This is a genomic window from Gordonia sp. NPDC003376 (assembly GCF_053589235.1).
Genome location: NZ_JBSFRM010000006.1, coordinates 72,238 through 129,460 on the forward strand (window position 1 = coordinate 72,238; position 57,223 = coordinate 129,460).

A 57,223-nucleotide genomic window follows, 5' to 3' on the forward strand; every position below is an offset into this window, starting at 1 on the left:
GCTCCTCGTCGGCTCAACCATCAACGGGCAGTGGCTGATTGAACTGTGGTCGTGGTGGTTGCGTTGGTGACGTCGGCTGTCGGGGGTTTCGACACGCCTCGTCGCTGCGCTCCTCGTCGGCTCAACCATCAACGGGCAGTGGCTGATTGAACTGTGGTCGTGGTGGTTGCGTTGGTGACGTCGGCTGTCGGGGGTTTCGACACGACTTGTCGCTGCGCTCCTCGTCGGCTCAACCATCAACGGCAAGTGGCTGTTTGAGTAGGGATCGGGGTGATCGCTGCGAACCCCGGATACACCGACGCCGCCACCTGCGGGATGTGGCGGCGTCGGCGTCGGATCAGTGGGACCGACGACTAGGAGCACAGCCCTTCGGCCTCGGCGACGGCGGCAACGGCCTGCGCCACGGCCGGTGCGACGCGCTGGTCGAGCGGACTCGGCACGATCTTGTCGGCTGCCAGCTCGTCGGCGACGACGGACAGGATCGCTTCTGCTGCAGCGATCTTCATGCTCTCGGTGATCCGGCGGGCACCGGCGTCGAGGGCTCCCTTGAACACGCCCGGGAAGGCCAGGACATTGTTGATCTGGTTCGGGAAGTCGCTGCGGCCGGTGGCGACGATGGCGGCGTACTTGGCCGCGACCTCCGGGTGGATCTCCGGATCGGGATTCGACAGCGCGAAGACGATGGAGCCCTCGTTCATCGACGCGATCAGCGCCTCGTCGATCTTGCCCGCCGACACCCCGAGGAACACGTCGGCACCCTCGAGCGCCTCGGCCGCCCCGCCGACCAGCCCGCGTGGGTTGGTGCGTGCGGCGAGCTCGTCCTTGAACTCGTTGAGGCCGGCACGGCCGGTCGACACGATGCCCTTGGAATCGAGTACCACCACGTCGGAGACACCGGCGGCGAGAAGGATGTTGGCACATGCCACACCGGCGGCACCGGCACCGGAGATCACGATCCGCAGGCTCGCCAGGTCACGCTCGAGCAGTCGCACCGCACCCTTGAGGGCGGCGAGCACCACGATCGCGGTGCCGTGCTGGTCGTCGTGCATCACCGGACAATCCAGCGCCTCGATGACGCGGCGCTCGATCTCGAAGCAGCGCGGCGCGGAGATGTCCTCGAGGTTGACCGCACCGAAGCTCGGGCGCAGCCGGATCAGCGTCTCGACGATCTCGTCGGGGTCCTTCGTGTCGAGCACGATCGGGATCGAGTTCAGTCCGGCGAAGGTCCGGAACAGCGCCGACTTGCCCTCCATCACGGGCAGCGATGCGCGCGGGCCGATGTCGCCGAGGCCCAGCACGGCCGAGCCGTCGCTGACCACGGCGACCAGACGATCGGTCCAGGTGTACTTGTCGACCAGTGCGGCCTCGCCGTGGATGGCGCGCGACACCTGCGCGACACCGGGGGTGTAGGCGATCGACAGGTCACGCTGGGTCTCGATCGGGGAGCGCAGCTCCACCGAGAGTTTGCCGCCGGCGTGTGCCATGAAGATCTCTTCGTCGGTGATCGGCTGATCGGCGATCGCCGGCTCCACGAGTCCCTGGTCCTGGGTCACGTCGTTCTCCGTGCTCGTCACGGTGTTCCTCCTCAAGTGGCGGCGCCTCCCGGCGGCCGCTCGTGATCCGGATCAGCGCCCTTGATGATCCGTTGGTGTGGGGGTCGTACGCGGCGTCGGCCAGGGTGTGGCTGTCGCCGGTGTGCGAGTGCCCACGCCCCGGGGCGGATGTCGCCGGGGCGAGGATTGCCTGACAGTCTCTCACCTCCGGGTGTCGGCTCGATCACAGTGGTCCACTGAATGGATCGTGATGCTTGTCCCGGCGACCGTCGACGCCCGGAACGCGTCTAGTATTCAACTTGTGTCTATGTTGAATGCAAGTGGTGTCTCGGCTGCCGATCGTGTCTATGGCGAGGTCAAAGAGCTCATCTTGACCAACGAGATCCCGGGTGGAGCGCTGATCAGCGAGGGTGAGATCGCTCAGCGCTGCGCGGTCAGCCGCACGCCGGTGCGCGAGGCCTTCCTCCGACTACAGGCCGAGGGCTGGATGCGGCTGTATCCCAAACGTGGTGCGCTGGTGGTACCGGTGACCGATCGAGAGGCGCGGGACGTCGTCGGGGCCCGCCGTCTCCTCGAGGGGCACGCCGTCCGCACCGTCGTCGGCGCGCCCGCGGGCCTTACCGCTTTGACCAGCGGGCTGCGCCGCAACCTCGCCGACCACCGCGACGTCCACGTCGACGACATCGCCCGTTTCTCCCGGGTCGACGCGGAATTCCACCAGCTCATCGTGGCCGCCGGCGACAACGAGGTGCTGTCCGGCTTCTACACCGGCCTCGGCGAACGACACCGACGCATGACCACCGCCAGCGTGCACCGCGATCCGACGATCACCGACCGCATCCTCGCCGACCACGCCGAACTGCTGAGCCGGATCGAACAGTGCGACGCCGTCGGATTCGACGCCGTGCTCGAACGCCACCTGGCCACTGTTCACGACATCCCCGGAGCTACCCGATGAGCACCGCCACCACCGAGATCGACCCCACCCCGACGCCGTCGGCACCCGCTCGGGCGACCTGGCCTGCGGTGGCCCTGGCGGTGTTCGCGTCGGCGTGGGGTGGCAACGAGTTCACCCCGCTGCTGGTGATGTACCGGCACACCGGCAACTTCTCCGCCGTCCTCGTCGACACCCTGCTGTTCCTCTACGTGCTCGGCATCGTCCCGGCGCTGCTGATCGGTGGTCCGCTGTCGGACCGGATCGGCCGCCGGCCGCTGATGCTGCCCGCACCCATCATCGCCGCCGCCGGATCGGTGCTGCTGGCCCTCGGCTCCGACACCATCGCATTGCTCGTCGTCGGCCGGGTCCTGTCCGGGATCGCCCTGGGCCTGTCGATGGCGGTCGGTGGCAGTTGGATCACCGAACTGAGCATCCGCGACGGCGACAAGGCCGCGGCCGGGGCCAAACGTGGTGCGATGAGTCTGACCGCCGGATTCGGTGTCGGTGCCGGTGTCGCTGCGGTCCTGGCGCAGTGGGCGCCGTGGCCGACGGTCCTGTCCTACCTGGTCAACATCGTCATCGCCGTTGTGGCCGTGGTCCTGATCCTGCGGGTGCCCGAGACGCGGCCGCGCGCGACCGACCCGGGCCGCCTGATCGACGACCTGAGGATCCCCTCCGCGCGGCACCGCCGCTTCCTCACCGTCGTCCTGCCGGTCGCACCCTGGGTGTTCGGCGCCTGCGCCTGCGCCTACGCGATCATCCCGGCGCTGATGTCGGCGCGCACTGCCGGGGCACCCATCGCCTTCGCAGGCCTGTGCTGTGTGGTGGGGCTGACCGCCGGATTCGGCATCCAGTCGGTCGGCCGTCGCATCGACCGTCCGGACGGCAACCGCGGCGTCGTCGTCGCCCTGATCACCCTCGCCGTCGGCATGGCCCTCGCCGCCGTCGCCGCCCACCTGCTGACCATCTGGATGTCCCTGATCGCCGCGGCCGTGCTCGGCTGCGGGTACGGCATGGCGATGATCTCCGGTCTGCTGGAGGTGCAGCGCATCGCCGGGTCCACCGGCAACGACGACCTCGCCGGCCTGACCGCGGTCTTCTACGGCGTCACCTACCTGGGCTTCGCGGTCCCGGCGGTCCTCGCATGGATCGCCGCCCGGTTCACCACCGTCACCTATGCCGAGATGTTCGGCTTCGGGATCGTCGCCGCGCTGGTGTGCCTGCTGATCACCTTCGCCGGCCATCGCCGCGACCGGGCCGGGGTCCCGCGGCGCGACGGGTCCTAGCGCACGGCCCGTTCCTGTACCGGGTCGATCAGCCGGGCGGCCACATCGTCGGCGGTCCGGGTACCCCAGCGGGTGGTCGAGATGATGCCCAGCGCCAGGATCACTGCGGCCAGGACCACCACCATCACCCACATCGGGTGCATCGCGTCGGCGAAGTCGGCGCCCAGCGTGGCCTCCGCCGACGCGCCGGTGACACTGCCGGCCAGGGCGACACCGATACTCACCCCGACCTGGCGGCTGGTGGATGCGATCGCCGACGCGGCGCCGGCCCGCGCACGGGGCATGCCACTCACCGCGGAGTTGGTGATCGGGGCGTTGACCACGCCGAATCCGATACCGAACAGGGCGAACGCCACACCGAGCAGCACCAGTGAGGTGTCGGCGTCGACGCCGAGCATCAGCGCACCGCTGGCGATCAGCATCACCCCCGACACCGTCAGCGACGGCCGTGGACCGTAGCGTCCGACCGCCGCCCCCGACAACGGGGAGCCGATCATGGTGGCGACGGCCAGCGGCAGGAACAGTGCACCGGTCTCGATGGCGGTCAGGCCGCGGACCGACTGCAGGTAGATCGACATCAGGAACAGGAACGCGCCATAGGCGGCGAACGCGCTGACCGCGATCAGCGTTGCCGACGAGAACGGCACGCTGCCGAAGAACCGCAGGTCGATGAACGGATCGGGATGTCGGCGCTCCCACACCAGAAAGCCGGTCAACGACAGCACCGCCACGGTGAACACGATCAGCGTGACCGGCGACGACCAGCCGTGCTCGGGGCCCTCGATCAGCCCGTAGACGAGGGAGGCGAGGGTGAGGATCGCGAGGGCCTGGCCGATCGGGTCCAGCGTGCGCACCACCGGTGAGCGTGACTCGGGCACGAAGACCGCCGTCAGCGCGATGGCGATCGCACACACCGGGAGGTTGATCCAGAACACGGCCTGCCAGGAGATCAGATCGATCAGCAGGCCGCCGACCATGGGTCCCACGGCCATCGAGATGCCCACCACGGCGCCCCACATGCCGATCGCACGGGCCCGCTCGCGCGGGTCGACGAACACCTGCGTGATGATCGACATGGCCACCGGGTTGAGCATCGACCCGCCGATCGCCTGCACGGCGCGCGCGGCGATCAGGAAGCCGATGGTGGGGGCGAGCGAACACAGCAATGATCCGAGCGCGAACACCGCCAAACCGATCTGGAACAGGCGTTTGCGGCCATAGCGGTCGGCGGTGGCACCGGACAGCATCAGCAGGCTCGCCAGCACCAGCGTGTAGACGTCGATCACCCATTGCAGATCCGACACCGAACCGCTCAGATCCGACCGGATCGACGGTAGGGCGACGTTGACGATGGTGGCATCCATCGACACGATCAGCAGGCTCAGACAGCATGTCGCCAGGATGATCGCCTTGCGGCGAGGAGTCGGCGTGGCCATCTGGCACGGGGTTGGCACAGACGGATCGGCGATCGGCACCGCCCAATCCTACGGACGGTGTCACGGCTTCGGTAACGTCCACCATCGAAAGCAGAAGGGGGCTCGATGCTTCTCGGTGCATGGGTGTGCGTGGTGACCGCGTTGCTATTGGTGATCCCGGGGGCCGCGATCGGCCGCCGGATGTCGTTGTCGTGGCCGGTGGCGCTGGTCGCCGGTCCATCGCTGACGTTGGCGGTGGTCGGAATCGCGACGGTGATCTACGGTGCGATCGGGTTCGAGTGGAACCTCCTCACCGCGCTGCTGGCGTGGGTGGGTGCGTTCGCCCTCGCCTGGGTCTACCATGCCGGGATCCGACGCTGGATCGACCCGAAACCCCTTGCGGCCGAACCGGACACATCCGACGATCCGCCCCTTGATCCACGTTCTGCCTGCATCGCGGCGCTGGGTGTGGTGGTCGGCGGGGTGATCATCGCCGTCACGAGTATCCGGCCGCTGGTGATCACCGCCCCCGGTGGACTGGACAACATCCCCCAGATCTGGGATGCGCTGTGGCATGCCGGTTCTCTGCGCTGGATACACGAGACCGGTGTCGGGTCGTCGCTGCGCATGGGCGAGCTGATGAACTACGACACCCACGGCTTCAACTACTACCCCAACACGTGGCATGCCCTGGGTGCCCTCGAATTCGACCTGACGGGCGCGAACACCGTCGAGCTCTACAACACGTATTCGCCTGCGACCCTGGCGGTGACCGTTCCCCTCGGGGTGGCGGCCCTGGCGTATTGGTGTGCCCGGCACCGATTCTCGACCGCCACCTCGGCCTGGACCGCAGGCCTCGCCGCCGCGATCGCCGCACTGTTCCCGTCCCTGCCGTACGTGGAGGTGTCGCTGACGTCGGTGCCCAACGCGGTGGGCGTGTCCCTCGCACCGGTGGCCGCGGTGCTGACGATCTCCGCGGTCGGTGACCGCCGGCGTATTCTGCCCGCCGCGCTCGCGATCGCCGGCGTCACCACAACCCATCCGTCGGGCCTGGTCCTGGTCGCCGTCATCGTCGGATTGTGGTGGCTCGTGCAGGCACTGTGGCGACCGGTGCACAGTCGTGTCGCCGACTTCGGCTCCCTGGCACTCATCGGTGTCGTCGCACTGGCCGCGATCATCCCGGTGATCTACGGCACGATGCGCATCGCCGACAACAACGAGCTGTCGGGGTTCGAGTTCCGCGACGAGACCGCCGGCGTGGGAAAGGCTGTGTCGCAGGCACTGTTCAACGCCACGGTGCCGATCAGCGAGCATCGGGTCTGGTGGCTGGTGGGGCTCGCCGCGCTCGGTCTGCTGGTGATGATCTGGGTCCGCTGCTGGGCTGCGATCGCCGCCTGGGCGGTGTTCGTGCTGCTCACCGCCAACTCGGTGGTCGCATTGGGCCCGTTGTCGGGGCCGCTGGGGACGGTCGGCGGCTACTTCTACAACTCGGGGCATCGACTGACTTTCGTCACCGCGATGTTCTCGGCGGCCGCCGCCGGCCTGGCGGTCGGTGTCGCCGGGGTATGGGTGGCAGACCGGGTCCCCACTGCCCGGTCGTGGACCCGGCCCGTGGTGTTCGTCGTCCTGCTCGCCCTCGTCGCCGGCGCCGGGGTGTGGCGGTATCCGTCGGACGCCGTGATCGCCACCAAGAATCGGCACGAGACCCGGATCGGTCCCGACGACCTCGCCGCCTACGCCTGGCTGGAACGGCAGCCGGGCGCTCGGGACGCGCTGATCATGAACAACCTGGACCAGGGAACGGGGTGGATCTATCCGGTCACCGGACTCACCCCGATGTTCCCGTTCTATCGCGCCAATGATTTCTCCGACCGTCAGCGTGACCTGTTCTGGGGTGTGGACCGGATCGGCGCCGACCCACGCATCGACCAGATCGTGCGGGACATGAACGTGCAGTACGTGATCGACTCACCACCGAGCTATTGGGAGTTCCAGCGCGGTGTACCGGATCCGGCACACGGCCGTCAGGGCGATCCGTTCCTCGCGTTGCGCCACCACGGTGCCCCCGGCCTCACCGAGGTCTTCCGACAGGGCTCGGCGACGGTGTATCGGGTGACCCTGCCCGAGTCGGCGCCACCTGCCGGGTGATCTCGACGGGTCGGCCGGCCTCACGCCCGGAGGGAGGCGCTGTCGAGTGCGTGTCTGAACACCTCGATCGCGCCTGCCACTGCTTCGCCCTCGGGCTCGGCGATCACGCCGGGGTCCCGTGAGTATGCGAAGCGCATGACCGCACTCGCCAGCAGGAGGAGCGCGCGTGCCGCGTCGGCGGCTTCCCCGGAGTTGTTGCCGCGCTTCGAGAAGTGCTCGGTGAGTACCCCTTCCACGAGGTTCTCGGCCGCGGTCGTGTGTTGTTGCAGCCGGGAGCGGAGCTCGGGAAAACCGGCGAGCAGTTCGCGGAACTCGCCGAGTTCGGTGCGGTCGATCTCGCGCGTGGTCTGGATGATCGCGCTGATGAGTCGCAGGGTTCGGGTGAACTGGTCGGTTCCCGAGGTGTCGTCGAAGAACTCGGCCAGCGCCGCATCCGGGATCACCGGTGCGGTGGTACCGAGGATCGCGTCTTCTTTGGTGGCGTAGTAGTTGAAGAATGTGCGCCGGGAGACACCTGCGCGCTCGGTGATCGCATCGATCGTGACACTGGTGAGGTCGCCTTCACGAACGAGCGAAATCGAGGCATCGTGCAGTGCCTTCAAGGTTTCGAGGCGACGTCGCTCTCGGAGGTCCGGTCTGGTTTGCATGAGTGTATCCTATGCACTGGGTGCAACGAGCTTGAGGATGCCACCGATCACCGTCGGTCATCCCCGGTGCGCGAGCACTTGCAGGCCGAAGACGAGGACGCCGAGCACGGCTTCTCCGCCGAGGACGAGGAGTCGTTGCCACCACGGCAGCCTGATCCGACGGGCCGCCACCCAGCCGAACCCGATGAGCGCCAGGAGCAGTGCGCCTGCGGATGCCCGCAAGGCGATCTCGGTATCCCATGCGCCGAGATGGGAGGCCAGCAGGAAGATCATGGGCACCACGATCGCACTGAGTGCGCTTGCGCTGACGGCGGCGGCGTGGCCGAATTCGGCCCGCGTGAGCATGCGCTCGTGCACGAGGAGGTGGGAGATCACATCGGCGACGAAGACGGCGACGACGGTGCCGAGGGCCGTCACCCCGAGTGTGCCGATGGTGCCGAGTGCGGTGACGTGGCCGTGGGCGAGTAGTGACACCGTCACGGCCAATGCCGTGAACGTGACGTAGATGCGCTCCTTGAGGTGGGCCGCGCGGGCTTCGCGGCTGCTCTCGGTCATCACACGGCGCTTCTCGGCGCACCTACCCACATGGCCCGGGCCCGACCGGGATCATGCGGGCAGGTGGGGCCCAGATCTGTTCTGCGGCTCACGATTTCCGAGACTGCTCGGCGGCCCGATCGCTCGCGGCGCCGACCGCATCGGACTCTCCGGTCAGGTCCATCGGCGCGAGTTGACCCTCGGCGAGCGCTTCCGCGGGGATCTCCCGGTCGACATTGGTGGCGAGTTCCTTCTCCTCCACGAAGCACAGCACGATCAGCGCGATCACGGCCAGTATCACCAGGAAGAGATAGATCGGGAGTAGTGCCTCGTTGTAGGACTCGACGACCAGACCGCGGGTCGGCTCGGGCAGACCGTTCACGATGCCCGGGGTCAAGGAGTTCACGCTGCCCTCGGTGCCGGCTCCGACGCCGCCCAGCTTGTCGGTGATGAGACGGGTCAGGTTGGTCGCGAAGATCGAGCCGACCACAGCCGAGCCGACCGTGGCGCCGACCTGGCGGAAGTAGTTGTTCCCGGCGGTCGCGGTGCCGACGATGCTCGCGGGGAACGAGTTCTGCACGATCAGCGTGAGCAACTGCTGGGCGAGTCCGATGCCGATGCCCATGATGCCCAGGTACGTGCACATGACCCAGGTCGGGGTGTCCACCGCCATGGTCGACAGCAGGAACAGCCCGATGCCCATGACGGCGGCGCCGATGATGGGAAACATCTTGTACCTGCCGGTGCGCGACACCGCCGCACCAGACCCGACCGAGGCGACGAGCAGGCCGGCCATCATCGGCATCATCAGCAGGCCCGCGACGGTCGCGTTCACGCCGGTGACCATCTGGATATAGGTGGGCATGTAGCTGATGACGCCGAACATGGCGATGCCTATGAGCAGCGCGGCGATCGTGGCGAGCGTGAAGTTGCGATCCTTGAAGAACGACATCGGGATCACCGGATCGGTCGCACGCAGCTCGGTGAACACGAACGCGGCAGCGAGCACCACTGCGGCGACCACGAGGCCGATGATCTGCGGTGAGTTCCACTCGTAGGTGCCGCCGCCCCACGTACACACCAGCACGACCGCAGTGGTGGCGGCGGCGACCAGGGTCATACCGAGGTAGTCGATGGACAGACGCCCGGAACGCTCGGGCTTCGGCAGCTTCAGGAAGAGTCCCGCGGCCAGCGCGGCGAGAATGCCGAGGGGAACGTTGATCCAGAACACCCAGCGCCAGCCCGGACCCTCCGTGAACCATCCACCGAGCAGCGGGCCCGCGACCGAGGAGACAGCGAAGACCGCACCCATGATGCCCATGTACTTGCCGCGCTCGCGCGCGGGGACGACATCGGCGATCGCCGCCTGCGAGAGGATCATCAGCCCGCCGCCACCCAGGCCCTGGATGGCGCGGCCGACGATCAGCCAGTTGAAGGTGCCTGCGAGTGCGCCGATGACCGAACCTGCCACGAACAACAAGATCGCGGCGATGAGCACGGGCCTGCGGCCGAGTAGGTCGCTGATCTTGCCATAGACGGGCATCATGATCGTGCTCGCCAGGATGTAGACGGTGACGACCCAGGCCATGTGTTCGACGCCGTCGAGTTCACCGATGATGGTCGGCAGTGCCGTCGACAGGACGGTCTGGTTGAGCGATGCCAGCAGCATCGTCACCAGCAGGCCGCCGAACAGCAGGATGACATTCGTTGATTTCTCCGGAGGATCGATGTGCTCCGGAGCGTCGAGCGAGTCGGACATCAGACTTCTTTCACGAGATGAGGCGGTGCGCCCGCTGGGGGTGGTGATCGCGGGGCTCAGGGGAGGAATATCGACCGCGCAACTGTTGCACTAGTGCAGATCATACACCTATGCATGTTGTTCCTGGAAGTGGCCGGCCTCCGGGAGTTGCGGGGGTTGACTACTTATAAACATATGTTATTAGATGTGTTGGGCAGCATAGTCACGATCATCAGTGATCTAACGCACCCAAGGGGTGTCGGTCGGTTACACGCCGAATCGGTCCAGTGTGACCTCCGCAGGCGGTGGCTGAATCCGCCATCCCGGGCCGGCCGAAACGAACGAATCCGGAGTACGAGTTGAACGATCACGACGCTTCTGAAGCACGATGCCCATTTTCGGGCGCATCCCCTTTGTCGCAGCAACCGGCAGAGCCGCCCGCATACGACGTCGACTACTACGGCGACGACGTCATCCTGGATCCCTATCCGCACTACCGCGCCATGCGCGACCTGGGGCCGGTCGTTGCGTTACCGCAGGTCGGAACGTACGCGGTCACCCGCTACGACGACATTCGCGAGGTCCTGCGGGAGTGGGAGACCTACTCCTCGGCTCAAGGGGTGGCGGGTGACGAGGCGGCCTGCGCCTACTCGCGGGGGAACACACTGCAGTCGGATCCGCCACGACACGATGTACTGCGCTCCAAGCTCATCGGCCCATTGCTGCCCGGAGCTCTCGAACAGGTTCGACCCCGGATTCAGAGAACAGCGGATGATCTGGTCGAGAAGCTCTTGGTGGAAGGCGGTTTCGACGGCATGGACGATTTCGCGCGGGTCCTCCCCCTGACCATCGTTCGCGAGCTCGTCGGACTGCCCGACGAGGGACGGGACAGCATGTTGTCCTGGGCGAGTGCGGCATTCGACCTTCTCGGGGCACAGAACGAACGCGGCAAGCGAGCCAAGGGCGTCATCATGGGAATGCAACAGTGGATTGCGACCCACACGAGCGCTGATCGACTGCGTGAGGGAAGTTGGACGGCGCGGATTCGCGAGATGGAGGCGCGCGGAGAAGTCGACGCGGACATGACACCGCATCTGATCCTCGCCTACATCGGGCCCAGTCTCGACACGACGATCTCCGCGACCGGGGAATTGTTGTATCAACTGGGCCGGAATCCGCACGAGTGGGAGAAACTCCGAAACGATCCATCACTCGTCGGCAGCGCGGTACAGGAGGCCGTGCGAATGTGCACTCCGATTCGATCCTTCACCCGAAAGGTCGTCAAGGACACCGAACTCGCGGGAACACGTCTGGCCGAAGGATCGCGTGTCACGTTGATGTTCGCATCCGCCAATCGTGACGGGCGCAAGTATGTCGATCCCGACGAATTCCACGTCGACCGGAACCCGCACGACCATCTCGGTTTCGGCCACGGAATTCATATGTGCGCGGGAATGCATCTGGCTCGTCTCGAGATGGAATGCTTGCTGCGGGCGATGATTCCGCGCGTTGGCAGGATCGAGGTCGGCGAGCCGCGGATCGCCGTCAACAACACGATCCGCGCGTTCGAGACGCTGCCGACACGGTTCCACGCGAACCCGGATCACGGGATACCCCGGCCGGTTGTGACGGGCACGGTCGTGGCAGGCGCCGGACCATCCATCGGCACCGGTGTGTTCGAGGTGAGAATTGTGGAGAGGACCCCTGTCGCAGTGGGGGTTCTGGCGTTCGGGTTCGAGCGCGTCGACGGGGGCGCCTTGCCGGACTTCGAGCCGGGAGCACACATCGACGTCGAGGTCCGTCCGGGCACGGTGCGCCAATATTCACTGTGTGGCGACATCGGCGACACCGAACGGTACCGGATCGCGGTCAAGCTCGAGGCGGAGTCCAGGGGAGGGTCCGCATCACTTCATCGCGACCTGCAGATCGGTGACACACTCACGGTGTCGAAGCCGAGAAATCTCTTTCGGCTCGATGAGGAGGGACCTCGCCCGGTTCTGTTCGCAGCGGGGATCGGGATCACCCCGATTCTTCCGATGGTGCGGCGACTGTACGAGCGTGGCGCCGATTTCGTCCTGCATTACTCGGCCCGCAGCCGTGAGCACGCGGCGTTCATCGACGAGTTGTCGGTGCCGGGCCTCACAGACCATGTGCGGATGCACATCTCAGAGGGTGATGTGCGGATGCACATCTCAGAGGGTGATGTGCGGATGCACATCTCCGACGGTCCGGGCGGAGGTCGACTGGATATCCGTGCCGCGCTGGAACAACTGGGACGCGAGTCGACGATCTATGTGTGCGGGCCCGGTGATTTCACCGAGGCCGTGATGTCCGAGGCCACCGATCTCGGGTGGGACGAAGACCGGATGGTGGTCGAGCGATTCACGGCGAACTCGTCGTCGACCGACACTCCCTTCACCCTGATGGCCGCGCGAAGCGGACGGTCGATCGAGGTTCCCAGTGGGCTCACTGCGCTCGAGGCGCTCGAACGGGCCGGAATACCGGCCCCGTCCTCGTGCCGCGCCGGTGTGTGTGCGACCTGCCTCACTCGCGTCGTGGACGGGATCCCCGACCACCGCGACCTGGTCCAGACCGACGCGGAGAAGATGACGGACGCCCGGATGGCCCTCTGCTGTTCGCGCTCACTCACACCCGAACTCGTCCTCGACATCTGACCCTCGACATCTACCCGCGCGACACCCACCCGTCCCCCGACAGCTCAGTCCGGATAGCCGGTCGGGTTGTTCGACTGCCAGCGCCAGGTGTCAGCGCACATGTCGTCGATGGTCTTGGTTGCATACCAACCCAATTCGGTGTTCGCCCGGGTGGGGTCGGCGTAGGATGCGGCGATGTCGCCGGCGCGGCGCGGCGCGATCTGATAGGGGATCTCCCGACCACTGGCACGCTCGAAGGCCTTGATCACCTCGAGCACCGACACGCCCGTGCCGGTACCGAGATTCCACACCGACAACCCGGGGTCGACGGCGGTGAGCCGCTCCAGCGCCGCGACGTGTCCGGCGGCGAGGTCGTCGACGTGGATGTAGTCACGCACGCCGGTCCCGTCGGGGGTGGGGTAGTCGCTACCGAACACCGACAACGACTCCCGGCGCCCCACGGCGACCTGCGCGACGAAGGGCATGAGGTTGTTGGGGATCCCGCTGGGGTCCTCACCGATCTGTCCGCTCGGGTGCGCGCCGACCGGGTTGAAGTAGCGCAGGGCGGCGATCCGCCAGGTGTCGTCACTGGCGGCGACGTCCCGCAGCACCTGCTCGATCATCACCTTGGTCCAGCCGTACGGGTTGGTCGCCGACGTCGGGGAGTCCTCGGTCATCGGGAGCACCGGCTCGGCCCCGTACACCGTCGCCGACGACGAGAACACCAGTGTGTGCACGTCGTGGCGGCGCATGGCCCGCAGCAGGGAGAAGGTGCTGTCGAGGTTGTTCTGGTAGTACTCGAGCGGTTTGGCCACCGACTCGCCGACGGCCTTGAACCCGGCGAAGTGGATCACCGCGTCGATCTGCTCGTGCGCGAAGACCTGCTCGGTCTTGTCGACGTCGGCGAGGTCGACGACGTGTACCGGGATCCGGGTCCCGGTCAGTCCCTCGAGCCGCGCGATCACCGTCGGCTTGGAATTGCTGAAATCGTCGATCACCACCACGTCGTGTCCGGCCTGCACCAGCCTGATCACGGTGTGCGATCCGATGTATCCGGCTCCACCACTCACGAGTACCCGCATACCGACCACGGTATTCGCCCGGTCTGAACGGTTCCTGTCGGGGACCTGTGGGCTGGACCGCACCGATCCGCGTCCGATACCGTTCCGGTGACCTGTGACACATCTCTCGGCAGGGGAGTCGGGCATGAACATCTCGGATGTCGAGTTCACCTCGTCGGGTGTGACCTGCCGGGCGTGGCTGTACCGCCCGGCCGCCGGCAACCCGCCGGTGATCGTCATGGCGCACGGCCTCGGGGCGGTCCGGAGGATGCGGCTCGACGCCTTTGCCGAACGGTTCACCGCCGCCGGCTACGCATGCCTGGTGTTCGACTACCGCCACTTCGGCGACAGCGACGGGCAACCACGGGAGCTGTTGTCGGTCCGCCGACAACTCGCCGACTGGGCTGCCGCGATCGCCCGTGCCCGCACCCTGCCCGACGTCGACGCCGCCCGCGTGATCGTCTGGGGCACCTCGTTCGGGGGTGGCCACGCCCTGGTCATCGGTGCGCGTCACCCCGACCTGGCCGCGGTGATCGCCCAGTGCCCGTTCACCAGTGGACTCGCGTCGCTGCGCGCCCTCGACCGGACCGGTGCTGTCAAGGTGACCGCCCTCGGGCTCGCCGATGCCGCGGCCGCACTCCTGCGGCGGCCGCCGGTCCGGGTGGCGCTGGTCGGACGTGCGCACGACGCCGCCCTGATGACTGCCGCCGACGCCGAGTCGGGCTACCTCCGGCTGGTCCCCGCCGACGTCGAGTTCACCAACGCGGTGGCCGCGCGGGCCGCGCTGACCCTACCGCTGTATCACCCGATCCGGTCGATCCGCCGGCTGCATGTGCCGACCCTGATCTGCGTGTGCGACCGCGACACCGTCGCCCCGCCGGGTCCGACGATCACCGCGGCCGAGTCGTCACCGATGGTGACACTGAACCGCTATCCCGACGAGCACTTCGACATCTATGTCGACGGCGGATTCGAGCGTGTGGTCGCCGATCAGATCGACTTCCTGCAGCAGACCGTACCGGTCTGAACCATCAGGGCCCGGAGTGGGAACCGAGAACCCGGAAACCGGTTCAGCCCAGCACCTTTTCGGTGGCCGCGTACTTCTGCTCGGCCGCATCCTTGGCGGTCTGCCACCACGACTCGTGCTCGCGGTACCAGTCGATGGTCGCCGACAGCCCGGACCGGAAGTCCAGATACTGTGGCTGCCAGCCGAGTTCGGTCCGCAGGCGGGTCGAGTCGATCGCGTAGCGGCGGTCATGTCCGGGGCGATCGGTGACGAAGTCGAAGGCGTCGTGGGGCTGTCCGGCCAGTTCCAGGATCGTCTCGACGACGGTGCGGTTGTCCACCTCGCCGTCGGCGCCGATCAGGTACGTCTCGCCGATGGTGCCCTTCTCGATGATCGTCCACACCGCGTCGTTGTGGTCGTCGACGTGAATCCAGTCCCGCACGTTGCGGCCGTCGCCGTACAGTCGCGGCCGCACCCCCGACAGCACGTTGGTGATCTGCCGCGGGATGAACTTCTCCACATGCTGGTACGGGCCATAGTTGTTGGAGCAGTTCGAGATCGTCGCGGGCACCTGGAACGATCGCACCCACGCACGCACCAGCAGGTCGCTGCCGGCCTTGGTGGAGCTGTACGGGCTCGACGGGTTGTACGGGGTGTGCTCGGTGAACCGTGCCGGGTCGTCGAGTTCGAGGTCGCCGTACACCTCGTCGGTGCTGATGTGGTGGAACCGCACCTGATGCCTGCGCACCGCCTCGAGCAGCGTGTAGGTGCCGACCAGGTTGGTCTGCACGAACGCCGACGGATCCGACAGCGAGTTGTCGTTGTGTGATTCGGCGGCGAAGTGCACGACCAGATCCGAGTCGGCGACCAGGGAGTCGACGAGGTCGGCGTCGGCGATGTCGCCCTGGACCAGTTCGACGGTCTCGGCCACCGAGGCCAGGGTCGCCGGATTGGCGGCATAGGTGAGCTTGTCGAGGACGCGAATACGCACCTCGGGGCGGCGGGCCACGGTACGCAACACGAAGTTCGCACCGATGAAGCCGGCACCGCCGGTGACCAGGACGCGCATTGTCGGATCTCCTCCTTCGTCGACGGCGGGAAGTCTACCGATGTCGGTCCCACCGTGCGGGGTGCGGCAGCCGCTACGCTGGTGAGCCATGCGCGGGATCATCCTGGCCGGGGGTACCGGCAGCCGCCTGCACCCGATCACCCAGGGTGTGAGCAAACAGCTCGTCCCGGTCTACGACAAACCGATGATCTATTACCCGTTGTCGACGTTGATGCTGGCCGGCATCCGCGACATCCTGATCATCACCACCCCGAACGACGCGGCGGCCTTCCGTGGGTTGCTCGGCGACGGAACGCGATTCGGCATCTCCCTGAGTTACCGTACCCAGGACTCGCCGGACGGTCTGGCACAGGCGTTCACCCTGGGTGCCGGCCACATCGGGGACGACTCGGTGGCTCTCGTGCTCGGCGACAACATCTTCTACGGTCCGGGCCTGGGTACCCAGTTGCAGGGCTTCGGCGACATCGACGGAGGTGCGATCTTCGCGTACCGGGTTGCCGACCCGAGCGCGTACGGCGTCGTCGACTTCGACGAGCACGGCACCGCGGTGTCGTTGGAGGAGAAGCCGAAGAATCCGCGGTCGCATTACGCGGTACCCGGACTGTATTTCTACGACAACGAGGTGATCGAGATCGCACGTGGCCTGAAGCCAAGTGCGCGAGGTGAATACGAGATCACCGACATCAATGCCCACTATCTGGCGCGGGGTCGGTTGAAGGTCACCGTGCTTCCGCGTGGCACGGCATGGCTGGATACCGGTACGTTCGACTCGTTGCTGGACGCCGGGAACTTCGTGCGCACCGTCGAACAGCGGCAGGGCCTCAAGATCGCGGTCCCCGAGGAGATCGCGTGGCGGCGCGGGTTCATCGACGACGTCGAGCTCGCGGCGCGGGCCGAGCCGCTGCGCAAGTCCGGCTACGGCGACTACCTGCTCGAACTGCTGGCCCGCGGCAAGGGTTTCTAGAAGCTCACGATCGAAGGAGACGTTGGACGATGAAGGTGCGACCGCTGACGATCGACGGGGCCTGGGAGTTCACCCCGGTTCTGCACGGTGATGCGCGGGGCCTGTTCACCGAGGCGTTCAAGGCGGACCTGACCTCCGAGACCATCGGCCACCGCTTCGACCTCGCCCAGGTCAACCTGTCGGTGTCGGCGGCGGGGGTGCTGCGCGGCGTGCACTTCGCCGATGTCCCGCCCGGGCAGGCCAAGTACGTCACCTGTCCACAGGGTGCGGTCCTCGACGTGATCGTCGACATCCGCGTCGGTTCGCCCACGTTCGGCACCTACGACACCGTCCTGCTCGACGACGCCGACCGCCGTGCGGTGTACCTGTCGGAAGGGCTCGGTCACGCGTTCTGTGCCCTCGAGGACGGTTCCACGGTCACCTACCTGTGTTCCACCGGGTACAACCCGGGCCGCGAGCACGGCATCGACCCGCTCGACCCGCAGCTGGGCATCGAGTGGCCGACCACCGCCCGTGACGGCTCGCCGTTGACCTACGAGCTCTCGCCCAAGGACACCGAGGCCCCCGGGCTGTTCGCCGCCCGCGACACCGGCCTGCTCCCGCAGTTCGACGACGTGAAGCGGTTCGTGCAGACCCTGTCCTGACGGTGCCTGTCCTGACCGTGCCTGTCCGGACGACTCGTCAGGGTGCTGGCGGATCGTCGGGTGCCTGCGGCGCGGATCCGGACGCGGTCCCGGTGCCCGCGGTCCCGGTACCCGAAGTCTGTGACTCGGCGTTCTGCAAGGCGATGGCGCGGGCGAGCCGTGCATAGCGCACGTCGAGGTCGCGGAATCGGAGATAGGTCGACACGGTGGTGAACGCGAAGGCGATCACCAGCAGGAACAGCACCAGGTCCAGACCTCGCTGGATACCCAGCCGGTTGGCCAGCCAGGTGATGTCGTCCTGCCGGAACATCGCATACAGGCCGAAGGCGACAAACGCGACGAACAGCAGTTTCACTCCGGCCGATGCGCGGGCGGTGCCGCGGTTGACGATGAAGAACACGACCAGTGCGAGGATGCCCACGATCGCCAGGATCTGGAACCAGATCATCTCGCTCACCTCCGCGCCGTGCTGTGGAAGATGCCGTCGGCGAGGATGTTCACCCCGTTGATCAACGACTGCCCCTTGGCGCGCGAGTAGTCGGTGTAGAGGATGGTGACCGGTTGCTCGGCCACCCGCCATCCGTTGCGGTCGATCAGGGTGACGAACTCCGAGGCGTGACTCATCCCGCTCATCAGCAGATCGAGCTGATCGGCGACGGTCCGGTTGAACGCACGCAGCCCGTTGTGCGCATCGGTCAGTCCCAGTCTGCGGGTGCGCGGACTGAGGAACACGATGGTGCGCAACGCCATTCGACGGACGAGTGGCACGGATTCGCTGCGGCCCTCGGCAAACCGGGTACCCACGATGATGTCGATCGGTTCGGTGCGCAGTCGTGCGATCATCGCCACCACGTCGTCGACGCGATGCTGGCCGTCGGCGTCGAAGGTGACGAAGAACCGGGCGCCGGGCCGGGTGCGGGCGTACTCGACACCGGTCTGGATGGCTGCGCCCTGTCCGAGGTTCACCGGATGCCGTACGAGGTGCGCGGGGGTGGCAGCGATGCGCGCGGCGGAATCGTCGCGGCTGCCGTCGTCGACGCACACGATGTTCGGGAACGTCGCGGCTGCCTCGGTGACGACGTCGGCGATGACCTGCGCCTCGTTGTAGACGGGGATCACCAGCCAGACGTCCTCGTTGGTCGTCGCGGGGCCGGTCATGGGCGTAACCCTAGCCGAGCGATCCACAGCAACCTTCTAGGCTGGTCGGGTGCCGATCGACGTGATGATGCCGTACTACGGAGATCCCGGACAGTTCCGACACTCCGTGCGCAGTGTGCTCGCACAGTCCGATCGCGACTTCCGGCTGGTCGTGGTGGACGACTGCTATCCCGACCCGCATCCGCGGGAGTGGCTGCTGGGGTTGGGTGACGGGCGTGTCGAGTACGTGCGCAACGAGACGAATCTCGGGGTGAACGGCAACTTCCGGCGCTGTGTGGAGCTCGTCGCCGCCCCGTGGTTCGTGGTGATGGGCTGCGACGACGTGATGCTGCCGGACTATCTGTCCACCGTTCGGCGCCTCGCCGAGCAGAACCCGGGTGCGGCGGTGATCGCCCCCGGTGTGGAGGTGATCGACGCCGACGACGCCGTGGTCCGGCCGCTCGGTGACCGCATCAAGTCCGTTCTCGCGCCGCGCAGTGCCGGCGTGTTGTCGGGGGAGCGGCTGGCCGCCGGGCTCTACCACGGGAACTGGACCTACTTCCCGTCACTGCTGTGGAACACCGACGCGGTGCGGCAGGTCGGCTTCCGGCCGGGGCTGGAGATCGTGCTCGACCTCGCCCTGCTCGTCGACCTCGCCGCCGCCGGCGGAAGCCTGGTCCACGACCCGACGGTGGTGTTCCGGTACCGCAGACACGGCGACTCGGTGAGTTCGGTGCAGGCGGTCGACGGTCGTCGTTTCGCGGAGGAGAACGCCTTCTTCGACGGTGAGGCGGCCCGATGTGCCGCATTGGGCTGGGGTCGGGCCGCGCGGGCAGCCCGCTGGCATGCGACGTCACGTCTGCACCACGGGATGGCCCGCGTCGCGCGACTGCGTCCCTGACGGGGCGCACCACACCGACCGGGCGGCACTCTCCGTTCACCGGCGCCCGATCGCGTTCACTGGGCGCCCGATCGCGTTCATCGGGCGCTACTTCACGCCGAGTGTGCAGACGATCTGGTCCGAGGGGGCACGATGGGACTCACGGCACCCGACGATGAGAGGTCACGATGGAATTCGACGACGTCATCCGCACCACCTTCGCAGCGCGCGAGTTCACCGACGACCCGGTGCCCGACGACGTGCTCGTCGACATCCTCGACACCGCGCGATTCGCCCCGAGCGGCGGAAATCGGCAGGGTGCGCACATCGTCGTCGTCCGTGACGCCGACACCAAGGCGCGTCTCGCCGAGCTGAGCAAACCCGGCGCCCGACGCTACCTCGCACAACGGAGAAAGGGTGAGAACCCGTGGAATCCGTTGCAGCCCACCACCGCGACTCCCGAGGAGATCGCCGCGGCGCCGGGGGTCGACGCCTTCGTCGGGTCACTCGAGGCTGCGCCCGTGGTGCTGGTGGTGGCCGTGGACCTCGGCGCGGTCGCCACCACCGATTCGGGACTCGACCGCATCGGGATCGTCGGTGGCGCATCGATCTATCCGCTCGTCTGGAACATCCTCACCACCGCCCGCTCCCGCGGATACGGCGGGACCATCACCAGCATGGCCGTCGCCGAGGAACCGGCCGTGCGAGAACTGTTGGGAATACCGGACTCTCACGCACTGGCTGCGGTGGTCCCGCTCGGCAGGCCGGTCCGCCAACTCACCCGTCTGTGCCGGGTCGAGGTGCGCGACTTCGTGACCCGTGAACGCTTCGACGGTGAGCCGTTGACCTGATCGGCCCGGCTCGATATCGAGTCGTCGCCCGTGTCTGTACCACCTCCGGTGGTCGGCCCGCACCCGACCGCCGCTGGCAGCGGGCTGAATCGGACTCGCAAGAAAGAGAATACGTTCTGGTGGAAGAATATTCACTGCAACCAGGCGCCGGCGGCGGGAATCGACTCGGACGGCTACAGTCGGGGACGGAGCTGACAATCACGTGCACCGCCGCCTGCACCCTCAGGCGTGGCGCGGTGACGGCGGGATCGCTGGTCCCATGAATCGATCTGTGTTGGAGACGATACGAATGACACCGCCCGACACGGGTCGAGCAGGGCGTGAAGGAGAACGCCGACGAGCCCGATCCCACGAAGGCAGAGCAGGGCAATCCCGCCTGGTCCTCCATGCAGGGGAAGGTGTGAGGGCCGGGCGGAACTCCGGGCAGCCGAGGGAATGACCACAGCCGCCGGTATCCGCGCGTCATCGGCGCAGGGGCGGTGGCTGATCGTCGCCGCCGTACTCGGTTCCGGGGTGGCGTTCCTCGACAGCACCGTGGTGACGGTCGCACTCCCGGCGATCGCCCGTGACCTCGAGACCGACCTGCGCGGACAGCAGTGGGTGCTCGACGGGTACATGCTGACCCTCGGTGCATTGCTGCTCGTCGGCGGGGTCGCCGGTGATCGCTACGGCCGGCGCGCGGTCTTCGTCGGCGGCCTGGCGGTGTTCGCGGTCGCGTCCGCCGGCTGCGGGCTGGCGCCCACCATCGAGTGGCTCGTCGTCGCCCGACTCGTCCAGGGTGTCGCGGCCGCCGCGGTGGTGCCCGGCAGTCTGGCACTGATCAACGCCGAGATCACCCCGGATGATCGGGGTGGTGCGGTGGGCGTGTGGGCCGGGATGTCCGGTGCCACCAGCGCGTTGGGGCCGTTCATCGGCGGCTGGCTGGTCGACACCGCAACCTGGCGCTGGGTGTTCTTCCTGAGCGTTCCGCTCGCCGTCGCGGCCATCGCGATCGTGGTGTGGCATGTCCCCGAGTCACGGGATCACAGCGGTGGACGCCTCGACATGGCCGGGGCGGCCACCATGACCCTCGGTCTCGCCGGGGTGGTCTACGCGCTGATCGAGGGCCCGGGCCGCGGGTGGTCGATCCCGACGATGGTCGCCGGCGTCGTCGGCATCGTGGCGCTGATCGGTTTCGTCGTCATCGAGACCCGCGTGGCCGACCCCCTGTTGCCGTGGCAGCTGTTCCGGTCGCGGCAGTTCAGCGGCGCCAACCTGACCACCCTGCTGGTGTATGCCGCCCTCGGCGGTGCCCTGTTCCTCCTGGCCCTCCAACTGCAGCAGAGTCTGGGTTACTCGGCATTCGAGGCCGGTGCCGCGATGTTCCCGAGCACGCTCATCATGCTGTTCGGGTCGCCGATCTCCGGACTCCTGGCCCAACGCACCGGACCGCGCATCCCGATGACGATCGGCCCGATGATCGCGGGCACAGGCCTGGCCCTGATGGCGCGTGTGGTTCCGGGTTCGGGCTATCTCGATGCGGTCTTCCCGGCAGTGGTGCTGTTCGGAGTCGGCATGGCCATCACCGTCGCCCCGTTGACCGCGGCGGCTCTCGGTGCCGTCGACGACGCCCGGGCCGGTACCGCATCCGGGGTCAACAACGCCGTCGCCCGCGTGGCCGGACTGGTGGCGGTTGCGGTGCTGCCTGCCGTTGCCGGTCTCGACGTCGGACCGGGGCAGCCACTCGGAACCGGTTTCGGTGTCGCGATGTGGATCGCCGCAGGATGTTGTGCTGCCGGTGGGGTGGTCGCGGCGTCGACGATCCGTCGGGGCGCGGGCTTCCGGCCGCAGGTGATGCCTACGGTGAACAGTGCCTGCCAGGACGCCGTCACCCGCACCGGACCGGTCAGCGGCGGGGAATCCCGAATGCCGTGAACAGGGTTGCCAGCGCGGCGAATCCGACGAGCAGGCCCAACCCGATCGTGTAGCTGTGGTCGACGGCGTCATAGGTCGCACCCATCACCAGCGGTGGGAAGAACCCGCCCAGACCGCCTGCCGCACCGACGATCCCGGTGACCGACCCGACCCGTTCGGCCGGTGCTGCCTGCGCAACCCAGGTGAACACCGATCCGGAGCCGAGGCCCATGCACAGGGCCATCAGGACGAAGTCGACGCCCGCGGGCAGTTCCAGTGGTGGTTGGGTCATCATCCAGATCGCCAGGACCGCGGCACCGCCACACGAGATCAGTGTGATCGGCCGCGGTCCGAACCGGTCGGCGAGCACCCCGCCGACGGGGCGTGCGATGACCGCGGCGATCGCGAATCCGGCGGTGCGCGTGCCCGCGGCCTTGATGTCCAGCGAGTACACATCGTTGAGATAGGTCGGCAGGTAGGTGGAGAACGCGACGAATCCGCCGAATGCCGCGGCATAGAGGAAACTCATCTGCCACGTCACCGGGAGCTTCGCCGCAGCAACCAGTTTCGGTACCACCGGATCATGGTTGGGCGCCCAGCGCGGAGAATCCCGCATCCAGGTGCGGCAGATCAGCGCGACCACCACCAGCACCACCGCGATGATCACATGCGTGGCGACATAGCCGAACCACGACACGAATCGTGGGGTGAAGTAGGCCGAGAGGGCGGTCCCGCCCATACCTGCGCCGAAGACACCGGTGGCGAATCCACGTCGGGACGGGTCGTACCAGGAGTTCACGAACGGGATGCCGACGGCGAATGTGGTGCCCCCGATCCCGAGGAAGAATCCGGCGACGATCAGCAACCAGTAGCTGTCGAGGTACCCGCCCAGCGCCACCAGCAGGACGAACGGGACGGTCGCGATCAGCAGGATCGGGAACATGGTGCGGCCACCGAACCGATCGGTGAGGGCACCGGTGAGGATTCGGCCCACCGAACCCACCAGGATCGGGACGGCCACCAGCACCGACTTCTGCGATGCCGACAACCCGAGGTCGTCGGCGTACCGGATACCCAACGGCCCGATCAGGTTCCATGCCCAGAAGCTGACGGTGAAGGCGAGGGTCGCCAGGGCCAGGTTGACCGACTGCGCACGTGCGGAGACGGCGACGGGGGCGGCGGGCACGGTGGTCATCGGTCGCGATCCCTCACTCCGACCGGGGCCCAGCCCGGTCGGCTCGGACGGTTTCCGGGCGCGGCCGCCACGTCACGGCTGCGGTAGACGATGTAGGGCCGGAAGAAGTAGTGCAGTGGCGCGGTGAAGATGTGGACCAGCCGGGTGAACGGCACCAGACAGAACAGCAGCATGCCGATCACCACGTGGATGTGGAACCGTAACGGCGCCGCCGACATCGCGTCGATGTCGGGGTGGAGGAAGAAGACCGACCGGAACCACGGTGAGACGGTCTCCCGGTAGTTCACCCCCTCACCGTGGGGGTCGACCGCGCCGACCACGGTGATCACGGTGCCGGCCACCAGGGCGCAGACGAGCACCAGGTACATGATCTTGTCGTTGCGGGTGGTCGCCATGAACACCGGTCCGGTGGTGCGGCGTCGATAGATCAGCAGACCCACGCCGACCAGGGTGGCGACGGCGGCGATCAGTCCGAAACCGGCTGCACCCCAGTGGTACATCGTCTCCGAGACCCCGATGGCGTCGGTCCATGACCGGGGGATGGCCAGGCCGATGGCGTGGCCGGCGATCACCACGAGGATGCCGTAGTGGAACAGGGGGGAGGCGAATCGCAACAGCCGCGACTCGTACAGCTCCGACGAGCGGGTGGTCCAGCCGAACTTGTCGTAACGGTAGCGCCAGATGGTGCCGCCGATGACGGTCAGAAGCGTGATGTACGGGAGGACTCCCCACAGGAAGATGCTCATCGGAACGTCTCCAGACCGACTGCCTCGATGGGGATCTCGGTACGCACCCCGATTCCCGCACCCTCCCCGGCGGGGAGGGTGGAGCAGATCGCGGTGAGGACGTCGGCATGGCGGCTGCCACGCTCGGTCAATGCCTGCCGGATCGACTCGAGGGCCCGTCGGTGTGTCCGGAGCAGTTCGGTGCCACGCTCGGGATCGGCGATGGCGCAGAACTCCAGGATGATCGGGAGATGATCCGGCAGCTCGCCGTGGAGGTCGACGACGAAACCGGAATCGCGGTAGAGCTGTTTGATCGCGGCCAGTGATTCACCGCGGCGTCGGGTGTCACCGTCGGTCCAATAGGTCAGGTACAGAGTGTGTTTGCGATTCAGGTCGAACAGCTCGATGTAGTCGTGCCGCAACACCGCCGGCGGTGTCTGGGCGAGATGTCGCACCATGCCGCGCAGCAGATCGGTGGTCTCGGTGTCATCCCGTTCGACCAGTGCGGCGTCGAGCAGGGGAAGGCGTGCCAGCAGCGCGTCGTCCGGGTATCCCAGACACCACGACGCCACCTGATGGACGACGCGATGATCGGTGGTGGTGAGGGGGCGTCGCATCCGCAGCCTCATGATCGGTCCTCACGACGCGGGAACAGGCCGGCCGGCACGCCGTTGCCGTCCCAGTTCAGCAGGTTGGTGCGGCCGGCCAGCACCGACTCGCTGGTCGCCGAATCGCTGGTCTGGCGTTGGCGCAGCGCGTGGAAGGTCTCCACCGACACCGGGGCGGGCCGGCCGCTGGCCTCGCCGAAGGCCCCCGACTCGAACATCCCGGGTCCGTCGTCGTAGTCCAGGGAGCACGCCATCTCGTCGAGATTCGTCGCCTGCTCGAGATGCGCCGGCGGGATCACGTAGCGCTCTTCGTATTTGGCGAGTGCCATCAGCCGGTACATCTGGTAGATCTGCTCCTCCGACAGCCCGACCGACGCCGGGATGGTCGCGTCGGCCTCGCGCCCGAGGGTCACATCGCGCATGTAGGAGCGCATCGCGGCGAGGCGACGCAGCACGGTGTCGATCACGTCGGTGTCTCCGGCGGTGAACAACTCGGCCAGATACTCCACCGGGATGCGAAGGGTGTCGATGGCGCCGAACAGATTTCGGTGGTCCTCGGCGTCGTGGCCCTGCCCGGCGAGCAGGTCCACGATCGGCGACAGGGGCGGGACGTACCAGACCATCGGCATGGTGCGGTACTCCGGGTGCAACGGCAACGCCACCCGGAACTCCTTGGCCAGCGCATAGATCGGGGACCGGCGTGCGGCATCGAGCCAGTCCTCGGGAATACCGTCCCGGCGCGCCGCGGCGATGATCTGTGGGTCGTTCGGGTCGAGCAGGAGGTCCAATTGCGCCTGATACAGGTCCTGCGGATCCGGGGTGGACGCCGCGGCGGTCACCGCGTCGACGTCGTAGAGGAACAGACCGAGGTACCGGAGGCGGCCGACGCAGGTCTCCGAGCACACCGTCGGTTGTCCCACCTCGATCCGCGGGTAGCACAGCGTGCACTTCTCGGCCTTGCCCGACTTGTGGTTGAAATAGATCTTCTTGTAAGGACATCCGGTGATGCACTGCCGCCAGCCCCGGCAGCGGTCCTGATCCACCAGCACGATCCCGTCCTCGGCGCGTTTGTAGATCGCCCCGGACGGGCACGACGCCATACACGACGGATTGAGGCAGTGCTCGCAGATCCGCGGCAGATAGAACATGAAGGTCTGCTCGAAGCTGAACGTCACCGCATCGGACGACTCCTGCCGCAGCTTGGCGACGACGGGGTCGAGATCGCCGTGTTCGGGTGCGCCGCCGAGGTTGTCGTCCCAGTTGGCCGACCAGGTGACCTCGGTGTCCTCGCCGGTCAGCAGTGACTTGGGTCGGGCGACCGGGAAGTCGTCGCCGAGTGGCGCCCCGACCAGCGTCTGATAGTCGTAGGTCCAGGGCTCGTAGTAGTCGGAGATGGTGGGCTGCACCGGGCTGGCGAAGATGGTGAGCAGCTTCTGCAGCCGTCCGCCGGTACGCAACCGCAGCTTCCCGCGCCGGTTGAGCCGCCATCCGCCCCGCCAGTGGTCCTGGTCCTCGTATCGTCGTGGATACCCTTGTCCAGGGCGGGTTTCGACGTTGTTGAACCAGACGTACTCGGTACCGGAACGGTTGGTCCACGCCTGTTTGCACGTCACCGAGCAGGTGTGGCAGCCGATGCACTTGTCGAGGTTCATCACCATCCCGACCTGCGCCATCACTCGCATCAGTAGGTCACCTCCTGGCTGCGCCTGCGAATGGTCGACACCATGTCACGCTGGTTGCCGGTCGGACCGAGATAGTTGAAGGCATACGACAACTGGGCATACCCGCCGATCAGGTGGGTCGGCTTCACCAGCAGCCGGGTGACGGAGTTGTGGATGCCGCCGCGGCGTCCGGTGGCCTCCGACTTCGGTACGTCGATGGTTCGTTCCTGCGCGTGGTAGACGTAGCAGACGCCCTCGGGCATACGGTGACTCACGATCGCCCGGCACACCAGGACCCCGTTGGCGTTGACACATTCGATCCATTCGTTGTCGGACACCCCGATCGCGGCGGCATCGGCGGGACCGAGCCAGGCGGTGGGCCCGCCGCGCGAGAGCGACAGCATGAACAGGTTGTCCTGGTACTCGGAGTGGATGGACCACTTGGAATGGGGTGTCAGGTAGCGCACCGTGACCTGCTGTGCGCCATCGGGTCCCAACTTGGGTTCCCCGAACAACCGGTGCATGTCCAGCGGTGGGCGATAGATCGGCAAGGCCTCGCCGAGATCGATCATCCAGTCGTGATCGAGGTAGAAGTGCATTCGGCCGCTGAGGGTGTGGAAGGGTTTGAGTCGCTCGATGTTCGTGGTGAACGGGGCATAGCGGCGACCACCGGTCTCCGAGCCCGACCACTCCGGTGAGGTGATCACCGGTACCGGTGCGCGCTGGGTGTCGGCGAAGGTGATGCGTTTGTCCTCGGCGCCGGTCGCGAGGTCGGTGAGCTGCTTGCCGACGCGGCGTCCGAGCTTCTCGAATCCGTCGACGGCCAACGCGCCGTTGGTGGTTCCCGACAACGCCAGGATGGCCTCGGCGAGTGTGGCGTCGGTGTCGATCGCGGGTCGGCCGTCGCCGGCGCCGCCGAGCATCACCCCGTTGGTCCCGGCCAGCTGCGTTGTGGCCTCGGTCAGGTCGAAGGTGACGTTCTTGACCGTGAAACCGAGTGTGTCGGCGAGTGGACCGATCGCGGCGAGTTTGTCGGCGATCGCGGTGTAGTCGCGCTCGACGACGCTGAACACCCCCATGTTCTTGCCGGGTACCGCCGGGATGTCGGGGTCCCGCCAATCCCGTACTCGCCCATGCGGTTGGGCGGTCTCGCCGGGTGTGTCGTGCTGTAGCGGCACACTCACCAGGTCCTTGCGCACCCCGAGATGGGTGCGGGCGAGGTCGGAGAGTTTGCGGGCGAGCAGATGGAACAGATCGAAATCCGACTTCGCCTCCCACGGTGGGGTGATGGCCGGGGAGAACGCGTGGACGAACGGATGCATGTCGGTGGAGGAGAGGTCGTGCTTCTCGTACCAGGTGGCGGCCGGCAGGACCACATCCGAGAGCAGCGTGGTGGAGGTCATCCGGAAGTCCGCCGACAGCAACAGGTCGAGTTTGCCCTCCGGGGCCTGGTCGCGCCAGACGACCTCGGACGGCCGTGGGGTCTCGGGGGTCTCGGTCCCCAGCACGTTGTGGTGAGTACCCAGCAGGTGCCGCAGGAAGTACTCGTTGCCCTTCGCCGACGATCCGAGCAGGTTCGACCGCCACAGCACCAGGGTCCGCGGCCAGTTCTCCGGGGCGTCGATGTCGGTGATCGCCGGGGTCAGCCGTCCGTCGACGAGCCGTGCGGCCACCTCGGTCGGGACATCGGTGGCCGCACCGGAATCCACGGCGGCGGTCACCTCGTCGGCGATGTCGAGCGGGTTGCGGTCGAACTGTGGATAGAACGGCATCCAGCCCAGGCGTGCGGACTGGGCGATCGCGTCGGCGGTGTGTTCGTGGGTGAGGGTGCCGCGGGCCAGCGGCGAGGCCAGCGACGCCGCGGAGTAGCCGTCGTTGCGCCACTGGTCGGTGTGCATGTACCAGTACGACGTCCCGGTCATGGTGCGTGGCGGGCGGGACCAGTCCAGGGCGTTGGCCAGCGAGATCCAGCCGGTGATCGGGCGGCACTTCTCCTGTCCGACGTAGTGGGCCCAGCCGCCGCCGTTGCGGCCCATGCTGCCGGTGAGGATCAGCAGTGACAGGATGGCCCGGTAGGTGGCGTCGCCGTGGAACCACTGGCAGATCCCGGCACCCATGATGATCATCGAACGGCCACCGGATTCGGCTGCGTTGTCGGCGAATTCGCGGGCGATCCGGATCGCCGCCTGCGCCGGGACGCCGGTGATCTCGGACTGCCAGGCCGGGGTGTAGGGGGTGTCGGCGTCGTCATAGCCCGACGCCCAGTCGCCGGGGAGTCCGTCGCGGCCGACGCCGTACTGGGCGAGCATCAGGTCGAAGACCGTGGTCACCAGATGTCCGTTGACGCGGACGGCGGGGACCCCGCGGTGCAGCACCGATCCGCTGCCGTCGGGGGCGTCGAACGCCGGGAGCGAGATCGGCACCGACTCCGCGTCGGCGCGGCCGTACAGCGACAGCGCCGGTGTCACCCCCTCGAGATCGAGATTCCAGCGCCCCTCACCCGATTCGGAGTAGCGAAAACCCATGGAACCGTTGGGGATCACCGGCATCCCGGTCTGCTCGTCGAGCAGAACCGTCTTCCACAGGGCGTCGTCGCCGGTCGCATCGGCGCCCGGGAGCCCGGTCTCGTCGGCGGTGACGAACTTGCCCGGCACCCAGCCGGCGTCGGTCTGGTCGAGATGGATCAGGAACGGCAGGTCGGTGTAGGTGCGGACGTAGTCGGTGAAGAACGGGGTGTCGCGGGCGACGAAGAACTCCGAGAGGATGACATGGCCCATCGCCATGGCGAGGGCGGCGTCGGTACCGGCCTGCGCGGGCAGCCATTCGTCGGCGAACTTGGTGTTGTCGGCGTAATCGGGGCTGACGGTGACGATCTTGGTGCCGCGATAGCGGACCTCGGCCATCCAGTGGGCGTCGGGGGTGCGGGTGACCGGGACATTCGATCCCCACATCATCAGATAGCTCGCATCCCACCAGTCACCGGATTCGGGGACGTCGGTCTGGTCGCCGAACACCTGGGGACTCGCGACCGGCAGGTCGGCGTACCAGTCGTAGAACGACGTCATCACGCCGCCGATGAGCTGGATGAATCGCGTTCCGACGCAGTGGCTCACCATCGACATGGCCGGGATCGGGGAGAACCCGGCGCAGCGGTCGGGGCCGTGGGTCTTGATCGTGTGGACGTGGGCCGCGGCGGCGATCTCGACGGCCTCGTCCCAGCCGATCCGGATCAGGCCGCCCTTGCCGCGGGCCTGCTGATAGGCGCGACGACGCACCGGGTCGCCGACCACGTCGGCCCACGCCAGAACCGGGTCGCCGAGCTTTTCTCTTGCCGCCCGGTACATCTCGACGAGGACCCCGCGTGCGTACGGGTGACGCACGCGGGTGGGGGAGTAGGTGTACCAGGAGAATGCGGCGCCGCGCGGGCATCCGCGCGGTTCGTATTCGGGGCGGTCGGGGCCGACCGACGGGTAATCGGTCTCCTGGGTCTCCCAGGTGATGATGCCGTCTTTGACGTAGACCTTCCACGAACACGAGCCGGTGCAATTGACCCCGTGGGTCGATCGCACGATCTTGTCGTGACTCCAGCGGTCGCGGTAGAACACATCGCCGGCACGCCCGCCGTTGCGGAAAACCACTCGCTCGTCGGCGGTTTCATCCCAGCGGGTGAAGAATCTGCCGACGTTCAGCAGCGAGGAGGCCGCAGGGCCCTGTACGTCCGGTGATCCGGCCATGGGCCTCACCCTACGGCGCATGCCGATTCGGTGCCGGGTGATCGGACGAAATGCACAATCGCTCAGATCTGCCTATCCACTGAATTCGGTGAATGGCGGGTGAACCTGCGCCGGTACGGAAGTGGTCACCGAATTACTGATTCGCAGAAATCCGAGATCGACCGTATGGAATGCGCGGATTTCACATGGGATACTCGCAATTGTGAGGTCTGTGTCGAATCGATGACACAGACCGTCATCCGGTGATGACGGTCAGCAGTACCGCCGAATCCTGCTGGGCCGACAGCCCGTGTCGCTCATCCGGGATGGTGACGAGGTCGCCGTCGGTGCCCTGCCAGGACCGGACGCCGGCGGTGAGCGTCACGTGCCCGCGCAGCACCTGCAGAGTGGCCTCGGCGGGGGCCTCGTGTTCGGCGAGTACCGATCCGGCGGTCAAGGCGATGACGGTCTGGCGCAGACGCTGCTGCGAACCGCCGTGCAGGGTCTGGGCGGCGCGTCCGTTGTGCCCGCGGTGGGCGGTGGTGATGAGTTCGTCGACGACGGTGGGCAGGTTGGAGGATTCCATGTCTTCACTGTGACACCGACACCGGCGTGGTGGCGGGGAACCGGACATGTCACAGCCACGCGAGCGCGGCGACGACCAGTGCCTCGGTGCCGGTGTCGAGGGTCGGCTGCATGACCGGGGCGAACGTCGGGGAGTGATTGACCGGGATGTCCTGGTCGATCCGGCCCTCGGCCTCGGCCTGCTGGTAGAGCTCCGGGTCGATCCCGCCGAATCCCCAGTACGTGTACGGAACCCCGAGCGCGTCGGGGATGTCGCTGAAGTCCTCACTGGCGGGCTGGAGCGGCAACTGTACGGCGCGATCGCCGAAGAACGCGGCGAGCGCATCGGTCACCCGCGCGGTGACGGCCTCGTCGTTGACGGTCGGTGGGAAGTGGTCGTACAGCTCGAACTCCGGCGGCTGCGGCGACCCGGCCGCCTGGCACTCGGCCTCGACGATGCGGTGGATCGCGCCCAGTACTTTCTCGCGTACCTCGTCGGAGTAGGTGCGGATGTTGAGTTCGAGGATCGCCGAATCTGCGATGACGTTGCTCTTCGTCCCGGCGTGGAGGGCGCCGATGGTCAGCACCGCGATGTCGGCGGGTGCCACCTCGCGGGCTACCACCGTCTGCAGGCGCACCACGACAGACGCCGCGAGCACCACGGCATCGACGGCGGCCTGTGGCATCGACCCGTGCGCACCACGGCCGTGCAGGGTGATGCGCAGACTGTCGGCGGCCGAGAGCACCGGCCCGGAGCGGGTGCCGACGATCCCGGCGGGCGCCGGCAGCACATGCTGGGACAGGGCGACGTCGATCGGGGGGAGGACGCCGGCGAGCCCGTCGTCGACCATGCGGGCGGCACCGTCGCCGAACTCCTCGGCGGGTTGGAACAGTGCCACGAAAGTTCCCGACCAGTGGTCGGTGCCGCGGGCGAGGAGTTCGGCAGCGCCCAGCAGGCAGGTGACGTGGACGTCGTGACCGCACGCATGCATCACCGGAACCGTTGTGCCGGATCGGTCCTGGGCCTGCGCCCTGCTCGCGTAGGGGAGTCCGGTCGCCTCGGCGACCGGCAGTGCGTCCATGTCGGCACGGGCCAGGACGGTGGGCCCGTCGCCGTTGCGGAGGATGCCCACCACCCCGGTGCCGCCGATTCCGTCGTGGATCTCGAGATCGAGTCCGCGGAGCCGCTCGCCGACCAGCGAAGAGGTCCGGTGTTCCTGATGGGAGAGTTCGGGGTGCTGGTGCAGGTCGCGATAGACCTCGGCCTGCCATTCGCGGGTGCCGTCCAGGCCGTCCAGGACCGATTGGGCACGTGGATGATCGGCCATGGGAACCTCCGCGACAGTTCAGGAACGAGGGGCCGGGGTATCGGTGGTGACGATACCCGCGTGGTCCCGCGATCCGGGTTCTTCACCGACCTCGGTGGGCGGAGCTGCCAGGCCCGCGGCTTGACTACTCATAATCCTATGATATTAACTGTGATGTGTCGCACATGATGGCGCGCAAGTGACGCGAACCGTGTTCGTGCGACGTTCCACCACCGCACTCGGGTCCCCACCCCCCACCCGGGCCCGGGTACGCCCACATCGTCTCCTCTGCGCAGGCCCGGCCTCGGGCGGCGCGACTTCATCCACCAAGGACTCCGAGATGGCACAGCACACCCCCCACCCGCCGGGAACCGGCACCCGTCAGCCGCGCCGAGCGGCCCTGTCGAGCTTCCTCGGCACCACCATCGAGTACTACGACTTCTTCGTCTACGGATCGCTGGCCGCGCTGCTGTTCGACCAGATCTTCTTCGGCAACCTCAGCCCCACCATGGGGACCATCGCGGCGCTGCTGACGCTGGCCGCCGGGTATGTCGCGCGATTCGTCGGAGCGGCGGTTTTCGGGCACTTCGGGGATCGGATCGGGCGCCGACCGATGCTGATGGTCACCCTCGTGGTCATGGGCCTGGCCAGCGGTGCCATCGGCCTGCTGCCGACCGAGGCTCAGATCGGTGTCGCCGCACCGTTGATCCTGTTGATCCTGCGGATCGTCCAGGGGATCGCCGTGGGTGGTGAGTACGGCGGGGCGGTCCTGATGACCGCCGAGCATGCGACCGGACGCCGACGCGGTCTGGTCGCGAGCGCGATCTCGTCGGGCGCGAGCCTCGGTGCGTTCCTCGCCGGTGTCACCGTGCTGGTGCTCACCACGACGCTGAGTTCCGAGCAACTCCTGAGTTGGGGATGGCGTGTTCCATTCCTGGTCGGGTTCGCCCTGGTGGTGGTGGCGGTCTACGTCCGGGCCGGTCTCGACGAGTCGCCGGTGTTCACCGCCGACATCGGGCAGAATGCTCGCGCGTCTCGTACACCGGTCGCCGAAGTATTTGTGCACCAATGGGTTCCGGTACTCAAGGGGGCGGGGCTGCTGCTCGCGGCACTGGCCGGACAGGGCGTGGTGAACACCTTCCTGATCTCGTATGCCCCGTCCATCGGCTACGCGCGGAACTCCGCACTCCTCGGTGGTGTGATCGGCGCCCTGATCTGTGTGTTCACCGCGCCGGTGTACGCCGCGCTGTCCGACCGGATCGGGCGTCGTCCGGTGCTCCTGTGGGGAAGCCTCGGGACGGGGATCATGGCCTTCCCGATGTTCTCGCTGATCCAGACCGGCGAACCGGCGGCCCTGATCGGGTGCATCGCGGTCTACATCGGGTTCGTGTGGATCGCCGTGCCCGCGGTGGCCCCGGCGGTTCTCAGTGAGCTGTTCCCGACCCGGGTCCGCTACACGGGCGTCTCGCTGAGCTACCAGCTCGGGACCATGATCGGGGCCGGCTTCAGCCCCGTCATCGCGGCCGCGGTGGTGGCCGCCGCAGACGGCGGCACCGCGGGGATCAGCTGGATGCTGGCCGGTTGCACGGTGGTCAGCGTTGTCGCGATCTGGTCGATCGGCGAGACCCGGCACGTCGACCTCCATGGCAGTGGGGATTCATCGAATTCGACAGCACAACAGAAGATTCCGGACGCAGTTCGGAACGGTGAGCCGGTCTGACGTCCGGGACATGCGCGCGGTGATCGGTCGGCGTCGGGACGTCGGGCGATCACCGCGTTGCACAACCGGATTCGAGTTGTCCGTCAGACGAAGAGCTGGTCGAGTTCGCCGATGCCCTCGATCCAGGTCCGCAACCGTTCGCCCGGGCGGAGATAGCGCGCCGGGGTGCGTCCGTAGCCGACGCCGGCAGGTGTTCCGGTGAAGACCAGATCGCCCGGGTACAGGGTCACCGTCGCCGACAGCCGGGCGATGATCTCGGCGACGGGGATCAACAGGTCCGAGGTCCTGGCGTGCTGCACCACCTCTCCGTCGATGGCACAACCGATCTCGAGGTCGTCGGGGTCACCCACGGCGTCGGGGGTGACCAGCCAGGGGCCGGTCGGGGCGAAGTTCGGGAACGACTTGGCCAGGCCGAACTGTGGAACCGGACCCGCGAACTGCGATGCACGCTCGGAGATGTCCTGTCCCACGGTGAGTCCGGCGACCGACTCCCATGCCTGCGCGGCGGTGAGGTGCGACGCCCTCCGGCCGATGATCGCGACCAGTTCGACCTCCCAGTCGGTGTTTCCGCCCGCCGGCAACGACACCGTGCAGTCGGGGTTGCCGAGGCTGCTCGCGAACTTGGTGAACACCGGCGGAAGTCCTTCGGGGACGGCGAGACCGGTTTCCTCGGCATGTTCTCGGTAGTTCAGTCCGACGGCGAAGATCTGCCGCGGGCGCGGGGACGGCGGTGCCAGTTCCGTACGCGTGAAACCCATGGTGGGCAGATCGTCGGGCAGGGTGTCGGCCCACTGCCGGAACGCATCCCAGTCGTCGTAGATCCCCGGGAGTCCGGGGCCGAATCGGTCTCCGCTCGCTGTCCCGACGTCCACACCGGTGTCGTCGGAGGTCAGGAGCAGGGCGCGCCCGTCCACATTGGCCAGTCTCATGGTCGCCGTCTTTCTGATCGTTCTCTTCTTGCCGGAGAACGACTGTCGTTCTCCGGTCCGGGTGTCGGTGTAGGCCGTGCGCCGCTACATGGGCGCTGTCGCCGTCCACGTCCCGGTGGTGAGGTCCATCGTCTCCTCGGGGGTGGAGCGGTTCGGGTGCAGATAGATCCGCAGCCACTGCAGGATCTCGTCGGATTCGTCGCTGAGGACGAAGGTCGAGACCAGGACCCGTTCGGCGATCGTCAGGCCGAGGGCCTCGGTGACGACGGTCGGGGCGTGGGTGATGGCGAATCGTCGACGCATCCGCGCGACGATGTGCCCCTCTTCGCCCAGCAGTGTGATCATCGACTTGGTCTCGAGATCGGTGCGGCTGTGCCGGCTTCCCAGGGCGGGCAGCTGTGCGTTGTGGGTGACGCTGTGGGGCAGGCCCTCGTCGCGTCGCAGCCGCATACACTGCCACAGGACGCTGCCGGGGGAGATGCCGAACGCCGCGCACGCCTCGGCGGGTGCGGTGGTGGTCTCGGCGCGGAGCACCTCGTAGGTGTAGTCGTGTTCGGGTCCCACCGCGACCGACGGGCCGGTGTGGCCCGGCCGTCCGACGGGCTGATGGATTACCAGCGGCCGCTTGCCGCGCCGACGTTCGATCCAGCCGTCGCCGGCGAGCCGGTCGAGTGCCGATCGGCTGGTGATCACGCTGATGCCCAACCGGCGGGCCAGTTCCTTCTCCCCTGGGAAGTCGTCCCGGTCGAACCAGAGCCCGTCCTCGATCTCGCGCCGGAGCTGCAGATAGACCTGGTGGTGGAGGGGCACCGTGGGGTCGAATGCGACCGACGGGGCGTCGCCTGTTCCGCGAGTCATACCGACATCTTCCTCCCGATCGACGAGATCAATTTCGCCGACACGCTTGACTACTAATAAACCTATAACATTATGATGTGCGTGTCGTCACAGTCATTCTTGTTCGTGACAGTGAGCGGGGCCGCCCCGCAACCGCCGGACCGGCACCTCTCGCCCGCGTCCGGAGATGCGTAGAGAGTTGGGAGAACACACGATGAAGAACTCATGGATCCACATCGCGCGGGGGACCGTTCCCCGCCAGGCGCGGGTGGGTGTCGCAAACCTCAACGAGGAACACTTCAGCCGGCAGGGCTTCTTCGGGCCCGCCAGCATGCTCTACCACGCCCGTCCACCGGTGGAGCCGATCCGACGGGAGGGGACGATCGCAGTCCGGACCGTGCCCGTCGCGGGAGTACAACTGGACGACGAGAGCAACCCGCACGGGCTCCCCACGCCGATCATGCGCAACGACGACCTGACGGTGTCGTTCGGCCGGCGCTCCACGGCGGCGCCGTTTCTGCTGCGCAACATCGACGCCGACACCCTGACCTTCATCCACGAGGGCACCGGTGCGCTGGCCACCGAGTTCGGTGTCCTCACCTACACCGAGGGCGACTTCCTGCTGATCCCGAAAGGTGTCACCCACCGGTGGCTCCCCGAGGCACCGACCACGTCGTTCGTCGTCGAATCGGCCGACCCGATCACCTTCACCGAGCATCAGCAGGTCGGTCGGCACGCCCCTTTCGATCCCGGTGTGCTCGGGGTCCCGGAACTCGTCGAGTACGACTGGCCGCAGCAGGACGAGTGGGAGGTCCGACTCAAGCACGGCGACGAGATCAGCTCGTGGTTCTACGCCGAGCTCCCGTTCGATCTGATCGGATGGAAAGGGGACATGTTCCCACTGCGCCTGAGTATCGACGACATCCGGCCGATCACCTCGGAGCGGCTGCACCTCGCCCCGTCCTCGTGGTCGGTGTTCGAGTCCACCGGGTTCATGTGTGTGCCCTTCCTGCCGATGTCGGTGGTCGCCGACCCCGAGGCCGAGGAACTCCCGTCGCGGCACCGCAATGTCGACAGCGACGAGCTCATCCTGATGCGCCGGGTCTCGGGCAATCCGGTCAACGTGATCGGGCACTTCCCGCAGGGCGTCACCCACGGACCCACCGAGCGGGCCGCCTACGAGGCCATCCGGCAGGCCGGGATGCAGCGGATGCTCGAGGGCATCAGCATCGACACCTACAAGCGTCTCGAGCCCACGGCCCACTATCTCTCGGCGTTCGCCGAGTTGCCCTCACCCACCGCCTGACCGGCACCCCGGATCCAGGCAGACATGCAGACAGGTAGATCGATGACGAAAATTCTCCGCTCGTGGATGTTCGTACCCGGAAACAAACAGCGCTTTCTCGACAAGGCGGCCGGGCTCCCACTCGACGTCGCACTCTTCGACCTCGAGGACGGCGTGCTTCCCGCCGAGAAGCCCACTGCCCGAACGATGGTCGCCGACGTGCTGGCGCGCGAGTGGGCCGGGCCGCAGCGCTACGTCCGGCTCAATGCCATCACCACACCCTGGTTCGAGGCCGACCTCGACGCGGTGGTCCGTCCCGGACTCGAGGGCGTGTGCATGACCAAGGTGAACTCGGTCGACGAGCTCGGGGCCGGGATCGAGGCGATCCGCCGTCGCGAGGTCGCCGCCGGCATGGTGGAGGGAACCGTCCGCGTCCTGGCCGCGATCGAGAGTCCGCGCGGACTGCTCGCCGCACCGGCGATCGCCGCGACCTCACCGCGGGTGATCGGACTCATCTTCGGTGCCGAGGACTACGCACTCGACATCGGTCTCCCGGCCGCACGGGTCGAGGAGGCCGCCGAATTGCTCTACCCGCGTTCGGCGATCGTCGTCGCGGCGGCGGCAGCCGGTGTCCTCTCGGTGGACGGCGTGTTCCCCGACCTCGACAACGCCGACGGCCTGCTCGCCGACATCTGGCAGGCCCGCCGGCTCGGCTTCACCTCGAAGTCCACCTTCAACCCGCGCCAGGTCGACCTGATCAACGAGATCTTCGCGCCGTCGGCCGAAGAGATCGACTATGCCCGAACCCTTTCCAAGGCTTTCGACGAGGCAACCGCCCGGGGCGACGCCTCGGTCGCCGTCGGCGGCCAGCTGGTGGACCTGCCCATTCTCATGCGCGCCAAGCGCATCCTCGAATCGATCGGAGAGATCGCATCATGACCGACACCACGCAGATCAAGCAGGGCTGGATCGGCCGCTTCTTCGAGGACTTCGAGGTCGGCGACGTCTACCGGAGCCGGCTCGGCCGCACGCTGACGCTGACCGACAACATCCAGTTCACGATGATCACCAACAACACCAACCAGATCCACTTCAACGCCCACTATGCGGCGAAGACCGAGTTCGGCAAGCCGCTGATCAACAGTGCGCTGACGCTGTCGGTGGTGGCCGGTCTCGCGGTGATCGACGTGAGCGAGAACGGATTCGCCCTCGGGTGGGACAACATCGACCTGCCCAATCCGGTGTTCCCCGGGGACACCATCTACGCCGAGACCGAGGTGCTCGAGGCGCGTGAGAGCAGGTCGCGCCCCGGCCAGGGCATCGTCAAGGTCCGCACCCGTGGGATCAACCAGGACGGTGCGGTGGTCATCGACTACGCGCGATCGGTGATGGTGTGGAAGCGAGATGCCGCCCCGGCCACGGACATCTTTCCGTCGAGTACCCGATGACCACCGCGCCGACCACCACACGCACCGACCAGCCGCTCGCGGGTGTGCGCGTGGTGGCCCTCGAACAGGCGGTGTCGTTGCCGTACTGCACGTTCGCGCTCGCCGAACTCGGTGCCGAGGTGATCAAGATCGAGCGGCCGGGCACCGGGGACGTGGTGCGCGGCTGGGATGACGTGGTGCACGGTCTGTCCACCGGATACGTCTGGGTGAACTCCGGAAAGCGGAGCATCACACTGGATCTCCGGGATGAGGTGGCTCTGGGTGCCCTGCGCGACCTGATCGCCACGGCGGATGTGTTCGCCGAGAATCTCGGGCCCGGTGCCGCGGGCCGGCTCGGGCTGGGGGCCGACGACTTCGCCGACCGCGCCGATCTGATCTACCTGAGTCTCTCGGGCTACGGACAGGACGGTCCGTATCGCGACATGAAGGCCTACGACCTCACCATGCAAGGCGAGACGGGCATCCTGCTGACCAACGGCTATCCGGACATGCCGGCCAAGGTGGGCTTGCCGATCACCGATCTCATCGCCGGATCGAATGCGATCATCGGTGTCACCACGGCCCTGTACGAGCGCGAGAAGAGCGGTCACGGAACCCATCTCGACATTGCCATGTTCGATTCGGCGCTGCCCTGGCTCGGGTACTACCCGCACCACGCCTGGCACGGCGGGATGACGCAGCCGCCGCTGGTCGGCATGCGGCACCAGTACATCGTCCCGTACGGCCCGTATCTCGCCGCCGACGACCGATATGTCTGTCTCGTCGTGGCCGACGACCGCCAGTGGACGACGCTGTGTCTCGACGTCATCGACCGCCCACAGTGGATCGGCGATTCCGTCATGGGAACCATCGCATCCCGGCGCGAACACCGGCCGCAGGCCGAGGCCGCCATCGAGGAGGTCATCGCCGAACTGCCCAGCACCGAATGGACACAACGTCTTTCGCGGGCCGGGATTCCGCACGGACAGGTCAACCGCATCGCCGACACCCTCGCCCATCCGCAGGCCCACAGCCGGGAGATGTTCGTGACCACCGAGTCCGAGGTCGGCGAGCTGCCGCTCGTCCGGTTCCCGCTCGGACCGGTCGACAAGCACCGGCGTCTCCCGGCCCTGGGCGAGGACACCGAACGCATACTCGCCCCGCTGGGCTACACCGTCGCCCACGACGGCTCGGTGTCGGCGGCAGCGGCGGCGGCAACCACGAAGGAGAATGCCCGGTGAGGGAGGACATCTGGTTCGATCAGGTCCACGGATACCACTACCCGGCGGTGGGGGACGCGGAGTACTCGCTGCTCATCGTCCACGGGATCGGCGGTCACGGCGGAACCTACGACACCTTTGCCGGCCCGCTGGGCGAACGCGGCGTCGAGGTGGTGTCGATGGATCTCCCCGGGCATGGTATGTCCCGAAACCCGCGGGGCGACTGGCGTTTCGAGCAGTGGCTCGCCGACATCGACACCGCGGCGACGGCGATGTCGCGACGATGGGACAAACCGGTGTTCGTGCTCGGCTCGAGTCAGGGCAGCGCTGCGGCCTTCCACTCGCTGGCCACGTCCGAGGCGGTCGCCGGAGCGGTCACGATGTGTCTGATCCTCACCGAGGTGGAACCGTCCGACGGGTCCCCGCTCGCCCGCAACTTCACCGAGTTCCGTTCCCCGGAGGGGCGCGCGAAGGCACTCCGCGTCGGTGACGACGAGCGGATCGACCTCACCGTCGCCCTCGACTGGAACAAGAACTACGGTGACAACGACCCCGACATCCTGGGCAAGAAGCAGCGGGATGGATTGCGTGCGTGGAGTTACGGCTACGCCAGCATGGCGAGCTACTACACCTACACCCCGTCCGTTCCGGCGGCGGCCAACCACAAACCGGTGTTGGTGACGGTGGGTGAACGCGACCCGATCGTCCCGGTCGACTACGTCCGCAGGTGTTTCGACGTCATCGGCGGGCCCGCGACTCTCGAGGTGATCCCCGGCGGAACCCACCAGCTGATGCTCTATCACACCGATGTGTATCTCCCCCTTGTCGACCGGTGGATTCGGGAGCAGTGTGCATCGTTGCCGACGGGCAGTGCGGCCGGACCGATGGGACACGACGATGCACACAGTTGAGGTGGGAAGCCGGCGCCTGGCCTTCACCGACGTCGGTCCCCGCGATGCACCGGCGATCATGTTCGGCCCCGGACTGTTCTTCGGCGGATGGATGTTCGACCCGCAGATCGAGGCGCTGAGCTCACGGTACCGGTGTGTCACCGTCGAGTGGCGCGGACAGGCGATCGTCGCGCATGACGGCGACGTCTCGATGGATTCCCTGACCGACGACGTCGTCGACCTGATCGAGGCACTGGAGATCGGGCCCGTGCACTGGGTGGGGCTGTCGATGGGCGGGTTCGTCGGACTGCGGCTCGGCGCCCGGCACCCCGATCTCGTGCGGTCGCTCACCCTGATGAACACCACCGACCAGCCGCTGCGAGATCGCAAGCAGATCATGGCCTTTCGGCAGCTGGCCTACGGGCAGTACGTGCTCTCGGCAGGCAAGATCGTCGATCTCGCCAAGTCCGTGATGTTCGGCCCGACGTTTCTCCGGGATCCGGCGAGCGCGGTGGTCCTGGCGAAGTGGGCCGAGTCCCTGCGATCCCGCAACCGTTCCGGTGCGCGTCGGGCTGCCCTGGCCGTCGCCACCCGGCGCTCGGTCGCCGACGAGACCCCGACGATCACCGCCCCCACCCTGGTGATCTCCGGAACCGACGACACCGCGATCGGTGCCGACGAAACCCGTTCTCTGGCAGAACGGATCGCCGGAGCCCGCCTGGTCGTCCTCGAGCGGTGCGGCCACATCAGCAGTCTCGAACGGCCCGACGCGGTCACCGACCTGCTTCGGGACTTCGTGCCCGGGGTCGACACCTGAGCGGGACCGAGCCCCCAGACCCTCCACACTTGCGCAGACACTCCGGGTGTAACCCCCGTGTGTCTGCGTAAGTGTGGAGGGTCTGTCGGCCATGGTAGAAGCAGCGTGGCAGCTCAGGCCGTGGCCGGTGCTGGGATCCCCGGGACCGGACGCGCGGCACGGACCGTCGACCGGATCCGGCCGAGTCGCTCGATTTCCAGGGTGACGACGTCGCCGGGTGCCAGCCACCGGTCGGAGGTCGGGTCCACTCCGATGTGCTCGAGCAGACATCCCGTGGCGACGGTTCCGCTCCCGATGAGGTCGCCGGGTGCCACCCGGGTTCCGCGTGAGGCGTAGGCGATCATGTCGCCGAACGACCAGTGCAGGTCCGACCAGTTCCCGGACGAGATCTCGACGCCGTTGACGCTCGCCGTCATCGACAGGCGGTATCCGCGTTCCGTGCGGACGTCGCCCAGCTCGTCCGGCGTCACCAGCATCGGGCCCAGGCTGGTGGCGGTGTCCTTGCCCTTGACCGGGCCGAGCCCGATGCCGACCTCGGCGGCCTGCAGGTCACGGGCACTCCAGTCACACAACACCATGTACCCGCAGATGTGGTCCTCGGCGTCCTGCGGTGCGAGATCCGAACCGGCGGTGCCGATCACGGCGCCCACTTCGAGCTCGTAGTCGAACAGGGCCGATCCGGGCGCCATCGTGACGTCGTCGGTGGGACCGATGATCGAGTACGGGTTGGAGAAGTAGAACGTCGGCTGCCGATACCACACCGGGTCCACGGTGCGGCCGAGCTGGGCGTTGCAGTTGACGACGTGTCCCTCGAAGGACATGTGGTCACGGAACGTCGGCGGGGTGTCGATCGGTGCGTGCACCTCGACCTCGATGAGCAGGTGCTTCTCGTCGGCGTCGGCGACGACGGCATGTCCTGCGTCGGTGAGGTTCTCGCCGGTGCGGATGAGCTGCAACAGGGTGGTCGTCGACGAGGAGTCGCCGACGACATGGTCACCGACCACCACGCCGACGGTGCGGCGTCGGGTGGTCGGCGACGTGTAGGTCACGAACTTCACCGGAATGCGGCCTTTCCCAAGGGGGTGGACATGTCAGACCCGTGCGACGTGGGTGACGGGGTTGGACAGACGGCCGAGACCGTCGATCTCGATGTCGACCACCGGCGTCATCCGGCTCATGTCGATCTCGTGGTGGGCGCGCGGGAATCCGGGAACGCCCTTGGCCGCGGTGCCGCAGGTGATCACGTCACCCGGCTCGAGGGTGAAGTAGCGGCTCGCCCACGACACGATCTTGCGGATGGAGTACGAGTAGCTGGCGGTGCTGTCCTCGGCGAACAGCGCACCGTCGGCGTAGCCGCGGACGGTGAGGGCGTCGGGATCGGCGATCTCGTCGCGCGAGACCAGCCACGGACCCATCGGGCCGAAAGTGTCTGCGCCCTTGGAACGTCCGTGGTACGTGAAGTACACCGCGAGGTCGTCGGGGCCGTTGACGCGGCGCCAGTTGAAGTACTCGTCGTAGCCGGGGGAGTCGGCCTTCTCGCGGGTGACGTCGACGGCGATCGAGTCACCGACCTTGAGACCCTGGGAGGTGATGTCGTTGACCACGGTGTAGCCGGCGACGTGGTCGAGGGCGTCGTCCTCGCCGACGTTGCGGGCGCGGCGGCCGATGATCACACCGAGTTCGAGTTCGGGGAAGGTGAAGCCGTAGTCGTCGCAGATCTCGATGTTGTCGCCATGTCCGACAAGCGAACTCGACGGCTTGAGGAAGAACATCGGGCCGGCCGGGTCGACGTGCGCGGTGTGGTTGAGGGCGACGTTGTTCATCGCCACGCCCAGGATCTTCCCGGCGTCGGGCACCGGCGGCAGCCAGGTGACCGTGTCGAGTGCCACCGTGGCGACCTCGCCGATGTGGGCGTGGGCCTGCCGGATCTGCTCCCAGGTCTCGGCGCCACCGGCGAGCAACTGCTTCATCGAGGCGGGTGCCTGGCCGAGTCCGGCCTTGTCGAACAGTGCCTGCAGCGGTACCACGGCGTCGGCGTCGGGGGTCGCCACCACGATCTGGTCGGTGCCTGCATGGTTCACGGATGCGAGTTTCATAGCGGTTGTGCCTCTCGGTGTTTCTTCGTGGTCAGGAGCGGACGGCGTCTTCGCCGAGTCGCGTGGTGGGGCCGGCCGTGGTCTGGCGGTGTCCCCAGGACCAGCCGACGCGCTCGTGGCGATCGCGCTCCCAGGTCTGGTCGTCGATGACGATGGAGCCCCAGCCGAGCTCGATCTCGAAGGCGGGGGAGGCGCCGACGTACATGGAGATGACGCCGTCGGTGGGATGGCGTCCGAGGTCGCGGGCGATGGGGAAGTGGTCGTCGATCAGGCGGTCGCGGATCGAGCCCAGTGCGTCGAGCTCGGTCACCTCGATCGCGACGTGGAGTACCCGCGGGTCCAGCCCGGGGGGCAGCTGCGCGAAGGCGAGGCTGTGGTGGCGTGGGTTGCAGCGCAGGAATGCGACGCGCCCGGCTCCGACGTCGGCGATCTCCGACAGCGTCATGCCCAGCGCCTCGGAGTAGAACTCCAGGGTCTTGCGGAAGTCGGAGACGCCGATGGTCATGTGCCCCATACCCATCTCGCCCACCGCGAAGTCGACGCCGTGCGGTGAGACGAACTGGGTGCGGATCGCGGTGCTCATCCCCCAGTACAGCTCGCCGGCATTGCCGTCGGGGTCGGTGAACCTCGCGACGTCCTCGGCGCCACGCAGGCGGGCGAGGTCATCGCGGATCTCGACGCTCGTCCCATGGGCCCGCAGGCGGTCGGCGACGTCGTGGAATGCCCGGAGGCCGGGTACCTCCCAGCCGGTGTAGGCGACGCCGTCGGTATCGGCGGCGTGCACGATGACCCGTGCATCCCGGTCGCTGTCGAGGCGCATGCCGAAGCCGTCGCCGGCGATGTCGCCGAACTCGACGCCCATGTGTGCGCCGAGGCGACGCCAGGTGGCGACGTCGGTGGCGTTGATGCCGACATAGCCGAGTTGTGTGACTCCGTGGATCACGGTATCCCTCCAGACTTTTCGGGGCTCGGATGCGTCCCCGGGATCTATATTAGATGTCTAATTATTAGGGCCGGAGCCCCCACCGCCGCAAGTGCGGTGGGAGTCGGCGGGTGAGAGTCGTTGTGGTGTGGACGTTCTCACATCGACGACGTGAGCGAATCGGAGCCGGTGCATGCCTCGGCGCCGTCCTGCCGCTCGAAGGAGTGCCCGCGGGTCTCCGGCAGCGTGAGCAGCGAGACCACGCTGATCACCCCGCACGCCACCAGCAGCCATGAGACCAGCGCGGTCGCTCCGTCCGAGGCGGCGATCAGGGAGGCGGCCACCAGTGGACCGAATCCGGCGCCCACCATCACGCCGATCTGGTAGGTCGTGGAGACGCCGGTGTACCGGATCGATGTCGGGAACAGCTCGGCGAGCAACGCCGGTGAGGCAGCGGTGACCGCGGTCATCACCAGGGACATGTAGAGGGCCACCGAGAACGTCATGACCGCCACGTTTGCGGAGTTGATCGCGGAGAACAGCGGGAAGGCGAGTGCGGCGGTGCCGATCGATCCCCACAGGACCACCGGGCGACGACCGATGCGATCGGACAGGGTTGCGAACAGGGGCGTGGTGACCGCGCAGAGCAGGGAACCCACGAAGACGGCCGTGATGGTCTGGGTCCGGGTGAATCCCACGGTCGGCGCGTAGGACAGCAGGTAGATGGTGAACACACCCTGACCCGCGAGTCCGGCGAGTTGCAGGCCGATGCCCTTCGCGACCACGCCGGACCGGGTACGGGCGAGCTCCAGGATCGGCGCCCGCCGGGCCCCCTGGCCGGTCTCGGTCTCGGCGTCGGTGAACACCGGCGTCTCCTCGACACGCGAGCGGACGTAGACCGCCAGCAGGAGCAGGACGAAGCCGAACAGGAACGGGATGCGCCACCCCCACGACAGCAGTTGGTCCTCGGTGAGGGCCGCGGTCAGCACGAGGGCGGTGATCGTCGCGAGCAGGGCGCCGACCATGGCGCCGAGGGCCGGGGCGCTCGCAGCCAGTCCCCGGCGGTCGGCGCGGGAGTGCTCGGCGGAGACCAGGACCGCGCCGCCGAACTCGCCGCCGACCGCCACGCCCTGGACGATCCGTAGGGCCAATAGGAGAAGTGGTGCCGCCGCACCGATCTGGGCCTGGGTGGGGAGCAGCCCGATCAGACCGCTGGCCAGCCCCATGATGATCAGCGTGGTCATCAGCACCGACTTGCGACCGGAGCGATCTCCGAAGTGCCCGAAGATCATCGCGCCCACGAACCGTGCCAGGTAGCCGGCGGCCAGGGTGGCGAGGGCGGCGATCGTGCCCATCGTCGGGCTCAGGTTGTGGAAGAAGATCTGGTTGAACAGCAGGGCGGCGAGCGTGCCGTAGATGAAGAAGTCGTGGTACTCGATCGTGGTTCCGAGGAAGCTCGAGAACGCTGCGCGCCGTGACTGATTCGGTGTGGTTGATCCGGACATGCGGGCTCCTTCTGCGGGGCCGGACGGGAGGGGTGCCGAGCTGTCCACGACGGCGTTCCGCTGCGAGGGGGGTGGCTCGTCACCAGAGGGAATGTGGTGGCTCTCTGGGATTGGTTAGATATCTAACTCTGCAGAGATTCCTACCACGTCTCCGGTGTGATGGCAATCACGAATCCGCTCGCGAAGTCATTGACATTACGTCGAACGTAATTCAATAATGGTGGACATTACTTCGCGTTCCCCTTCGTCAACCCTGGGAGTTCACACCATGACCAACACCGCGGACCTCGTCGACGACGTGCGGCCGGCGGCGGGCTTTCCCGCCCCTGACGTGCAGCGATTCCTGATGGGCGACTTCTCGTCGTCGCCGCTGGTGCAGCGCGCCCGGGACCTGGTCCCGGTGCTCGAGGAGCGGGCGCGTCACCAGTGGGAGCAGGAGCGAATCCTCGACGAGACCATCGCCGACATGCAGGACGCCGGCTTCTTCCAGATGCTGCAGCCGGCCCGCCACGGGGGATTCGAGACCACCCCGATCGAGTCCTTCGAGGTGACCGCGACACTGGCCGAGGCCGATCCGTCGGTCGGCTGGGTGCTCGGGGTGGTCGGCATCCACGCCTTCCACCTCGCGATGTACGACGACCGCGCCCAGGCGGAGGTCTGGGGCGAGAACACCAAGACCCTGATCAGCTCGCCGTACGCGCCGCGGACCGCACGTCGTGTGTCCGGCGGCTTCCGGCTCTCCGGGCGGTGGTCGTTCTCCAGCGGCAGCGACCACTGTGACTGGACCTTCCTCGGGCCAACATCGAGGGCGAGCCCAATCCCGGGCCGGGACCCGTCGGAACCCATGTATTCCTGCTTCCCCGTGCGGATTACGAGATCGTCCACAACTGGTCGGTGCACGGACTGCGGGCCACCGGCAGCAACGACATCGTCGTCGACGACGTGTTCGTGCCCGAGTACCGGACGCTCATGTGGGCCGACGTCATGGCCGGCACCGCACCCGGACTCGCGGTCAACGACGGTCCGCTGTTCACCCTGCCCTTCTTCCAGATCTTCTCGCGCGCGACGCAGGCGCCCACGGCCCTCGGTGCACTCAAGGGCATGGCCGACGCGCTGGTCGACTTCGCGCGCTCGCGCCGCCGCAACCCGAAGGACCCGGCGCTGACTCTCGCTCTGGCCGAGGCGTATTCGTTCGTCGACGAGGCCAAGGGCCGCCTGTACGCGAACTATGCCGCGCTGATCGCCCAGTCGGAGGGCACGCTGGTGCTCACCGAGGAGGAGCTGGAGAAGTTCCGCTTCCAGTCGGCACACATCCCGGGGCGTGCCGCACGGCTCGCGACCGAGCTCTTCCGGGTCGCCGGCGGCACCGGCATCTATGACAACCTGCCCTTCGGAAGGTATCTCGCCGACATCAACGCCACCCAGACCCACGCGCTGAACAACTACCAGGCGCGCGCCGTCGACTGGATGGGCCGAGTCCTCGACACCACCGACGCCCCGGTCGTGCTCCCGTGGGAGGAGAAGAAGTGAGCGCCCTCCTGCAGCCGGTTCCCGATCGGCCCGACATCGACGAGATGCGTCGCGCCTACGGCAGTTTCCCCTCCGGCGTCACCGCCGTGTGCGGACTGCTCGACGGCCGGCCGTTCGGTATGGCGGCCAGCTCGTTCACCTCGGTGTCGATGGAGCCGCCGCTGGTGTCGGTGTGCATCACCAACGGGTCACGCACCCTGGCCCTGCTGGGCCCCGGCATGCGTGTCGGACTGAGCGTGCTGGCCCACGACCAGGACCGGATCTGCCGCTCGCTGTCGGGGGCCGGTGATCGCTTCGCCGACATCGACTGGACCACCGATCCGTCGGGGTCGGTGTTCGTCGAGAAAGCGACGACATGGCTCGACTGCTCGGTGCACGATCTCGTTCCCGCCGGCGACCACCGCATCGTCCTGTTCCGGGTGCACGGGCATCGTGTGGAGGACGGATCGGAGCCATTGGTTTTCCATCGCAGCCGATTTCGGAGTCTCGTCGCCGGCTGACACGCGTCGTCGGGTGGAGGGGCCGCCCGCACCTCGCACGACACAGCGGACACCGTGGCCTCCGGATCTTCGCGCAGGCGACATGATGGAGCCATGACCGACGATCCGACCCGCGCCTACGCCGATGTCACCGAGGCGATCCTGCCCGCCGATGTCTGGCGCGACGACATCGACGCCAGCTCGATCATCTGGCACATGATCCGCATCGCACATCGTGCCGAGAACGAGATCGAGTTCGAGGTGCACCGCCCGCTCGGCTGGAGCTGGGCCGGATTCCGGGTCATGTACAACACCTTCGTCCACAACACCTGCGAGCCGGCCCAGCTCGCCGACATCCTCGGGGTGTCACGGCCGACCATCACCAGTGTGCTGACCCGTCTGGAGCGGGACGGGTACATCACGCGTACCCCGTCCGACGAGAACCGCCGGCGGGTCGAGGTGCGGCTCACCGAATCCGGTGAGAGTGCCGTCCGGCAGGTGCTCCCACTCCAGGTCGCCGCCGAGTCCCGGCTGCTGTCAGCGCTCGAACCGGACAAGCGCAGGCAACTGCGCACACTGCTCCACGAGCTGTACGTCGCGATGGAACGTGACGGTCACGACTGACCCGCGAGCAGGGCCACGCCATGTCCCGCAGTATCGCCATCCCCGGACTCACCGACGGCGACAATCCGATTCCGGCCGCATCGGTGGTGGGGAACATCCTGATGAGCGGGGCGATCCTCGGAATGCGCCCGGACCGAAGGGCATGGGGCCATGCTCGACGCCACGATGCTGTTGCAGTGTGATCTGGTGGCGGTCCCGACGCCCTGACCGCGGCGTCCGGTCATCTCACCCGGGCAGGGCGCCCGATTCGCTCCAGCGGGTCGACCCCATTGCCTCGGAGATCTTTGCGACACAGCCGAACAGCGGGTTCACGATGGTCGGGCTGCTGATCGCGACCTCGCCGGCGATCCCGGTGAGGACGCCCACCGCCCCGGCGACGCCGTTGGTGTGGTCGAAGACCGGTGCCGCGATCGCGTTGAGATGCATGATGCCCGACGTTCGGGGCACCTGTGCGGTCTCGGCGGTGTCGTAGAACCGGTCGTGGATCGCCTCGAGTCGTGACGCGAGTTCGCGTCGGTCGGTGATCGGATGGTGGCCCGTGTCGGTGAGCGTGCCGGCGTCCAGTACCTGTTTGCGTCGTTCGTCGGACGAGAATGCCAACAGCACACGCCCGGCGGCCGAGGCATGCCAGTCGAAGACCACGCCGAGTGCGAGGTGCAACGAGATCGGCCCACCGGCGTCGAGGGAGATCACCACCGTCGCCCCGCCGCCGCCGGGCACCGCGAGGTACACCGACTCGACGAGCTCGTCGCGGAGTTCACCCAACGGCGCGTGGGCGACCTCGGTGAGTTCGATACCGTCCATCGCGCGTTGCCCGAGACGGGCCAGCCGGCCACCGAGGACGAATCCGCGGTCGGCGCCGCCCTCCACGAATCCGAGGGCTTCCAGACTGTTGAGGTGCCGCCACACCCTGGGCGGTGTCATGCCCAGCTCGCGCGCGATCTCCGCGGCCGAGCGACGCGCACCTGCCGATGCCAGGAAGTCGAGGATCTCACCCGCCACCGCCAGTGCTTGGATCTCGACGGCTGGGGCACCCGCCGCATCGGTTCGTTCCGCCATCGTCGACGCTCCTCCTGCGTGGTGCGGTTGTTACCACAGACCGACGGTGGGCCCGATGGACCTCGTCGCATCCGGACGATGATCATACGGGCCCACCGCGATTGCCGGTCTCACCTCAGGCGGGGTGGCGGACCCGATCGCGCAGCGGAGCCTTGAGGACCTTGCCCGAGGCGTTGCGGGGCAGTACCTCCACGATCAGGACCTCGGAGGGCTTCTTGTAGGACGCCAGATGCTCGGTGCTGAAGGCGATCAGTTCGTCCGGGGTCGGTGCATCGGCCATGTCGTGCGGGACGACGATGGCGATCGGGGTCTCGCCCCACGTGGGATGCGGTGCCCCGACGACGGCAACCTCCCGGACCTTGGGATGGTCGGCGAGCACGGCCTCGACCTCGGCGCAGTAGATGTTCTCGCCGCCGGAGATGATCATGTCCTTGAGTCGGTCGACCACGAAGCAGAAGCCGTCGGCGTCCACGCGGACGAGGTCACCGGAATGGAACCAGCCGCCGCGGAAGGCATCTCGCGTGGCCTCCGGGTTCTCCCAGTAGGCGAGCATGGTGTGCGGTCCGCGGTAGACGATCTCGCCGACCTCGCCCGGCGCGACGTCGTTCATGTCGGTGTCCACCACACGGACGTCGACGAGGGGTACGGGCTTGCCGATCGAGCCGATCTTGTCGATCGCGTCGTCGCCGTCGAGCACGGTGGTGACCGGCGACATCTCGGTCTGGCCGAAGGTGCACACGTTCGCGACCCCGGGGAATGCGGCGCCCATGGCACGTAGGACCGCCGGGGTGGCCGGTGCGGCGCCCCAGGCGATGGTCCGCAGCCGCAGCGCGCGGTTCGGGATGGTGGGGCTCGCGCACACGGCCTGCCACTGGGTCGGGACCAGGAAGGCGTTGGTGACCCCCTCGGCCTCGAGGAGGTCGAGGAAGCCCTCGGGATCGAATGAGCCGGTGGGTACGACGACCGACGGGTAGCCGAGGATCAGATTGGGGACGAGGGCACCGACGGCGGCGATGTGGAACATCGGCGAGGTCACCGCCGACACCTCGTCGTTGCGGACCAACCGGAATGCCCGCACCAGGGTGATGGTCTGCGCGAGCAGGTTCTCGTAGGTCAGCATCGCGCCCTTGGGCCGCCCGGTGGTGCCCGACGTGTACATGATCATCGCGCACGAGTCCAGATCCACCGGGCCGGTGCCCTCGAAGGCGTCGGCCGTGCGCAGGGTGTCCTCGTATCCGGCGGCGTGGGGTGCGACTGCTGCCGGATCGTCGCCGACGACGATGGTGGGCAACGTACTGCCGTCCGGGCTGCGCAGATCGTCGACGAGGGCTCCGAGCGCCTGCTCCACGATCACCGCCGACGCTCCGGAGTTCTGCGCGAGGTAGGCCACCTCGGGTGCTGCGAGACGGAAGTTGACCGGAACGGCGATGGCGCCCAGGAGATTCACCGCCACCAGGGCCTCGACGAACTCGGGCCGATTGGTCAGCACCATCAGCACGCGGTCGCCGTCGGTCACCCCGCGCGAGGCGAGGGCGGTGGCCAGGCGGCGGCTGCGGTCGTCGAACCCGGCCCAGGTGGTGGTGGCCCCCTGGAAGCGCAGTGCCGGCCGATCCGGCTGTGACCGTGCGTGTTTGGCAACCTGCTGCATCCAGGTGAGGTGGGTGGTCGGGCTCGTCGTCACGGAAGTCGCCTTTCGGTGCGATGAGATCCGCGGCAACGTGCCGAGCGGTTCGGCATGCCACGACGCCGTGGCGGATCACATTGAACGTAACTCAATCACGTCCAATGTAACTAGTCGACGGCGCTCGGGACAAGGGTGTGTACCTCCCCGGGTCGCGTGCACGAGGAGGGGCGATCCCGGACGGTCAGGTCGCCAGTCGATCCCCGAGCCACGTGTCGACGTCGTCGAGGGCGGCTCGTCCCATGGGTGTCGGGTGTGCGGTGAAGCCGTGCGGCGCCCCCGGGTAGACGCGCAGGTCGACCTCGACCCCGGCCGCGGAGAGGTGGGCGGCCATGACGATGTTGTCGCGCATCAGGGTGTCGTCCTGTCCCACGACGACGAGTACCGGTGGCAGCCCGGTCAGGTCGGCGTAGACCGGTGAGATGTCGGGGTGGGTGCGGTCGGTTGTCGATCCGGCGTAGGCCTCGATGAAGTACTCGTCGGCGATCGCCCGTCCGCTCGGCGTCTGCCCGCTCAGGTCATAGGTCCCGAATTGCAGTGCTGCCGCACGGAACCGGCCGACACCGCGATCACGAAGGCGGACCAGTGTGGTCATCGCGAGGGTTGCGCCCGCGGAGAACCCACCGATGGCCAGGCGGTCGGTGCCGAAGCGCTCGGCGGCATTCTCGATGAGCCAGAGCGCCACGGTCTCACAGTCGTCCGGCGCGGCGGGCCACGGGTTCTCCGGTGCGAGGCGGTAGTCGACGCCGACCACCGCGATGCCGAGCCGATCCGCGATCGCGCGGTCGGCCACGTCACGCCGCGCCGCCGACCCCATGACGAACCCGCCGCCGTGGATGTCCAGGAGCACGCCGGCCGGATCGCCGGAGGTGGGGCGGTGAATCCGCACGGGGACGCTGCGGCCGCCGTGCTCGACGACGTCGGCCTCGGCCGGTGGATCGGCCCGATCCGGCGGGGGCTCCGTCGCCCGGAACGACAGGAGCTCGGCCTGATCGCCGGGGCCTCGCCCGAAGCCGCGCTGCAGGTAGAACTCGCGAGTCGGGTAGACCAGTGAATACAGGCGCGGGTCGATCGTCCGGGTCAGTCCGAGCTTCATCCGGTCAGGGTACGTCGGCGGCGCGAGTGGTCCGATCCGGCGACAAGTGCGGCTTTGCCCGTGTGGTCCCCACGGGCGGGCCAGGGTCGCTCGCCGAGGGTGCACCGCTCGGCGTCGCCCGGGACAGAGGGACGCGCATGGGAACCGGAATCGACGACGCGAAGCCGGCACGCAAGAGTGTCGTGAAGCCCGGCCGGCACGTGGAGCTGACCGCCCACTTCGATCCGGGGCGAAAGCCGAGCGCGATGACGAAGGCGCAGGGGGCGAAGGCGCTCGGGGAGGCCGAGACGCGCCTCGTCGAGCTCCAGGAGAAGCTGTATGCGCAGTCGGGTCGCGCCGTCCTGGTCGTGCTGCAGGCGATGGATGCCGCGGGCAAGGACTCCACCATCAAACACGTCATGGCCGGACTCGATCCGGTCGGCGTCGACGTGTACTCGTTCAAGGCGCCGTCGGCGACCGAACGCGAGCACGACTTCATGTGGCGCCACCAGCTCGTGGTGCCCGCGCTGGGCCGCATCGCCATGTTCAACCGCTCCCACCACGAGAACGTGATCGTCACACGCGTGCACCCCGAGATGCTCTGGCCGAGGACGTCGGTGGTCCGGCACGGACACGACCCCGACGCGATGTGGGACGAGCGCTACCGCGAGATCAACGACTGGGAACGGCGCCTCACCGTCCATCGTCAAACTCTTCCTGCACCTGTCCAAGGAAGAACAGCGCAAGCGTTTCCTGGCCCGGATCGACACCCCGTCGAAGAACTGGAAGGTCTCGCCGTCGGACATGGCCGAGCGCGCCTATTGGGACGGCTACCAGGACGCCTTCTCGCAGATGCTCAGCCACACCAGCACCGAGTGGGCGCCGTGGCACGTGATCCCCGCCGATCACAAGTGGTTCTCGCGCCTGACCGTGCTGTCGGTGCTGCTGACCACCCTTGAAGGCCTCGGCCTGGAGTACCCGGAGCTCGACGACGCCACGCGCTCCCACCTCGGTGACATCCGCAACCAACTCGTCGCGGAGAAGGGATGACCGACGGTCAGGTGCGGCTCCGGCCTGTTCACCCCTGGCGAAATATCCCCGGGAACAAACATCCTGCCACCTGAGTTGAGTCGGTCAGACTGAACTTTGGAGGTTTGTATGTCTCAGACATATTCAGTGCCCGTCCTGTTCGTTCCCGACCTGGTCGTCCTGCCCGGCATGGTGGTGCCGGTTCCCCTCGACGATGCGGCGCAGGCGACGGTCGACGCGGCCCGGGCCAGTGAGTCCGGAAAACTGCTGGTCGCCCCCCGGCTGGACGACCGCTACCCGACGCATGGCGTGATCGCCTCGATCGTCCAGGTCGGGCGGATGCCCGGCGGTCAGCAGGCCGCCGTCGTCAAGGGTGAGAAGCGTGCCCAGATCGGCACCGGTGCGCCCGGCCACGGCACTGCGCTGTGGGTGGAGATCACCGAGGTCGACGACGCGCCGATCACCGACGAGACCACGGCGCTCGCGGCCGAGTACAAGCAGCTCGTGCTCGCGATGCTGCAACGCCGCGAGGCCTGGCAGATCATCGACGCGGTCAACAAGATGACCGACCCGTCGGCGCTCGCCGACACCTCCGGGTACACCGCGTGGCTCACCGATGTCCAGAAGCGTGAACTGCTCGAGACCGCCGACGTCACCGCACGGTTGCGTCTGCTGATCGACTGGACCGGTGAGCATCTCACCGAGACCGAGGTCAACGACAAGATCGCCGACGACGTCCGCAACGGAATGGAGAAGCAGCAGAAGGAATTCCTGCTGCGCCAGCAACTCGCCGCCATCCGCAAGGAACTCGGCGAGGACGAGCCGGACGGCGCCGACGACTACCGCGGCCGCGTCGAGTCCGCCGACCTGCCCGACAACGTCCGTGAGGCGGCGATGCGGGAGGTCGGAAAGCTCGAACGTGCCAGCGATCAGTCCCCGGAGACCGGCTGGATTCGCACGTGGCTCGACACGGTGCTCGACCTGCCCTGGCAGGTCACCACCACCGATTCCACCGACATCGCCGGTGCCCGTGAGATTCTCGACGCCGATCACCATGGCCTCGACGACGTGAAGGACCGCATCGTCGAATACCTCGCGGTGCGTGCGCGTCGCGCCGACCGTGGGCTGCAGGTCGTGGGCGGTCGTGGCTCGGGTGCCGTGATGGTGCTCGCCGGTCCGCCCGGCGTCGGCAAGACTTCGCTGGGCGAGTCCGTCGCCCGGGCCCTCGGCCGCAAGTTCGTGCGTGTCGCTCTCGGCGGTGTGCGCGACGAGGCCGAGATCCGCGGTCACCGCCGTACCTACGTCGGTGCCCTGCCCGGCCGGATCGTCCGTGCCATCGGCGAGGCGGGGTCGATGAATCCCGTTGTGTTGCTGGACGAGATAGACAAGGTCGGCTCGGACTACCGGGGTGACCCAGCGGCCGCGCTGCTCGAGGTGCTCGACCCGGCGCAGAACCACACCTTCCGTGACCACTACCTCGACCTGGATCTGGACCTCTCCGATGTCCTGTTCCTCGCGACCGCCAACGTCGTCGAGAACATCCCGTCGGCGTTGCTGGACCGGATGGAGCTGGTGACCATCGACGGCTACACCGAGGACGACAAGGTGGCCATCGCCCGCGACCACCTGCTGCCGCGGCAGCGGGAACGGGCGGCGCTCACCGACGCCGAGGTCGCCGTCACCGATGCCGCGCTACGTGAGGTTGCCGCGAACTACACTCGCGAACCCGGTGTGCGACAGTTCGAACGGCTGCTAGCGAAGGCAATGCGCAAGGCCGCCACAAACATCGAGAGCGGTAAGACACAGACGCCGGTCACCATCGACGAGCCCGATCTCAAGGACTACCTCGGGCGTCCCCGGTTCACCCCCGAATCCGAGGAGCGCACCGCGGTTCCGGGTGTCGCGACGGGTCTGGCCGTGACCGGGATGGGTGGCGACGTGCTGTTCATCGAGGTCAGTCGGGTCGGTGGTACCGGCGCCGACGGCGAATCGGCCGGCGGCACCAGGCTGCAGCTGACCGGTCAGCTCGGTGATGTGATGAAGGAGTCCGCACAGATCGCACTCTCGTATGTGCGATCGCACGCAAGCGAACTCGGCATCGACCCGCATGCGCTCGAGGGCACCGTGCACGTGCATGTGCCCGCCGGCGCGGTTCCCAAGGACGGCCCGAGTGCCGGCGTCACCATGGTCACCGCCCTGGTGTCGATGGCGACCGGCCGCAAGGTCCGCGCCGATGTCGGCATGACCGGTGAGGTCACACTCAACGGTCGCGTGCTGCCGATCGGTGGGGTCAAGCAGAAACTGCTTGCCGCACAACGCAACGGGTTGAAGACGGTCTTCATCCCGCAGCGCAACGAGCCCGACCTCGACGACGTCCCGGCCGAGGTTCTCGATGCGCTCGAGGTCACGCCGATGGTCGACGTCGCCGAGATCGTCGCCCGGGCACTCGAACCCGTCCAGAACGGGGCGAGCGCCGCGGCCTGACGGCCGCACAGTGGCCGGTCACCTGCACAGGGGTGCGCGGGTGGCCGGCCACTCTGCGGTGTCCACACCGTTACCACGTCACGCCGGTTGTACGCGGACTCGTCGTGAATCCGAAGCAGATTCACAGGCCGGGTCCGTAGTGTTCGGTTCCATGACAGCCCAGCACGACGATGTGACCGCGAACCCCGACAGTCCCCGCTCCACGAGACGATTCCCCAGCCGACGTTCCGTGCTGGCCGGCACCGGATCGCTGAGTATCGCCGGGTTGCTCGCCGCGTGCGGCGTCGGGTCGTCCGACGGCGACTCCGCATCGAGTGCGTCGTCGTCGGCGTCGAGTGGGTCGGCCGCGGCGTCGGCCACGGTGACCGCCGCCGACCGCGAGATCCTCGCGGGGCTGCTCGCCGAGTCGCCGGCGTGCCCGCTCTCCAAGGACGTCACCGAGGGCCCCTACTGGTTCGACGTCGACCGCATCCGATCCGACATCCGTGAGGATCGCGAGGGTGTTCCGCTCGAACTGGCCCTGCGCGTGGTGGATCTGGAGAACTGCACCGCCGACGGTGCGGGGACCCCGATCCGCGACGCCGTCGTCGAGATCTGGCACTGCGATGCCCTCGGCATCTACTCCGGCTTCGAGGCGACCTCGAGTCAGCCGAACGGTGGGCTCGGTACCCCGGGTGGCGCCGGTGCCCCGCCCGCTCCGCCGAACGGGACCCCGGGCGGGTCACAACCGGGCGGGGGTGACGCCCCGCAGATGCCCGATTCCGGTGTCGCCGACTCCGACGGCTCCTACAGCGAGGGCGAACGGCAGAGCAAGACAACCGATTCCGAGAAGTACCTGCGTGGTGCGCAGCCGACGGATCAGAACGGGGCGGTGTACTTCACGTCGATCTTCCCCGGCTGGTACTTCAGCCGGACGGTCCACATCCATGTGCGGGTGCACATCAACCGCAAGGAGGTGCTCACCACGCAGCTCTACTTCGATGACGAGCTGAGCAACAAGATCTTCAGTACCACAGCGCCGTACAGCACCCACACCAATCGCGACACCACCAATGCCACTGACCACATCTTCGATGCGACCGGCCTGCTGCAGGCATCGCAGACCGACGGAAAGGTCTATGCGGCAATCAACCTGGGCGTGGATACGTAGGCTCGGGTGGGGGCGGTTGCGCCTCTTCGTACCCAGGCCTCTCCGGCTGTGCTCCCCGCCGCGCTCGGCCTCGCCTGCTGTGCTCCCGAAACTAGGGGAAGGTCGCCTTCCCCTACTTTCGCTGCCTTCCCCGTGTTGCAACCCGGGGAAGGAGGCGAAACCAGGGGAAGGCGCGCTTTCCCCTACTTTCGGGTAACAACAGTTGGGCTGGGCTCCGAATCAGAATGGTGCCCGCTTCGTCGAAGGCTTGTCCCGCTGTGTGGAACCGCTGCTC

General features: G+C 67.5%; 48 protein-coding genes and 3 pseudogenes. 26 read left to right on the plus strand and 25 right to left on the minus strand.

Annotated elements, in window-relative coordinates; all coding sequences use genetic code 11:
• Positions 1 to 353 precede the first annotated feature (353 nt).
• Positions 354 to 1,574: an NAD(P)-dependent malic enzyme gene (locus ACWDUA_RS08660; protein ID WP_449750598.1), complete on the minus strand. Its 1,221-nt coding sequence runs from the start codon at positions 1,572 to 1,574 to the stop codon at positions 354 to 356.
• A gap of 286 nt (positions 1,575 to 1,860) precedes the next feature.
• Between ACWDUA_RS08660 and ACWDUA_RS08665 the strand changes: the two genes are divergently transcribed.
• Both ACWDUA_RS08665 and ACWDUA_RS08670 read left to right on the plus strand, forming a co-directional pair.
• Entirely contained in the window at positions 1,861 to 2,511 is a 651-nt protein-coding gene (locus ACWDUA_RS08665; RefSeq protein ID WP_449750599.1) for a GntR family transcriptional regulator, read from the plus strand.
• Positions 2,508 to 3,776: an MFS transporter gene (locus tag ACWDUA_RS08670; protein WP_449750600.1), complete on the plus strand. Its 1,269-nt coding sequence runs from the start codon at positions 2,508 to 2,510 to the stop codon at positions 3,774 to 3,776. Before ACWDUA_RS08665 ends, ACWDUA_RS08670 begins: the two co-directional genes overlap by 4 nt.
• Here the strand turns inward: ACWDUA_RS08670 and ACWDUA_RS08675 are convergent.
• Positions 3,773 to 5,212, minus strand: coding sequence for a DHA2 family efflux MFS transporter permease subunit (locus tag ACWDUA_RS08675; protein ID WP_449750601.1), 1,440 nt, complete (start codon positions 5,210 to 5,212; stop codon positions 3,773 to 3,775). The two genes, ACWDUA_RS08670 and ACWDUA_RS08675, sit on opposite strands and share 4 nt — an antisense overlap.
• 105 nt (positions 5,213 to 5,317) lie before the next feature.
• Between ACWDUA_RS08675 and ACWDUA_RS08680 the strand changes: the two genes are divergently transcribed.
• Complete coding sequence (locus ACWDUA_RS08680) at positions 5,318 to 7,339, plus strand: DUF6541 family protein (protein WP_449750602.1); 2,022 nt, start codon at positions 5,318 to 5,320, stop codon at positions 7,337 to 7,339.
• Positions 7,340 to 7,359: 20 nt separating this feature from the next.
• On the opposite strand, the gene ACWDUA_RS08685 is transcribed toward ACWDUA_RS08680, so the two are convergent.
• The 3 genes from ACWDUA_RS08685 to ACWDUA_RS08695 all read right to left on the minus strand — a co-directional run bounded on the left by ACWDUA_RS08685 (position 7,360) and on the right by ACWDUA_RS08695 (position 10,279).
• Positions 7,360 to 7,941 (minus strand): TetR/AcrR family transcriptional regulator, encoded by a 582-nt coding sequence (locus ACWDUA_RS08685; RefSeq protein ID WP_449750603.1) that lies wholly within the window; start codon positions 7,939 to 7,941, stop codon positions 7,360 to 7,362.
• Positions 7,942 to 8,043: 102 nt separating this feature from the next.
• Positions 8,044 to 8,541 carry a hypothetical protein gene (locus tag ACWDUA_RS08690; RefSeq protein ID WP_449750604.1) on the minus strand — a complete coding sequence of 166 codons (498 nt, stop codon included), beginning with the start codon at positions 8,539 to 8,541 and terminating at the stop codon, positions 8,044 to 8,046.
• 88 nt (positions 8,542 to 8,629) lie between these two features.
• Complete coding sequence (locus ACWDUA_RS08695; RefSeq protein ID WP_449750605.1) at positions 8,630 to 10,279, minus strand: MDR family MFS transporter; 1,650 nt, start codon at positions 10,277 to 10,279, stop codon at positions 8,630 to 8,632.
• Positions 10,280 to 10,671: 392 nt separating this feature from the next.
• Here ACWDUA_RS08695 and ACWDUA_RS08700 point away from each other — a divergent pair, with 392 nt between their 5' ends.
• Entirely contained in the window at positions 10,672 to 12,933 is a 2,262-nt protein-coding gene (locus ACWDUA_RS08700) for a cytochrome P450 (protein WP_449750606.1), read from the plus strand.
• A gap of 44 nt (positions 12,934 to 12,977) precedes the next feature.
• On the opposite strand, the gene galE is transcribed toward ACWDUA_RS08700, so the two are convergent.
• Positions 12,978 to 13,994: a UDP-glucose 4-epimerase GalE gene (gene galE / locus ACWDUA_RS08705; RefSeq protein ID WP_449750607.1), complete on the minus strand. Its 1,017-nt coding sequence runs from the start codon at positions 13,992 to 13,994 to the stop codon at positions 12,978 to 12,980.
• A gap of 124 nt (positions 13,995 to 14,118) precedes the next feature.
• Here galE and ACWDUA_RS08710 point away from each other — a divergent pair, with 124 nt between their 5' ends.
• Complete coding sequence (locus tag ACWDUA_RS08710) at positions 14,119 to 15,000, plus strand: alpha/beta hydrolase (protein ID WP_449750608.1); 882 nt, start codon at positions 14,119 to 14,121, stop codon at positions 14,998 to 15,000.
• 43 nt (positions 15,001 to 15,043) lie between these two features.
• Here ACWDUA_RS08710 and rfbB read toward each other — a convergent pair whose 3' ends face one another.
• Complete coding sequence (rfbB, locus tag ACWDUA_RS08715) at positions 15,044 to 16,048, minus strand: dTDP-glucose 4,6-dehydratase (RefSeq protein ID WP_449750732.1); 1,005 nt, start codon at positions 16,046 to 16,048, stop codon at positions 15,044 to 15,046.
• A gap of 88 nt (positions 16,049 to 16,136) precedes the next feature.
• On the opposite strand from rfbB, the gene rfbA reads away from it, so the two are divergent.
• Positions 16,137 to 17,012: a glucose-1-phosphate thymidylyltransferase RfbA gene (gene rfbA, locus ACWDUA_RS08720; protein WP_449750609.1), complete on the plus strand. Its 876-nt coding sequence runs from the start codon at positions 16,137 to 16,139 to the stop codon at positions 17,010 to 17,012.
• Between the two features lie 29 nt (positions 17,013 to 17,041).
• Positions 17,042 to 17,656 (plus strand): dTDP-4-dehydrorhamnose 3,5-epimerase family protein, encoded by a 615-nt coding sequence (locus ACWDUA_RS08725; protein WP_449750610.1) that lies wholly within the window; start codon positions 17,042 to 17,044, stop codon positions 17,654 to 17,656.
• A 37-nt stretch (positions 17,657 to 17,693) separates the two neighbouring features.
• Here ACWDUA_RS08725 and ACWDUA_RS08730 read toward each other — a convergent pair whose 3' ends face one another.
• Both ACWDUA_RS08730 and ACWDUA_RS08735 read right to left on the minus strand, forming a co-directional pair.
• Positions 17,694 to 18,104: a DUF2304 family protein gene (locus ACWDUA_RS08730; protein ID WP_449750611.1), complete on the minus strand. Its 411-nt coding sequence runs from the start codon at positions 18,102 to 18,104 to the stop codon at positions 17,694 to 17,696.
• 5 nt (positions 18,105 to 18,109) lie between these two features.
• Positions 18,110 to 18,814, minus strand: a complete 705-nt coding sequence (locus ACWDUA_RS08735) for a glycosyltransferase family 2 protein (protein WP_449750612.1) — start codon at positions 18,812 to 18,814, stop codon at positions 18,110 to 18,112.
• 49 nt (positions 18,815 to 18,863) lie between these two features.
• Here ACWDUA_RS08735 and ACWDUA_RS08740 point away from each other — a divergent pair, with 49 nt between their 5' ends.
• The 3 genes from ACWDUA_RS08740 (at position 18,864) to ACWDUA_RS08750 (ending at position 22,438) form a co-directional block, all read left to right on the plus strand.
• On the plus strand, positions 18,864 to 19,694 hold the full coding sequence (locus tag ACWDUA_RS08740; RefSeq protein ID WP_449750613.1) for a glycosyltransferase family 2 protein: 831 nt from the start codon (positions 18,864 to 18,866) through the stop codon (positions 19,692 to 19,694).
• Between the two features lie 167 nt (positions 19,695 to 19,861).
• Positions 19,862 to 20,524, plus strand: a complete 663-nt coding sequence (locus ACWDUA_RS08745) for a nitroreductase family protein (protein ID WP_449750614.1) — start codon at positions 19,862 to 19,864, stop codon at positions 20,522 to 20,524.
• 435 nt (positions 20,525 to 20,959) lie between these two features.
• Positions 20,960 to 22,438, plus strand: coding sequence for a DHA2 family efflux MFS transporter permease subunit (locus ACWDUA_RS08750; RefSeq protein WP_449750615.1), 1,479 nt, complete (start codon positions 20,960 to 20,962; stop codon positions 22,436 to 22,438).
• On the opposite strand, the gene ACWDUA_RS08755 is transcribed toward ACWDUA_RS08750, so the two are convergent.
• From ACWDUA_RS08755 to ACWDUA_RS08785, 7 genes are all read right to left on the minus strand, one after another.
• On the minus strand, positions 22,410 to 23,612 hold the full coding sequence (locus ACWDUA_RS08755) for an MFS transporter (protein WP_449750616.1): 1,203 nt from the start codon (positions 23,610 to 23,612) through the stop codon (positions 22,410 to 22,412). The two genes, ACWDUA_RS08750 and ACWDUA_RS08755, sit on opposite strands and share 29 nt — an antisense overlap.
• The gene (narI, locus tag ACWDUA_RS08760; RefSeq protein WP_449750617.1) at positions 23,609 to 24,358 is read right to left on the minus strand and encodes a respiratory nitrate reductase subunit gamma; all 750 of its coding nucleotides are present in this window, start codon (positions 24,356 to 24,358) and stop codon (positions 23,609 to 23,611) included. The genes ACWDUA_RS08755 and narI overlap by 4 nt, the downstream gene beginning before the upstream one ends.
• Positions 24,355 to 24,966, minus strand: a complete 612-nt coding sequence (gene narJ, locus ACWDUA_RS08765) for a nitrate reductase molybdenum cofactor assembly chaperone (RefSeq protein ID WP_449750618.1) — start codon at positions 24,964 to 24,966, stop codon at positions 24,355 to 24,357. Before narJ ends, narI begins: the two co-directional genes overlap by 4 nt.
• Positions 24,963 to 26,627, minus strand: coding sequence for a nitrate reductase subunit beta (gene narH, locus ACWDUA_RS08770; protein ID WP_449750619.1), 1,665 nt, complete (start codon positions 26,625 to 26,627; stop codon positions 24,963 to 24,965). Before narH ends, narJ begins: the two co-directional genes overlap by 4 nt.
• Complete coding sequence (locus tag ACWDUA_RS08775) at positions 26,627 to 30,340, minus strand: nitrate reductase subunit alpha (RefSeq protein ID WP_449750620.1); 3,714 nt, start codon at positions 30,338 to 30,340, stop codon at positions 26,627 to 26,629. Before ACWDUA_RS08775 ends, narH begins: the two co-directional genes overlap by 1 nt.
• Before the next feature lie 235 nt (positions 30,341 to 30,575).
• On the minus strand, positions 30,576 to 30,905 hold the full coding sequence (locus ACWDUA_RS08780; protein ID WP_449750621.1) for a LuxR family transcriptional regulator: 330 nt from the start codon (positions 30,903 to 30,905) through the stop codon (positions 30,576 to 30,578).
• Between the two features lie 49 nt (positions 30,906 to 30,954).
• A complete protein-coding gene (locus ACWDUA_RS08785) occupies positions 30,955 to 32,211 on the minus strand; it encodes an amidohydrolase (protein ID WP_449750622.1) in 1,257 nt (418 codons plus the stop codon).
• 319 nt (positions 32,212 to 32,530) lie between these two features.
• Here ACWDUA_RS08785 and ACWDUA_RS08790 point away from each other — a divergent pair, with 319 nt between their 5' ends.
• Positions 32,531 to 33,910: an MFS transporter gene (locus ACWDUA_RS08790; protein ID WP_449750623.1), complete on the plus strand. Its 1,380-nt coding sequence runs from the start codon at positions 32,531 to 32,533 to the stop codon at positions 33,908 to 33,910.
• An 83-nt stretch (positions 33,911 to 33,993) separates the two neighbouring features.
• Here the strand turns inward: ACWDUA_RS08790 and ACWDUA_RS08795 are convergent, their stop codons facing one another.
• Both ACWDUA_RS08795 and ACWDUA_RS08800 read right to left on the minus strand, forming a co-directional pair.
• Positions 33,994 to 34,839, minus strand: a complete 846-nt coding sequence (locus ACWDUA_RS08795; RefSeq protein ID WP_449750624.1) for a fumarylacetoacetate hydrolase family protein — start codon at positions 34,837 to 34,839, stop codon at positions 33,994 to 33,996.
• Positions 34,840 to 34,923: 84 nt separating this feature from the next.
• A complete protein-coding gene (locus tag ACWDUA_RS08800; protein ID WP_449750625.1) occupies positions 34,924 to 35,697 on the minus strand; it encodes a GntR family transcriptional regulator in 774 nt (257 codons plus the stop codon).
• Positions 35,698 to 35,890: 193 nt separating this feature from the next.
• On the opposite strand from ACWDUA_RS08800, the gene ACWDUA_RS08805 reads away from it, so the two are divergent.
• From ACWDUA_RS08805 to ACWDUA_RS08830, 6 genes are read left to right on the plus strand one after another with little or no spacing between them, the layout of a single operon-like run.
• A complete protein-coding gene (locus tag ACWDUA_RS08805) occupies positions 35,891 to 36,982 on the plus strand; it encodes a homogentisate 1,2-dioxygenase (RefSeq protein WP_449750626.1) in 1,092 nt (363 codons plus the stop codon).
• Positions 36,983 to 37,024: 42 nt separating this feature from the next.
• On the plus strand, positions 37,025 to 37,900 hold the full coding sequence (locus tag ACWDUA_RS08810; protein ID WP_449750627.1) for an HpcH/HpaI aldolase/citrate lyase family protein: 876 nt from the start codon (positions 37,025 to 37,027) through the stop codon (positions 37,898 to 37,900).
• Positions 37,897 to 38,409 (plus strand): MaoC family dehydratase, encoded by a 513-nt coding sequence (locus ACWDUA_RS08815; RefSeq protein ID WP_449750628.1) that lies wholly within the window; start codon positions 37,897 to 37,899, stop codon positions 38,407 to 38,409. Before ACWDUA_RS08810 ends, ACWDUA_RS08815 begins: the two co-directional genes overlap by 4 nt.
• On the plus strand, positions 38,406 to 39,629 hold the full coding sequence (locus tag ACWDUA_RS08820) for a CaiB/BaiF CoA transferase family protein (protein WP_449750629.1): 1,224 nt from the start codon (positions 38,406 to 38,408) through the stop codon (positions 39,627 to 39,629). Before ACWDUA_RS08815 ends, ACWDUA_RS08820 begins: the two co-directional genes overlap by 4 nt.
• Positions 39,626 to 40,519: an alpha/beta fold hydrolase gene (locus ACWDUA_RS08825; RefSeq protein WP_449750630.1), complete on the plus strand. Its 894-nt coding sequence runs from the start codon at positions 39,626 to 39,628 to the stop codon at positions 40,517 to 40,519. The genes ACWDUA_RS08820 and ACWDUA_RS08825 overlap by 4 nt, the downstream gene beginning before the upstream one ends.
• Positions 40,506 to 41,315 carry an alpha/beta fold hydrolase gene (locus ACWDUA_RS08830; RefSeq protein WP_449750631.1) on the plus strand — a complete coding sequence of 270 codons (810 nt, stop codon included), beginning with the start codon at positions 40,506 to 40,508 and terminating at the stop codon, positions 41,313 to 41,315. Before ACWDUA_RS08825 ends, ACWDUA_RS08830 begins: the two co-directional genes overlap by 14 nt.
• 113 nt (positions 41,316 to 41,428) lie before the next feature.
• On the opposite strand, the gene ACWDUA_RS08835 is transcribed toward ACWDUA_RS08830, so the two are convergent.
• The 4 genes from ACWDUA_RS08835 to ACWDUA_RS08850 form a co-directional block, all read right to left on the minus strand.
• The gene (locus ACWDUA_RS08835; protein WP_449750632.1) at positions 41,429 to 42,364 is read right to left on the minus strand and encodes a fumarylacetoacetate hydrolase family protein; all 936 of its coding nucleotides are present in this window, start codon (positions 42,362 to 42,364) and stop codon (positions 41,429 to 41,431) included.
• A gap of 42 nt (positions 42,365 to 42,406) precedes the next feature.
• Entirely contained in the window at positions 42,407 to 43,396 is a 990-nt protein-coding gene (locus ACWDUA_RS08840; RefSeq protein ID WP_449750633.1) for a fumarylacetoacetate hydrolase family protein, read from the minus strand.
• Positions 43,397 to 43,442: 46 nt separating this feature from the next.
• Complete coding sequence (locus ACWDUA_RS08845) at positions 43,443 to 44,354, minus strand: VOC family protein (protein ID WP_449750634.1); 912 nt, start codon at positions 44,352 to 44,354, stop codon at positions 43,443 to 43,445.
• 137 nt (positions 44,355 to 44,491) lie between these two features.
• On the minus strand, positions 44,492 to 45,838 hold the full coding sequence (locus tag ACWDUA_RS08850) for an MFS transporter (protein ID WP_449750635.1): 1,347 nt from the start codon (positions 45,836 to 45,838) through the stop codon (positions 44,492 to 44,494).
• Positions 45,839 to 46,304: 466 nt separating this feature from the next.
• Between ACWDUA_RS08850 and ACWDUA_RS08855 the strand changes: the two are divergent.
• The 5 genes and pseudogenes from ACWDUA_RS08855 to ACWDUA_RS08875 all read left to right on the plus strand — a co-directional run.
• A pseudogene (locus tag ACWDUA_RS08855) lies at positions 46,305 to 46,430 on the plus strand (3-hydroxy-9,10-secoandrosta-1,3,5(10)-triene-9,17-dione monooxygenase oxygenase subunit); the annotation flags it as partial.
• A gap of 302 nt (positions 46,431 to 46,732) precedes the next feature.
• Positions 46,733 to 47,368 (plus strand): hypothetical protein, encoded by a 636-nt coding sequence (locus ACWDUA_RS08860; protein WP_449750636.1) that lies wholly within the window; start codon positions 46,733 to 46,735, stop codon positions 47,366 to 47,368.
• On the plus strand, positions 47,365 to 47,868 hold the full coding sequence (locus ACWDUA_RS08865; protein WP_449750637.1) for a flavin reductase family protein: 504 nt from the start codon (positions 47,365 to 47,367) through the stop codon (positions 47,866 to 47,868). Before ACWDUA_RS08860 ends, ACWDUA_RS08865 begins: the two co-directional genes overlap by 4 nt.
• 93 nt (positions 47,869 to 47,961) lie before the next feature.
• Entirely contained in the window at positions 47,962 to 48,471 is a 510-nt protein-coding gene (locus ACWDUA_RS08870; RefSeq protein ID WP_449750638.1) for a MarR family winged helix-turn-helix transcriptional regulator, read from the plus strand.
• A 20-nt stretch (positions 48,472 to 48,491) separates the two neighbouring features.
• On the plus strand, positions 48,492 to 48,653 hold the full coding sequence (locus ACWDUA_RS08875; RefSeq protein ID WP_449750639.1) for a hypothetical protein: 162 nt from the start codon (positions 48,492 to 48,494) through the stop codon (positions 48,651 to 48,653).
• Positions 48,654 to 48,696: 43 nt separating this feature from the next.
• Here ACWDUA_RS08875 and ACWDUA_RS08880 read toward each other — a convergent pair whose 3' ends face one another.
• From ACWDUA_RS08880 to ACWDUA_RS08890, 3 genes are all read right to left on the minus strand, one after another.
• A complete protein-coding gene (locus ACWDUA_RS08880; protein WP_449750640.1) occupies positions 48,697 to 49,530 on the minus strand; it encodes an IclR family transcriptional regulator in 834 nt (277 codons plus the stop codon).
• 115 nt (positions 49,531 to 49,645) lie between these two features.
• Positions 49,646 to 51,211 (minus strand): long-chain-fatty-acid--CoA ligase, encoded by a 1,566-nt coding sequence (locus ACWDUA_RS08885; protein WP_449750641.1) that lies wholly within the window; start codon positions 51,209 to 51,211, stop codon positions 49,646 to 49,648.
• Between the two features lie 184 nt (positions 51,212 to 51,395).
• Positions 51,396 to 52,307: an alpha/beta hydrolase gene (locus ACWDUA_RS08890; RefSeq protein WP_449750642.1), complete on the minus strand. Its 912-nt coding sequence runs from the start codon at positions 52,305 to 52,307 to the stop codon at positions 51,396 to 51,398.
• A gap of 245 nt (positions 52,308 to 52,552) precedes the next feature.
• On the opposite strand from ACWDUA_RS08890, the pseudogene ACWDUA_RS08895 reads away from it, so the two are divergent.
• The 4 genes and pseudogenes from ACWDUA_RS08895 to ACWDUA_RS08910 all read left to right on the plus strand — a co-directional run.
• Positions 52,553 to 52,924, plus strand: a pseudogene (locus ACWDUA_RS08895) (polyphosphate kinase 2 family protein); the annotation flags it as partial.
• 115 nt (positions 52,925 to 53,039) lie between these two features.
• Positions 53,040 to 53,186 (plus strand): annotated as a pseudogene (locus ACWDUA_RS08900) (polyphosphate kinase 2 family protein); the annotation flags it as partial.
• A 258-nt stretch (positions 53,187 to 53,444) separates the two neighbouring features.
• Entirely contained in the window at positions 53,445 to 55,799 is a 2,355-nt protein-coding gene (lon, locus tag ACWDUA_RS08905; protein ID WP_449750643.1) for an endopeptidase La, read from the plus strand.
• 151 nt (positions 55,800 to 55,950) lie between these two features.
• A complete protein-coding gene (locus ACWDUA_RS08910; RefSeq protein ID WP_449750644.1) occupies positions 55,951 to 56,949 on the plus strand; it encodes an intradiol ring-cleavage dioxygenase in 999 nt (332 codons plus the stop codon).
• Positions 56,950 to 57,223 lie beyond the last annotated feature (274 nt).

What these genes read in the sequence shown, in the direction of transcription:
- ACWDUA_RS08680 (WP_449750602.1), top strand. Translation starts at nt 5,318, where the DNA reads ATGCTTCTCGGTGCATGGGTGTGCGTGGTGACCGCGTTGCTATTGGTG.
- ACWDUA_RS08810 (WP_449750627.1), top strand. Translation starts at nt 37,025, where the DNA reads ATGACGAAAATTCTCCGCTCGTGGATGTTCGTACCCGGAAACAAACAG.
- narJ (WP_449750618.1), bottom strand. Translation starts at nt 24,966, where the DNA reads ATGAGGCTGCGGATGCGACGCCCCCTCACCACCACCGATCATCGCGTC.
- rfbB (WP_449750732.1), bottom strand. Translation starts at nt 16,048, where the DNA reads ATGCGCGTCCTGGTCACCGGCGGTGCCGGCTTCATCGGTGCGAACTTC.
- ACWDUA_RS08670 (WP_449750600.1), top strand. Translation starts at nt 2,508, where the DNA reads ATGAGCACCGCCACCACCGAGATCGACCCCACCCCGACGCCGTCGGCA.
- narH (WP_449750619.1), bottom strand. Translation starts at nt 26,627, where the DNA reads ATGCGAGTGATGGCGCAGGTCGGGATGGTGATGAACCTCGACAAGTGC.
- ACWDUA_RS08690 (WP_449750604.1), bottom strand. Translation starts at nt 8,541, where the DNA reads ATGACCGAGAGCAGCCGCGAAGCCCGCGCGGCCCACCTCAAGGAGCGC.
- ACWDUA_RS08695 (WP_449750605.1), bottom strand. Translation starts at nt 10,279, where the DNA reads ATGTCCGACTCGCTCGACGCTCCGGAGCACATCGATCCTCCGGAGAAA.
- ACWDUA_RS08815 (WP_449750628.1), top strand. Translation starts at nt 37,897, where the DNA reads ATGACCGACACCACGCAGATCAAGCAGGGCTGGATCGGCCGCTTCTTC.
- ACWDUA_RS08795 (WP_449750624.1), bottom strand. Translation starts at nt 34,839, where the DNA reads ATGAGACTGGCCAATGTGGACGGGCGCGCCCTGCTCCTGACCTCCGAC.
- ACWDUA_RS08820 (WP_449750629.1), top strand. Translation starts at nt 38,406, where the DNA reads ATGACCACCGCGCCGACCACCACACGCACCGACCAGCCGCTCGCGGGT.
- ACWDUA_RS08800 (WP_449750625.1), bottom strand. Translation starts at nt 35,697, where the DNA reads ATGACTCGCGGAACAGGCGACGCCCCGTCGGTCGCATTCGACCCCACG.
- ACWDUA_RS08830 (WP_449750631.1), top strand. Translation starts at nt 40,506, where the DNA reads ATGCACACAGTTGAGGTGGGAAGCCGGCGCCTGGCCTTCACCGACGTC.
- ACWDUA_RS08750 (WP_449750615.1), top strand. Translation starts at nt 20,960, where the DNA reads ATGACCACAGCCGCCGGTATCCGCGCGTCATCGGCGCAGGGGCGGTGG.
- galE (WP_449750607.1), bottom strand. Translation starts at nt 13,994, where the DNA reads ATGCGGGTACTCGTGAGTGGTGGAGCCGGATACATCGGATCGCACACC.
- ACWDUA_RS08780 (WP_449750621.1), bottom strand. Translation starts at nt 30,905, where the DNA reads ATGGAATCCTCCAACCTGCCCACCGTCGTCGACGAACTCATCACCACC.
- ACWDUA_RS08735 (WP_449750612.1), bottom strand. Translation starts at nt 18,814, where the DNA reads ATGACCGGCCCCGCGACGACCAACGAGGACGTCTGGCTGGTGATCCCC.
- ACWDUA_RS08875 (WP_449750639.1), top strand. Translation starts at nt 48,492, where the DNA reads ATGTCCCGCAGTATCGCCATCCCCGGACTCACCGACGGCGACAATCCG.
- ACWDUA_RS08790 (WP_449750623.1), top strand. Translation starts at nt 32,531, where the DNA reads ATGGCACAGCACACCCCCCACCCGCCGGGAACCGGCACCCGTCAGCCG.
- ACWDUA_RS08725 (WP_449750610.1), top strand. Translation starts at nt 17,042, where the DNA reads ATGAAGGTGCGACCGCTGACGATCGACGGGGCCTGGGAGTTCACCCCG.
- ACWDUA_RS08890 (WP_449750642.1), bottom strand. Translation starts at nt 52,307, where the DNA reads ATGAAGCTCGGACTGACCCGGACGATCGACCCGCGCCTGTATTCACTG.
- ACWDUA_RS08805 (WP_449750626.1), top strand. Translation starts at nt 35,891, where the DNA reads ATGAAGAACTCATGGATCCACATCGCGCGGGGGACCGTTCCCCGCCAG.
- ACWDUA_RS08665 (WP_449750599.1), top strand. Translation starts at nt 1,861, where the DNA reads ATGTTGAATGCAAGTGGTGTCTCGGCTGCCGATCGTGTCTATGGCGAG.
- ACWDUA_RS08880 (WP_449750640.1), bottom strand. Translation starts at nt 49,530, where the DNA reads ATGGCGGAACGAACCGATGCGGCGGGTGCCCCAGCCGTCGAGATCCAA.
- ACWDUA_RS08850 (WP_449750635.1), bottom strand. Translation starts at nt 45,838, where the DNA reads ATGTCCGGATCAACCACACCGAATCAGTCACGGCGCGCAGCGTTCTCG.
- ACWDUA_RS08785 (WP_449750622.1), bottom strand. Translation starts at nt 32,211, where the DNA reads ATGGCCGATCATCCACGTGCCCAATCGGTCCTGGACGGCCTGGACGGC.
- ACWDUA_RS08870 (WP_449750638.1), top strand. Translation starts at nt 47,962, where the DNA reads ATGACCGACGATCCGACCCGCGCCTACGCCGATGTCACCGAGGCGATC.
- ACWDUA_RS08730 (WP_449750611.1), bottom strand. Translation starts at nt 18,104, where the DNA reads ATGATCTGGTTCCAGATCCTGGCGATCGTGGGCATCCTCGCACTGGTC.
- lon (WP_449750643.1), top strand. Translation starts at nt 53,445, where the DNA reads ATGTCTCAGACATATTCAGTGCCCGTCCTGTTCGTTCCCGACCTGGTC.
- ACWDUA_RS08710 (WP_449750608.1), top strand. Translation starts at nt 14,119, where the DNA reads ATGAACATCTCGGATGTCGAGTTCACCTCGTCGGGTGTGACCTGCCGG.
- narI (WP_449750617.1), bottom strand. Translation starts at nt 24,358, where the DNA reads ATGAGCATCTTCCTGTGGGGAGTCCTCCCGTACATCACGCTTCTGACC.
- ACWDUA_RS08745 (WP_449750614.1), top strand. Translation starts at nt 19,862, where the DNA reads ATGGAATTCGACGACGTCATCCGCACCACCTTCGCAGCGCGCGAGTTC.
- ACWDUA_RS08775 (WP_449750620.1), bottom strand. Translation starts at nt 30,340, where the DNA reads ATGGCCGGATCACCGGACGTACAGGGCCCTGCGGCCTCCTCGCTGCTG.
- ACWDUA_RS08755 (WP_449750616.1), bottom strand. Translation starts at nt 23,612, where the DNA reads ATGACCACCGTGCCCGCCGCCCCCGTCGCCGTCTCCGCACGTGCGCAG.
- ACWDUA_RS08910 (WP_449750644.1), top strand. Translation starts at nt 55,951, where the DNA reads ATGACAGCCCAGCACGACGATGTGACCGCGAACCCCGACAGTCCCCGC.
- rfbA (WP_449750609.1), top strand. Translation starts at nt 16,137, where the DNA reads ATGCGCGGGATCATCCTGGCCGGGGGTACCGGCAGCCGCCTGCACCCG.
- ACWDUA_RS08675 (WP_449750601.1), bottom strand. Translation starts at nt 5,212, where the DNA reads ATGGCCACGCCGACTCCTCGCCGCAAGGCGATCATCCTGGCGACATGC.